50 protein-coding genes and 3 pseudogenes (2 of these 53 running past the window's edge) are annotated in these 56,832 nt (G+C 66.6%); 42 read left to right on the top strand and 11 right to left on the bottom strand.

Annotated elements, in window-relative coordinates; translation table 11 throughout:
* Positions 1-1,728: the 3' portion of a relaxase/mobilization nuclease domain-containing protein gene (locus DOL89_RS23825; RefSeq protein WP_119682012.1), read on the top strand. It extends 60 nt beyond the left edge of the window; the window shows 1,728 of its 1,788 coding nt (coding positions 61-1,788); its start codon lies off the left edge, out of view; it ends in the stop codon at positions 1,726-1,728.
* 337 nt (positions 1,729-2,065) lie between these two features.
* Here DOL89_RS23825 and DOL89_RS23820 read toward each other — a convergent pair whose 3' ends face one another.
* Complete coding sequence (locus DOL89_RS23820) at positions 2,066-2,950, bottom strand: ImmA/IrrE family metallo-endopeptidase (RefSeq protein ID WP_119681860.1); 885 nt, start codon at positions 2,948-2,950, stop codon at positions 2,066-2,068.
* Positions 2,947-3,306 (bottom strand): helix-turn-helix domain-containing protein, encoded by a 360-nt coding sequence (locus DOL89_RS23815; RefSeq protein WP_119681859.1) that lies wholly within the window; start codon positions 3,304-3,306, stop codon positions 2,947-2,949. The genes DOL89_RS23820 and DOL89_RS23815 overlap by 4 nt, the downstream gene beginning before the upstream one ends.
* Before the next feature lie 136 nt (positions 3,307-3,442).
* Between DOL89_RS23815 and DOL89_RS23810 the strand changes: the two genes are divergently transcribed.
* The 16 genes from DOL89_RS23810 to DOL89_RS23735 all read left to right on the top strand — a co-directional run bounded on the left by DOL89_RS23810 (position 3,443) and on the right by DOL89_RS23735 (position 19,050).
* A complete protein-coding gene (locus tag DOL89_RS23810; RefSeq protein WP_119681858.1) occupies positions 3,443-4,729 on the top strand; it encodes a nucleotidyltransferase domain-containing protein in 1,287 nt (428 codons plus the stop codon).
* The gene (locus tag DOL89_RS23805) at positions 4,719-5,219 is read left to right on the top strand and encodes a hypothetical protein (protein WP_119681857.1); all 501 of its coding nucleotides are present in this window, start codon (positions 4,719-4,721) and stop codon (positions 5,217-5,219) included. Before DOL89_RS23810 ends, DOL89_RS23805 begins: the two co-directional genes overlap by 11 nt.
* Positions 5,209-6,255, top strand: coding sequence for a CBASS cGAMP-activated phospholipase (locus DOL89_RS23800; RefSeq protein WP_119681856.1), 1,047 nt, complete (start codon positions 5,209-5,211; stop codon positions 6,253-6,255). Before DOL89_RS23805 ends, DOL89_RS23800 begins: the two co-directional genes overlap by 11 nt.
* A 422-nt stretch (positions 6,256-6,677) precedes the next feature.
* Positions 6,678-8,666, top strand: coding sequence for a conjugal transfer protein TraG (locus DOL89_RS23795; RefSeq protein WP_119681855.1), 1,989 nt, complete (start codon positions 6,678-6,680; stop codon positions 8,664-8,666).
* Positions 8,667-8,676: 10 nt separating this feature from the next.
* Entirely contained in the window at positions 8,677-9,123 is a 447-nt protein-coding gene (locus DOL89_RS23790) for a CopG family transcriptional regulator (RefSeq protein ID WP_119681854.1), read from the top strand.
* Between the two features lie 174 nt (positions 9,124-9,297).
* A complete protein-coding gene (gene trbB, locus DOL89_RS23785) occupies positions 9,298-10,311 on the top strand; it encodes a P-type conjugative transfer ATPase TrbB (RefSeq protein ID WP_119681853.1) in 1,014 nt (337 codons plus the stop codon).
* Positions 10,308-10,640, top strand: coding sequence for a TrbC/VirB2 family protein (locus DOL89_RS23780; protein ID WP_119681852.1), 333 nt, complete (start codon positions 10,308-10,310; stop codon positions 10,638-10,640). The genes trbB and DOL89_RS23780 overlap by 4 nt, the downstream gene beginning before the upstream one ends.
* Positions 10,640-10,918: a VirB3 family type IV secretion system protein gene (locus DOL89_RS23775; protein WP_119681851.1), complete on the top strand. Its 279-nt coding sequence runs from the start codon at positions 10,640-10,642 to the stop codon at positions 10,916-10,918. The genes DOL89_RS23780 and DOL89_RS23775 overlap by 1 nt, the downstream gene beginning before the upstream one ends.
* An 18-nt stretch (positions 10,919-10,936) precedes the next feature.
* Entirely contained in the window at positions 10,937-13,456 is a 2,520-nt protein-coding gene (gene trbE, locus DOL89_RS23770; RefSeq protein WP_119681850.1) for a conjugal transfer protein TrbE, read from the top strand.
* A complete protein-coding gene (gene trbJ, locus DOL89_RS23765) occupies positions 13,453-14,211 on the top strand; it encodes a P-type conjugative transfer protein TrbJ (protein WP_119681849.1) in 759 nt (252 codons plus the stop codon). Before trbE ends, trbJ begins: the two co-directional genes overlap by 4 nt.
* Positions 14,212-14,222: 11 nt before the next feature.
* Positions 14,223-14,537, top strand: a complete 315-nt coding sequence (gene trbK-alt / locus DOL89_RS23760; protein ID WP_119681848.1) for a putative entry exclusion protein TrbK-alt — start codon at positions 14,223-14,225, stop codon at positions 14,535-14,537.
* 4 nt (positions 14,538-14,541) lie between these two features.
* Positions 14,542-15,894: a P-type conjugative transfer protein TrbL gene (gene trbL / locus DOL89_RS23755; RefSeq protein WP_119681847.1), complete on the top strand. Its 1,353-nt coding sequence runs from the start codon at positions 14,542-14,544 to the stop codon at positions 15,892-15,894.
* A gap of 3 nt (positions 15,895-15,897) precedes the next feature.
* The gene (gene trbF, locus DOL89_RS23750; RefSeq protein WP_119681846.1) at positions 15,898-16,578 is read left to right on the top strand and encodes a conjugal transfer protein TrbF; all 681 of its coding nucleotides are present in this window, start codon (positions 15,898-15,900) and stop codon (positions 16,576-16,578) included.
* On the top strand, positions 16,578-17,609 hold the full coding sequence (gene trbG, locus DOL89_RS23745) for a P-type conjugative transfer protein TrbG (RefSeq protein WP_119681845.1): 1,032 nt from the start codon (positions 16,578-16,580) through the stop codon (positions 17,607-17,609). The genes trbF and trbG overlap by 1 nt, the downstream gene beginning before the upstream one ends.
* On the top strand, positions 17,606-18,811 hold the full coding sequence (locus DOL89_RS23740; RefSeq protein ID WP_119681844.1) for a TrbI/VirB10 family protein: 1,206 nt from the start codon (positions 17,606-17,608) through the stop codon (positions 18,809-18,811). The genes trbG and DOL89_RS23740 overlap by 4 nt, the downstream gene beginning before the upstream one ends.
* Positions 18,808-19,050, top strand: a complete 243-nt coding sequence (locus tag DOL89_RS23735; RefSeq protein ID WP_119681843.1) for a DUF2274 domain-containing protein — start codon at positions 18,808-18,810, stop codon at positions 19,048-19,050. Before DOL89_RS23740 ends, DOL89_RS23735 begins: the two co-directional genes overlap by 4 nt.
* Here DOL89_RS23735 and DOL89_RS23730 read toward each other — a convergent pair.
* Complete coding sequence (locus tag DOL89_RS23730; protein ID WP_119681842.1) at positions 19,047-19,952, bottom strand: LysR family transcriptional regulator; 906 nt, start codon at positions 19,950-19,952, stop codon at positions 19,047-19,049. The two genes, DOL89_RS23735 and DOL89_RS23730, sit on opposite strands and share 4 nt — an antisense overlap.
* 461 nt (positions 19,953-20,413) lie before the next feature.
* Here DOL89_RS23730 and DOL89_RS23725 point away from each other — a divergent pair, with 461 nt between their 5' ends.
* The 6 genes from DOL89_RS23725 to DOL89_RS23700 all read left to right on the top strand — a co-directional run bounded on the left by DOL89_RS23725 (position 20,414) and on the right by DOL89_RS23700 (position 25,357).
* Positions 20,414-21,364: a 1-phosphofructokinase family hexose kinase gene (locus DOL89_RS23725; protein ID WP_119681841.1), complete on the top strand. Its 951-nt coding sequence runs from the start codon at positions 20,414-20,416 to the stop codon at positions 21,362-21,364.
* Positions 21,365-21,452: 88 nt separating this feature from the next.
* Complete coding sequence (locus tag DOL89_RS23720; RefSeq protein WP_162937866.1) at positions 21,453-21,866, top strand: hypothetical protein; 414 nt, start codon at positions 21,453-21,455, stop codon at positions 21,864-21,866.
* A 168-nt stretch (positions 21,867-22,034) separates the two neighbouring features.
* Positions 22,035-23,234, top strand: a complete 1,200-nt coding sequence (locus tag DOL89_RS23715) for an IS256 family transposase (protein WP_119681839.1) — start codon at positions 22,035-22,037, stop codon at positions 23,232-23,234.
* Between the two features lie 91 nt (positions 23,235-23,325).
* Positions 23,326-23,985 (top strand): RNA polymerase sigma factor, encoded by a 660-nt coding sequence (locus DOL89_RS23710; RefSeq protein ID WP_162937865.1) that lies wholly within the window; start codon positions 23,326-23,328, stop codon positions 23,983-23,985.
* A 93-nt stretch (positions 23,986-24,078) separates the two neighbouring features.
* Positions 24,079-24,195, top strand: coding sequence for a hypothetical protein (locus tag DOL89_RS23705; RefSeq protein ID WP_225890114.1), 117 nt, complete (start codon positions 24,079-24,081; stop codon positions 24,193-24,195).
* A 265-nt stretch (positions 24,196-24,460) separates the two neighbouring features.
* The gene (locus DOL89_RS23700; protein WP_119681836.1) at positions 24,461-25,357 is read left to right on the top strand and encodes a DMT family transporter; all 897 of its coding nucleotides are present in this window, start codon (positions 24,461-24,463) and stop codon (positions 25,355-25,357) included.
* Between the two features lie 115 nt (positions 25,358-25,472).
* Here the strand turns inward: DOL89_RS23700 and DOL89_RS23695 are convergent, their stop codons facing one another.
* Entirely contained in the window at positions 25,473-25,709 is a 237-nt protein-coding gene (locus DOL89_RS23695) for a DUF2934 domain-containing protein (RefSeq protein ID WP_119681835.1), read from the bottom strand.
* A gap of 32 nt (positions 25,710-25,741) precedes the next feature.
* Entirely contained in the window at positions 25,742-27,277 is a 1,536-nt protein-coding gene (gene glgA / locus DOL89_RS23690; RefSeq protein ID WP_119682011.1) for a glycogen synthase GlgA, read from the bottom strand.
* Between the two features lie 335 nt (positions 27,278-27,612).
* Here glgA and DOL89_RS23685 point away from each other — a divergent pair, with 335 nt between their 5' ends.
* The 15 genes and pseudogenes from DOL89_RS23685 to DOL89_RS23615 all read left to right on the top strand — a co-directional run bounded on the left by DOL89_RS23685 (position 27,613) and on the right by DOL89_RS23615 (position 45,435).
* A complete protein-coding gene (locus DOL89_RS23685; protein WP_119681834.1) occupies positions 27,613-28,128 on the top strand; it encodes a hypothetical protein in 516 nt (171 codons plus the stop codon).
* Positions 28,129-28,384: 256 nt separating this feature from the next.
* Positions 28,385-29,074 carry a TVP38/TMEM64 family protein gene (locus DOL89_RS23680; protein ID WP_225890113.1) on the top strand — a complete coding sequence of 230 codons (690 nt, stop codon included), beginning with the start codon at positions 28,385-28,387 and terminating at the stop codon, positions 29,072-29,074.
* A 385-nt stretch (positions 29,075-29,459) separates the two neighbouring features.
* Positions 29,460-30,119: an RNA polymerase sigma factor gene (locus DOL89_RS23675; protein ID WP_119681832.1), complete on the top strand. Its 660-nt coding sequence runs from the start codon at positions 29,460-29,462 to the stop codon at positions 30,117-30,119.
* 386 nt (positions 30,120-30,505) lie between these two features.
* A pseudogene (locus DOL89_RS23670) lies at positions 30,506-32,862 on the top strand (heavy metal translocating P-type ATPase).
* A 66-nt stretch (positions 32,863-32,928) separates the two neighbouring features.
* On the top strand, positions 32,929-33,192 hold the full coding sequence (locus DOL89_RS23665; protein WP_119681831.1) for a DUF2933 domain-containing protein: 264 nt from the start codon (positions 32,929-32,931) through the stop codon (positions 33,190-33,192).
* A gap of 23 nt (positions 33,193-33,215) precedes the next feature.
* Complete coding sequence (locus DOL89_RS23660) at positions 33,216-33,872, top strand: methyltransferase family protein (RefSeq protein WP_119681830.1); 657 nt, start codon at positions 33,216-33,218, stop codon at positions 33,870-33,872.
* Complete coding sequence (locus tag DOL89_RS23655; protein ID WP_119681829.1) at positions 33,869-34,594, top strand: hypothetical protein; 726 nt, start codon at positions 33,869-33,871, stop codon at positions 34,592-34,594. Before DOL89_RS23660 ends, DOL89_RS23655 begins: the two co-directional genes overlap by 4 nt.
* Before the next feature lie 277 nt (positions 34,595-34,871).
* Positions 34,872-36,773 (top strand): ATP-dependent zinc metalloprotease FtsH, encoded by a 1,902-nt coding sequence (gene ftsH, locus DOL89_RS23650; RefSeq protein ID WP_119681828.1) that lies wholly within the window; start codon positions 34,872-34,874, stop codon positions 36,771-36,773.
* Between the two features lie 280 nt (positions 36,774-37,053).
* Positions 37,054-37,284: a YHS domain-containing protein gene (locus tag DOL89_RS23645; protein ID WP_318658560.1), complete on the top strand. Its 231-nt coding sequence runs from the start codon at positions 37,054-37,056 to the stop codon at positions 37,282-37,284.
* A gap of 170 nt (positions 37,285-37,454) precedes the next feature.
* Positions 37,455-38,633 carry a class I SAM-dependent methyltransferase gene (locus DOL89_RS23640; RefSeq protein ID WP_449768892.1) on the top strand — a complete coding sequence of 393 codons (1,179 nt, stop codon included), beginning with the start codon at positions 37,455-37,457 and terminating at the stop codon, positions 38,631-38,633.
* Positions 38,634-38,658: 25 nt separating this feature from the next.
* Positions 38,659-40,257, top strand: a complete 1,599-nt coding sequence (locus DOL89_RS23635; RefSeq protein WP_119681825.1) for an ABC1 kinase family protein — start codon at positions 38,659-38,661, stop codon at positions 40,255-40,257.
* A 66-nt stretch (positions 40,258-40,323) separates the two neighbouring features.
* Positions 40,324-41,379 carry a type II glyceraldehyde-3-phosphate dehydrogenase gene (locus DOL89_RS23630; protein WP_119681824.1) on the top strand — a complete coding sequence of 352 codons (1,056 nt, stop codon included), beginning with the start codon at positions 40,324-40,326 and terminating at the stop codon, positions 41,377-41,379.
* Positions 41,380-41,396: 17 nt separating this feature from the next.
* On the top strand, positions 41,397-42,074 hold the full coding sequence (locus tag DOL89_RS23625; protein ID WP_263973615.1) for a CBS domain-containing protein: 678 nt from the start codon (positions 41,397-41,399) through the stop codon (positions 42,072-42,074).
* A 12-nt stretch (positions 42,075-42,086) separates the two neighbouring features.
* The gene (glgP, locus tag DOL89_RS23620; RefSeq protein ID WP_119681822.1) at positions 42,087-43,781 is read left to right on the top strand and encodes an alpha-glucan family phosphorylase; all 1,695 of its coding nucleotides are present in this window, start codon (positions 42,087-42,089) and stop codon (positions 43,779-43,781) included.
* A gap of 19 nt (positions 43,782-43,800) precedes the next feature.
* Positions 43,801-45,435, top strand: a complete 1,635-nt coding sequence (locus DOL89_RS23615) for an alpha-D-glucose phosphate-specific phosphoglucomutase (protein ID WP_119681821.1) — start codon at positions 43,801-43,803, stop codon at positions 45,433-45,435.
* Between the two features lie 115 nt (positions 45,436-45,550).
* Here DOL89_RS23615 and DOL89_RS23610 read toward each other — a convergent pair.
* A pseudogene (locus DOL89_RS23610) lies at positions 45,551-47,029 on the bottom strand (HAD-IC family P-type ATPase); the annotation flags it as partial.
* Between the two features lie 53 nt (positions 47,030-47,082).
* Between DOL89_RS23610 and DOL89_RS23605 the strand changes: the two are divergent.
* Positions 47,083-48,168 carry an IS630 family transposase gene (locus DOL89_RS23605; protein WP_119681819.1) on the top strand — a complete coding sequence of 362 codons (1,086 nt, stop codon included), beginning with the start codon at positions 47,083-47,085 and terminating at the stop codon, positions 48,166-48,168.
* On the opposite strand, the pseudogene DOL89_RS23600 reads toward DOL89_RS23605, so the two are convergent.
* The 5 genes and pseudogenes from DOL89_RS23600 to ppsA all read right to left on the bottom strand — a co-directional run.
* Positions 48,163-49,434, bottom strand: a pseudogene (locus DOL89_RS23600) (cation-translocating P-type ATPase); the annotation flags it as partial. The gene DOL89_RS23605 and the pseudogene DOL89_RS23600 sit on opposite strands and share 6 nt — an antisense overlap.
* Positions 49,435-49,513: 79 nt before the next feature.
* On the bottom strand, positions 49,514-50,290 hold the full coding sequence (locus DOL89_RS23595; protein WP_119681818.1) for an SDR family oxidoreductase: 777 nt from the start codon (positions 50,288-50,290) through the stop codon (positions 49,514-49,516).
* Between the two features lie 59 nt (positions 50,291-50,349).
* Positions 50,350-52,479, bottom strand: a complete 2,130-nt coding sequence (gene glgX / locus DOL89_RS23590; RefSeq protein ID WP_119681817.1) for a glycogen debranching protein GlgX — start codon at positions 52,477-52,479, stop codon at positions 50,350-50,352.
* Positions 52,472-53,479 (bottom strand): hydroxyacid dehydrogenase, encoded by a 1,008-nt coding sequence (locus DOL89_RS23585; protein WP_119681816.1) that lies wholly within the window; start codon positions 53,477-53,479, stop codon positions 52,472-52,474. The genes glgX and DOL89_RS23585 overlap by 8 nt, the downstream gene beginning before the upstream one ends.
* The gene (gene ppsA / locus DOL89_RS23580) at positions 53,476-55,896 is read right to left on the bottom strand and encodes a phosphoenolpyruvate synthase (RefSeq protein ID WP_119681815.1); all 2,421 of its coding nucleotides are present in this window, start codon (positions 55,894-55,896) and stop codon (positions 53,476-53,478) included. Before ppsA ends, DOL89_RS23585 begins: the two co-directional genes overlap by 4 nt.
* 360 nt (positions 55,897-56,256) lie before the next feature.
* Between ppsA and DOL89_RS25765 the strand changes: the two genes are divergently transcribed.
* The 3 genes in view from DOL89_RS25765 to DOL89_RS23570 are tightly spaced (at most 52 nt apart) and all read left to right on the top strand, a layout consistent with a single transcriptional unit that may run on beyond the window.
* Positions 56,257-56,532, top strand: a complete 276-nt coding sequence (locus DOL89_RS25765) for a hypothetical protein (protein ID WP_225890111.1) — start codon at positions 56,257-56,259, stop codon at positions 56,530-56,532.
* Positions 56,427-56,738 (top strand): potassium channel family protein, encoded by a 312-nt coding sequence (locus DOL89_RS25760; protein WP_225890110.1) that lies wholly within the window; start codon positions 56,427-56,429, stop codon positions 56,736-56,738. Before DOL89_RS25765 ends, DOL89_RS25760 begins: the two co-directional genes overlap by 106 nt.
* Before the next feature lie 52 nt (positions 56,739-56,790).
* Positions 56,791-56,832 carry the 5' portion of an APC family permease gene (locus DOL89_RS23570; protein WP_119682010.1) on the top strand. Its footprint extends 1,272 nt past the window's final position, so the window shows 42 of its 1,314 coding nt (coding positions 1-42); the start codon lies at positions 56,791-56,793; the stop codon falls past the right edge of the window.

Raw genomic sequence — 56,832 nt, 5'->3', positions numbered from 1 at the left:
CCGAGGCCCAAGAGCTTCATCCATCAGGTCCTCCGCGCCGCCAGGCGTGCGGGCCACACCGACGGCGCGTCCAGCTCGGCGGGGAAGAGCGGCCGCTCGCCGACACTGGGACGCTCCAGCTTCGGCCGCGGCCGAATCAGTTTCAGCCGCAACCGACTCTTCTCCCCCAGTCGTCGCGTCGTGGTCGCCTCGCGGATCGCCCGGCATTCTGGCCGCGCCTTTCGCTCTGCGCCGCTCGCCGCGCATCTGTCCTACCTGAAGCGTGATGGCGTGACCCGCGAGGGCGAGAAGGCGATGATGTTCGATGCGGGCACCGACCACGCCGATGACCTCGCCTTCGCCGAGCGCTCCAAGGACGATCGCCACCATTTCCGGTTCATCGTCTCTCCCGAGGACGCCGGCGAGATGACCGACCTTCGCGCCTTCACCCGTGATCTTGCGAAGCAGATGGAGGCCGACCTCGGCTCCCGGCTCGACTGGGTCGCTGCCGATCACTGGAACACCGACAACCCCCACATCCATCTGTTGGTGCGCGGTGTCGACGACGCCGGTGCGGATCTCGTGATCTCGCGCGACTACATCAGCCGTGGTCTGCGCTCGCGCGCCGAGGAGTTGGTGTCGATCGAGCTCGGACCCCGACCCGAGCACGAAATCCGCAACGCGCTGGAGAAGGAGATCACCGCCGAGCGCTGGACGCGGCTCGATGTTGAGATCCGCATCTCCGCCGACGATACTGGCTACATCGACCTGCGCCCGGAGGCGAGCGGCGCGGCCGGTGACGAAGCACGACGGCTGCTGATCGGCAGGGTCCAGCATCTGGAGAAGATGGGCCTCGCCACACCCGCCGGTCCCGGCGAATGGATGGTCGGCTTGGAAGCCGAGCGCTCGCTCCGCGAGCTCGGCATGCGCGGAGACATCATCAAGACGATGCACCGCGCCTTCACCGAGCGCGGGCAGGATCGCGGCGTCGCCGACTATGTGATCGACGCAGGCGCGACAGGCGCGTCCATTATCGGGCGACTGGTCAAGAAGGGCCTTCAGAACGAGCTGTCCGGCGAGGCCTACGCCATCGTCGACGGCACCGACGGCCGCGCGCACCATATCCGCTTCCGGGGCATCGAGGCGTTCGAGCACGCGCCGCCGATCGGCGGCATCGTCGAGATCCGCCGCTTCGGGGGGCCCGAGGACCAACAACCAACGCTCGTGCTCGCCAATCGCTCGGACTTCGACCTGAACCGCCAGATCACGGCGCCGGGCGCGACTTGGCTCGATCATCGGCTGGTCGAACGTGAGCCGACGCCGCTCGCGATGGGCGGCTTCGGCCGCGAGGTCCGCGACGCCATGTCGGCCCGCGCGGACCACCTCGCCGAGGAAGGGCTCGCCCGCAAACAAGGCCAGCGCGTTATCCTGCAGCGCGATCTCCTGAATACCCTCCGCCGCCGCGAGTTGGATGCCGCCGCGGCGCGGCTCTCAGCCGAGACCGGCCTGCCGCACATGACGACCGCAGCAGGTGAGCATGTCACCGGCGTCTATCGCCAGCGCCTCGCCCTCACGTCCGGGCGCTTCGCGGTGATCGAAGCCGTAGGCCAAAACGGCGACCTTGGCCACCAGCTCGTGCCCTGGTCGCCGACACTCGAGAAAAAGCTCGGTCAGCACGTCGCCGGCGTCGCCAAGGACAGCGGCGGCATCGAATGGAGCTTCAGCCGGAAACGGGGGCTGGCACTCTAGAGTGTCGGATGTCGTGCCTCGCGGTGGTAGGGGGTTCAACTGCACCCGAGCCGTCGTCTCGTGTGCGCCCATCATGGTCATTCAACGAGAAAGCGCTGCATCCTCAATGCAGATGTACAATTCGCCTGGCTAACGCCCGGCCGGGTGGATTGTGTCAGCATTGGTAACCAGGCATGTTCGGAATCCCCGATCCACAGGCGTCGGCCGAGGGTGCTTCATCGCCATAGCTTGTGGCCTGGAGTGGCGGTATCGATCGGCGACCGGCACGATCGATCGCTCGCGCTGCGAGAGCAGCCGGCAGCGCTTCGCTTAAGGGTGAGGTCGGTGCCGGGCGTTGTTATCGCCGAAAGCGGGGCGTCCAGCTTTCGATCAGTTCGGACTCCTCCTCGTCGTCATCATCCATTTCCCCACCGCTCCCAAGCTCCGGAGCAACGAGGATGGTCAGAATCTTTCCGTAATGACCAAGGCCGACGGATTCTTCCGAAACCGCGACGCTCCTGATGCCGCCGAGCCAATCACGCACATCAATGTCGTCCGCGATCCGATCGCAGGCGAGAACGCGTGCCAGCTCCCCGGCGAGCCGTGAGGTCGCGGTTCCTGCCGGTAGCGGCGAGCCCTTGCGCAGCCAATCGCGTTTGGGCAGCGATTTCATCGCCTCGGAAAGGAAACAATAATCGATCACGCCGCCGGTGCTCATGATCACGGCGACCGCGCTGTCGGTGAGCTCAGCGTAACGAATGGCGGTCGCGGTGAGCGAGGTTTCGCATCGGTCGGCGATCGCAGAGAGCGCGTCGAGACCAGGATCGTGTGCGTCCATCGCCTTGCGGAACGGCGCCGACGGCATCAGCAGTCCGGCGGCGAAATGGTCGGCCTCGAGCTCGTAAGGATCAGCGGTGACAAAACCGGCGCGCGAGACGTGGAAGCCGTCCTTGAGGACCTGGTCGACATGGCCAGGAAGAAAATAATGCCCAAGCTCGTGCGCGACGCTGAAGCGCTGGAAGCCCGGGCTCGGGATATGCGTCGCGTAGACGATGCAGAAGTCGTTGCCGTGGCGAAGCAGCATGCCCGAGACGCCCTCGGTGTTCTCGTGCTTCCCCTCGACGAGGATGTCGCGGCTGGCGGCGATCGCGAAGGGGTTGACCGGCAGGCTGGTGATGCCGTCGTCCCTCAGGAGGGCCTCGGCAGTCTGCCTGGCCATCTTCAGATTGAAGACGCGGCTCACGGCTCCTTGGCCTTTTTGGCGGCGTTGCGCTCCGCAAGCATCTTGAGGAAATCCTTGGCGATCTCGCGGTCGTTGCCCGAGAGCTTGCCGTAGTCGCGAAACAGCGGATCGCCGGCCTGCGCGAGGCCGGGCTCGTCCACGCGCCCCAGGAGATAATCGGTCGTGACTTCGAGCGCGTTCGCGAGCCGGCGGAGCGAATCAAACGACGGCTTGCGCGCGCCGGTCTCGAAATGGGCGATGGAGCTCCCCGGCATGCCGGCTTTCTGGCCCAGGTCGCTCTGGCTCCACCCCCGAAAATCACGCGCCTTGCGCAGCCGCTCCTTGAAAATGTCGGTGGGCGAGGGTTCTACAGGCATGTCTATCCCGACATGGTGAACTTGACGGATTGTGAGGCGTCACCATATAATTCTCGTCATGTATGTCATGTCGAACCCGGCATGCGCAAGGCCCGTAGCGAGACCGCGGCGGATACCCGATTGAGGAGTGCCGGTGATGGCGGATGACGACCCCTTCCAGAAGACCGATACGCTCGACGAGGTGTTGCTCGACGTCGCCGCACTGATCGAGCTCAGCCGGCGCGACCGGACGATCGCGGAGAACCGCTATCGGCGGCTCAAGGAGCATCTCGAGCGTTCGGCAAGCCCGCTCGCGATCTACCTCGTCGACGGGCAGAGCCTCATCTATGCGCAGGGTTCGATCGCCACGAGCACGACGATCGTCAGCGGCACCGAGGACGACCGGTTCGACGTCGATGCGATCGTCGAGATCGACGTTCCCGAGGACTGGAACGATGATCGGGCGCTCGACATTCTCGAAGAGTCGCTTCAGGGCTTCCCAGGCGTGGTCGCGATCAAGCGCTGTACGCGCTGCGTCCAGCTCCAGTTTCCGTTCATGCACATGGACGTGACGATCCTCGATCGACGCCAGCGGATTTCGATCGCGCGTGCCGGCGAGATCTTCCATTCTCCTGACCGCGGCCCGTCCTCGCGGGTGCCGTCCAATCCCTGGGGCTTTACCAACTGGTTCCGCTCTGCGGTCGGGATCGGTCAGGCGCTCTTCACCGAGCGGCTCAACCGTCACCGCGACGCAATAGCGAAGAACCGCCTGCAGTATCTCGACGAGGCCGAGCGGGTGGTGGTGGCGGAGGCCGATCAGCACGAGCTGCCGCCGATGATCCCGAGCCGGCTGGACGCCCAGGAGGCGGTCGCGCTCAAGCTGCTGAAACGCTACCTCAACCTGCGCTACGAGACGTCGACGCTGCCGCGCCCACCGTCGATCTATCTCGCCAAGCGCACCGGCGATGTCGGCTTCGTGCCGCACGGACTCACCGCGCAGCTGTTCGTGCTCGCCGACTCGACGGCGAAGGTCCTGCGCCAGCATCTCGCCGCGGAAACGCGGCCGGAGGAGGAGAACCCCTCGTACCGGTCGGACAAAATCAACGACCGCTGGCCGCGTCTCGAAGCGGCAGGCGCCAGCGACATGAAGGGGCTCGCCGAGGAACTAGAGCACCTCGCCGTTCGGCTCAACGTCATGGCCTCGGTCTCGCTCGCCGAGATTTCCAAGGCGATCGACGAACTCTTCGGCGAGCGGATCGGCAAGGAGCAGCGCGCGATCCTCGCCCGGCGCTACGATCGTCGCAGCGATCCCGCGCCGGTCCTCTCGGAGCGGCGGACGGGGGCGATCTACGCGCCCGCGATCGTCGCTGCGTCCGAGGCGCTAAGCGAGGTTCCCCGGCACAATTTCCATCCGCTCGAATTGGACGGCGAGGATGACGACTAGCGGCATCGCGCGGCGATCGCCCGACGCGCAGATGAAGGCGATGTCGGCCGACTGGCCGGACTTCAAGGGCCGTAAGCTGCCCGACGGCACCCTTGTGTGGGCGGGTCCGCTCATGCCAAAGGCGCGCGTCTATTCGGTCTCGATCCTGTGGAACCCGGGCATGATGTCGCTCCCGTATGTCATGGTCAACGAGCCTGCACTCGAGCCAGGGCCCGAAGGCAGCTTCGCCGCGATTCCGCATCTAATCTTCTATGCCGAAAAGCCGGAGCGGTCCGGGCTGTGCCTGTTCGATCCGGCTGGCAAGGAATGGTCCCCTGCAGACCTCATCGCCGCGACGACGGTCAAATGGGCGTCCGAATGGCTCGTCTATTATGAGCTCTGGCACCTGACCGGCGAGTGGCTGGCGCCTGGTGTCGGCTATGAGAGCGTCGCCCGGATGCATGCGGGCGAAGCCGCGGCCGTAAAGGATATCCTCGCCGATGTTCACTGATCGCCGCGCCGGCAGCCTCGCGACGCGGCGGGTGCGCCAGCCCTGGCCCAAGGACAAGCCGTTCAAGATCCTGTCGTTGGACGGCGGCGGCATCAAGGGCCTCTACACCGCCGAGCTCCTCCGGCTCTGCGAGGAACGGTTCGGGCGCGGCTTGCGGATCGGGCGCTATTTCGACCTGATCGCCGGCACCTCGACCGGTGGCATCATCGCGCTCGGTTTAGGGCTCGGCATCCCCGCCGGCGACATCGTATCGTTCTACGAGACGGATGGCCGGGCGATCTTCCCACCGCTTCCGGTGCGCCTGCCGGGCAGGTTGCGGACGTGGTGGACTTGGCTGAACGGCCCGAAGCTCCGCCACGAAGCGCTCGAGAAGGCCCTCAAGCGCCGGTTCGAAGACCATCTGCTCGGCGACTCGCCGGTGCGGCTAGTCATCCCGGCCTTCATGATGCCGAAGACCGAGATCGCCGTGTTCAAGACCGACCATCATGCAGATTTCCGGCATGATCATCTGACCCCGATGTGGAAGGTCGCGCGCGCGACCTCGGCGGCGCCGACCTATCTGAAGGGCCTCGAACATGAAGAAAGCGGCCGCGTCTTCATCGACGGCGGCGTCTGGGCGAACAATCCGGTGATGGTCGCGCTTGTCGACGCGCTGACGGCCTATGACATAGCTTCCGACCAAGTGCAGGTGTTCAGCATTGGCACCGGCAACGCGCCCTTCGAGCTCAGCAAGCCCGACGTCTTCCGCGGCCTCATCGCGTGGCGCGAGGCGATCAAGGCGGCGATGTTCCTGACTACCGACAATGCGACATCGCAGGCGAAGCTGCTGCTCGGCCCGGAACGGTGCCTGCGGATTGAGCCAAGCGGCGATAACGCGGGTATCGAGATGGACGACTATCACGCGGCGTTCGCCCGCCTGCCGGCGCTCGCGGCAGCGCATGTGGAGGCGAACACCGAAGAGATTGCGCATTTCTTCACCGATGTCGTCGATGGACGAGAGCGGCATTACTCCAAACAACCTGAATCGCGCGTTTGACGTTGCGGCAACCGATTTGGCAGAGCGAATCTTACCTCTAACCATTTGCCTGCAGTTGGAGGGTCGCCGGTTAGCGAGCGGAATGTCGCCTTTCCGCCGGTTCGGTTACTGGCTTTGAAGTCGGAAAGGGCGCAGCATCCGTAAGATTCGGATGCTGATACTGAAGCTGTTGATCAATAGGACGCGGACGGCAGCTCCTGTAGCTCGCTGAAGCCGCCATTCCGTTACGGTCAGCCTCAGACATCACCGCGGTTCTTGGCTTGCGGCCAAAACGGGATCTGAAGCAGCCGTCGCCACCTCCTGCGCTTTCCCCTGTTTTTGTCCTCTAGGTTCGCCGGGGCTACGACCCGCGACGGCCGCGCCTTGTAATTCTCGGCTCTGGTCATCGACCTTGATGGGATTCGCTATCAAGGGACTATGCCTTGTCCGCCACGAAGATTCTCTGGGGTCAGATCACCATCGTCTTCCTGATCGTGCTCGCCACAACGTGGGCCGCGACGCAGTGGACGGCGTGGAGGCTCGGCTTTCAGCCGCAGCTCGGCGCTCCCTGGTTCGAGCTGGCGGGCGTGCCGTTCTACTATCCGCCGGCCTTCTTCTGGTGGTGGTACGCCTACGACGCCTATGCGCCGACGGTCTTCGTCGAGGGCGCCTATCTTGCAGCCTCCGGCGGCTTCATCTCGATCGCTGTCGCGATCGGCATGTCGGTCTGGCGGGCGCGCGAGGCGAAGGACGTCGAGACCTACGGCTCCGCGCGCTGGGCGAAGCCGAACGAGGTGAAAGGCGCCGGTCTGCTCGGTCACGACGGGGTGGTCCTCGGCAAGCTCGATCGCGATTATCTCCGGCACGACGGGCCTGAGCATGTGCTGTGTTTCGCACCTACGCGGAGCGGCAAAGGCGTCGGCCTTGTCGTCCCGACGCTCCTCACCTGGTCCGGCTCGGCGATCGTCCACGACATCAAAGGTGAGAACTGGCAGCTCACCTCGGGCTTTCGCGCCAGGCACGGACGGGTGCTGCTGTTCGATCCCACGAACGCGAGATCCTCTGCCTACAACCCGCTCCTCGAGGTGCGGCGCGGCGAGTGGGAGGTGCGTGACGTCCAGAACGTCGCCGACGTGCTGGTCGATCCCGAAGGCTCGCTAGAAAAGCGGAACCATTGGGAGAAGACCAGCCACTCGCTGCTCGTCGGTGCGATCCTGCATGTCCTCTACGCCGAGCCCGGCAAGACGCTGGCCGGCGTCGCCGGGTTCCTTTCGGACCCGAAGCGGCCAATCGAGACCACGCTCGCGGCGATGATGACGACGCCGCATCTCGGAGAGGCAGGTCCGCATCCCGTCGTCGCTTCGACAGCGCGCGAGCTCCTGAACAAATCCGACAACGAGCGCTCCGGCGTGCTCTCCACCGCCATGTCGTTCCTTGGGCTTTATCGCGATCCCGTCGTCGCCGAGGTGACGCGCCGCTGCGACTGGCGGATCGCCGACATCATCGCCGATCCAAGGCCGGCGACCCTCTACCTCGTCGTGCCGCCTTCCGACATCTCGCGCACGAAGCCGCTCATCCGCCTGGTGCTCAACCAGATCGGCCGCCGCCTGACCGAAGACCTTCACGCGAAGGACCGCCGCCACCGCGTCCTGATGATGCTCGACGAGTTCCCAGCGCTCGGCCGGCTCGACTTCTTCGAGAGCGCCTTGGCCTTCATGGCGGGATACGGCCTGAAAGCCTTCCTGATCGCGCAATCGCTCAATCAGATCGAGAAGGCGTACGGCGCCAACAATTCGATCCTCGACAACTGCCATGTCCGCGTGAGCTTCGCGACGAACGACGAGAGGACGGCCAGGCGCGTCTCGGACGCCCTTGGCACCGCCACCGAGATGAAGGCGATGAAGAACTACGCCGGGCACCGGCTGTCGCCCTGGCTCGGGCATCTCATGGTCTCTCGCTCGGAGACGGCGCGGCCCCTGCTCACGCCTGGCGAGGTGATGCAGCTCCCACCTGGCGACGAGATCGTCATGCTGGCCGGCACGCCGCCGATCCGGGCGAAGAAGGCCCGCTATTACGAAGACACGCGGTTCAAGGAGCGTGTCTTGCCGCCGCCCGACCCATCGAAGGGCGGCCGGTCGCCGCGCCAGGACAACTGGTCGGGGCTTTCCCCGCAAGAGCCTTCGCCCGCAGCCCTCGCCGTGGCCGGGAAGGACGGGCAGGATGCGGCCAATAGCGGTCTGCGCCGCGAGCCCGAGCTGCCCGATCACGTCGCCATCGCCAGGGAGGTTGATGAACCAAAGCCGAGGCAGGAATTCGCCATGGTCGACGACGAGCCCGACGACGCCGCCCGGCAGGGTCGCATTCTGCGCCAGCAGATGCGCGGGGTTGCCCGCCAGGTCGCGCTCGATCCGAACGACGGCATCGAGATGTGAGGCAGGACCCATGCGCGACCGGATGAACGTCTATTTCCCACCTGAGATGCTGAGGCAAATCGCCGATCTCGCAGATCGCAAGAAGCTCTCGCGCTCGGCGATTGTCGAGGCGGCCGTCGCCTCCTTCCTGTCGCCGGACGGTGCGGATCGGCGCGAGGCGGCCTTCACCCGCCGCCTCGACCGGCTGTCACGACAGGTGGAGCGCATGGAGCGCGATGTCGGTGTCACCGCCGAAACGCTGGCGCTGTTCGTCCGCTTCTGGCTGACCATCACGCCGCCCCTGCCGAACGACGCCCAGGCCGCTGCTCAAATCAAGGGGCGCGAGCGGTTCGAGGGGTTCATCGAGGCGTTGGGCCGGCGTCTGCAGAAGGGACAGAGCTTTCTCCGGGAGATCCCCGACGATATCGATGGCATCCCGCCCACCGACGAGCCTGATAGGTCGGGCAAGATCGGCTGAGTGGTCCTCACAAGTTCAGCCAAGAGCATTCCGGCATCTCGCCCTTTCCCTCTATTTGTACGCCAGGGCACGACGCCCTCGTTGGGGTTGTTGCCAGAGCCCGTTTCCTGCCCCTTCTAATCATCCCCGACCTCGGGCCGCTCCTCGTGCGGTCCCGCAAAGGACGGGGACGACATGGCGGCTTCTCATCGGCAATCCGAGGCGACCTCACGCGGTGCGCGCATGCTGCGCACCGCCCTCGGCCCGGCCATCGCCGGGTTCCTGGAAGACCCGCAGATCGTCGAGGTGATGCTCAACCCCGACGGGCGGCTCTGGGTCGACCGCCTGTCCGAAGGACTGGCCGACACGGGGGAGCGGCTGTCGCCCGCAGACGGCGAGCGCATCGTCCGGCTGGTGGCGCACCATGTCGGCGCCGAGGTCCATGCCGGTTCGCCGCGGGTCTCGGCTGAGCTGCCCGAGACGGGAGAGCGGTTCGAGGGCCTGCTGCCGCCGGTGGTGTTCGCGCCGGCCTTCGCGATCCGCAAGCCCGCCGTCGCCGTCTTCTCTCTCGACGACTACGTCGCCGCCGGCATCATGACCGCCGGCCAGGCCGAGGCGCTGCGAACGGCGGTGACGGCGCGCAAGAATATCCTCGTCGCCGGCGGGACCTCGACTGGCAAGACGACACTGACCAACGCGCTCCTTGCCGAAGTCGCCAAGACCAGCGATCGCATCGTCCTGATCGAGGATACACGCGAGCTGCAATGCGCCGCGCCGAACCTCGTCGCGCTGCGCACCAAGGACGGCATCGCCTCGCTGTCGGAACTCGTGCGCTCCTCGCTCCGCCTCCGCCCCGACCGCATCCCGATCGGCGAGGTGCGCGGCTCGGAAGCGCTCGACCTTCTAAAGGCTTGGGGCACCGGTCACCCCGGCGGCATCGGCACGATCCATGCCGGCAGCGCCATCGGGAGCCTGCGCCGTATCGAGCAGCTCATCCAGGAAGCCGTCGTCACCGTGCCCCGCGCCTTGATCGCCGAGACCATCGACCTCGTCGCCGTACTCTCCGGTCGCGGCGGAGAGCGTCGGCTCACCGAGCTCGCCGTAGTCCAGGGGCTCGGCCCGTCCGGCGACTACCGCATCGGCCCGGCCGTCGCCGCGCCGGACACCATTCCCTTCGACAACCAGACCCTCTCAGGAGACCCGTCGTGATCCACCGCATTCCAGACATCCGCCGTCATGCCGCGACCGCGGCCATCGCCATCTTCGTCACACTGGCCCTGTCTCCCGCCGCCCATGCCGCCGGGTCCTCGATGCCTTGGGAGGCGCCGCTGCAATCGATCCTGGAGTCGATCGAGGGACCCGTCGCCAAGATCATCGCCGTGATGATCATCATCATCACCGGCCTGACGCTCGCTTTCGGCGACACCTCGGGCGGCGCCCGCAGACTGATCCAGATCGTGTTCGGGCTCTCGATCGCCTTCGCGGCCAGTTCCTTCTTCCTGTCGTTCTTCTCGTTCGGCGGCGGGGCGCTCGTCTGATGGCGGACTTCGCCTCGGAGGCGCCCGTCGGCGGGTTCGTCGCGCCCGTGCACCGCGCCCTGACCGAGCCGATCCTGCTCGGCGGCGCGCCGCGTTCGCTCGCCATCCTGAATGGGACTCTGGCGGCAGCACTCGGCCTCGGCCTGCGGCTCTGGCTGGTCGGTCTGGCGCTCTGGGCGGTCGGCCACTTCGCAGCAGTCTGGGCGGCGAAACGCGATCCGCTGTTCGTGGATGTGGTGCGCCGACATCTGCGCATTCCCGGTCATCTCGGCGTCTGAGGCCAGGGAGAACGCGCCATGATGAACCTGGTTGAATACCGCCGCACCTCGACCCGTCTCGCCGACTTCCTGCCCTGGGTCGCGCTCGTTGCGCCAGGTGTCGTCCTGAACAAGGACGGCTCCTTCCAACGCTCAGCTCGCTTCCGCGGTCCCGACCTCGACAGCGCCGTGCCTGCCGAGCTGGTCGCAGTCGCCGGGCGTCTGAACAACGCCTTCCGCCGCCTCGGCTCTGGTTGGGCGATCTTCGTCGAAGCGCAGCGCCATGCGGCCGGCCGCTATCCGGCCAGCGCCTTTCCCGATGCGGCGTCGGCCCTGGTCGACGCCGAGCGCAGGGCCGACTTCGAGGAGGAAGGCGCCCACTTCGAGTCCAGTTACTTCCTCACGCTTCTCTACCTGCCGCCGGCCGAGGACGCCGCGCGGGCGGAGAGCTGGCTCTATGAGGGCAAGGCACAGAGCGGCGTGGATGCGCGCGAGCTCCTGCACGGCTTTATCGACCGGACGGACAGGGTCTTGCAGCTCGTCGCCGGCTTCATGCCCGAATGCGCCTGGCTCGATGACGCCGAGACGCTGACCTATCTCCACTCGACCGTTGCGACCAATCGGCACCGCGTCCGCGTCCCCGAGACGCCGATGTATCTCGACGCGCTGCTCGCCGACCAGCCGTTGACCGGCGGACTCGAACCACAGCTGGGTAACGCGCACCTGCGCGTGCTGACGGTCATCGGATTCCCGACGGCGACCACGCCCGGAATACTCGACGAGCTGAACCGGCTCGCCTTCGCTTATCGTTGGTCGACGCGGGCGGTGCTGCTCGACAAGACCGAAGCCGTGAGGCTGCTGACGAAGATCCGGCGGCAGTGGTTCGCCAAGCGGAAGTCGGTCGCCGCCATTCTGAAGGAGGTGATGACCAACGAGGCGTCGACGCTCGTCGACAGCGACGCCGCCAACAAGGCCGCCGATGCTGACTTGGCCTTGCAAGAACTCGGCTCCGGCCTGATCGGCCAGGCCTATGTCACCGCCACCGTCACCGTCTGGGACGAAAATCCAAGCCTCGCCGACGAGAAGCTGCGACTCGTTGAGAAGGTGATCCAGGGCCGCGACTTCACCGCAATGAACGAGACCATCAACGCAGCGGATGCCTGGCTCGGCAGCCTACCCGGTCACGTCTACGCCAATGTCCGGCAGCCGCCGGTCTCGACCCTGAACCTCGCCCACATGATCCCGCTGTCGGCGGTGTGGGCGGGACCGGACCAGGACGAGCATTTGGCGGCGCCGCCCCTGCTCTTCGGCCGAACCGAAGGCTCGACTCCGTTCCGCTTCGCCCTCCACGTCGGCGATGTCGGCCATACGCTGGTCGTCGGTCCGACCGGCGCCGGCAAGTCGGTGCTGCTGGCGCTGATGGCCCTGCAGTTTCGCCGCTATCAGAAGTCGCAGGTCTTCGCCTTCGACTTCGGTGGCTCGATCCGGGCCGCGGCGCTCGCTTGTGGCGGCGACTGGCACGACCTCGGCGGCGAATTGACCGAGGGTGCGCTCGCGTCCGTCTCGCTCCAGCCGCTCGCCCGCATTCACGAGACGCCCGAGCGCGCCTGGGCGGCCGACTGGATCGTCGCCATCCTGACGCGCGAGGGCGTGACGATCACACCGGACGTGAAGGAGCTGCTCTGGTCGGCGCTCACCTCACTGGCGTCGGCGCCGGTCGCGGAGCGGACGCTCACCGGCCTCTCCGTGCTCCTGCAGTCCTCCGCCCTGAAGCAGGCACTGCGGCCCTACTGTGTCGGCGGCTCCTATGGCCGGCTGCTCGACGCCGAAGCGGAACGGCTCGGAGAAGCCCGCGTCCAGGCCTACGAGACCGAGGGCCTGATCGGCACGGGCGCGGCGCCGGCCGTGCTGGCCTATCTGTTCCACCGCATCGAGGACCGTCTCGACGGGCGGCCGACGCTTTTGATCGTGGACGAGGGCTGGCTGGCGCTCGACGACCGAGGCTTCGCCGGCCAACTCCGCGAGTGGCTGAAGACGCTGAGGAAGAAAAACGCCTCCGTCGTCTTCGCCACGCAGTCGCTCTCCGACATCGACAGCTCGGCCATCGCGCCGGCGATCATCGAGAGCTGTCAGACCCGTCTGCTGCTCCCGAACGAGCGCGCCATCGAGCCGCAGATCACCGCCATCTACCGGCGCTTCGGGCTCAACGACCGGCAGATCGAGATCCTCGCCCGCGCGACACCGAAGCGCGATTACTACTGCCAGTCCCGACGCGGCAACCGATTATTCGAGCTGGGCCTCGGCGACGTCGCGCTGGCGCTCTGCGCCGCCTCTTCGAAATCCGACCAGGTCGCCATCGAGCGGATCCTCGCAGAGCACGGCCGCGACGGGTTCTTTCCCGCGTGGCTGCGCGAGCGCGACGTCGCCTGGGCGGCCGAGCTCATTCCCGATCTCACCAATCTCGACCGGGCGGAACCGTCCTCCGAGCCCTCGGGGCCGAACGAACCGACCGACATGACCACCCCGGCCACCCCAATCGACAAGGAGACGTCCCAATGATCCGCAACCTGTCGACCGTGAGCTTCGCCGCCCTGATGCTGGCGACCCCGGTCGCGATCTCGCCGATCCTGACCGAGCCAGCCTATGCCTGGCGCATCGTCTACGATCCCAGCAACTACGCGCAGAACGTCATCCAGGCGGCCCGGGCGCTCGAACAGATCAACAACCAGATCACCTCGCTTCAGAACGAGGCGCAGGAGCTGATCAACCAGGCTCGCAACCTCGCGAGCCTCCCAACCTCCTCGCTGCAGCAGCTGCAGCAGTCCGTGCAGCGGACGCAAGCGCTCCTGACCGAGGCCCGGAACATCGCCTTCGATGTCGGCGAGGTGGATCTGGCGTTCCAGACCACCTATGGCGACACCCCGATCTCGGCCTCAGACCAGGACCTGATCGCCAGTGCGCGCGAGCGCTGGCGGAATACGGTCGGCGGGCTGCAGGACGCCCTGCGCGTACAGGCCGGCGTGGTCGGCAACATCGGCAGGACCCAAGCCGAGATGTCGGCGCTGGTCGACGCGAGCCAGGGCGCCGTCGGCGCCCTTCAGGCGACGCAGGCGGGCAACCAGCTCCTCGCACTCCAGGCGCAGCAGCTCGCCGACCTTACCGCAGTCGTCGCAGCGAATGGCCGGGCAGACGCCCTGTCCGCAGCGGAACAGGCCGCTGCCGCCGAACAGGGTCGTGAGCAGCGTCGCCGGTTCCTCACTCCGGGCGCCGGCTACGAGCCTGGCAACGCCCGGATGTTTCCGAGCGGGAATTGAGGCGTCTCCCGATGGACGGAAAGCTGCTCGCCCGGCTGGCAGCCGTGATCTTCGTCGCCGTCGCGTTGACGGCGACGGCGGTCGAAATGGCCCGCGACGAGGAGCCGGTCGTTCCGGCTTCCTCGGTCAGGGCTGCGGAGGACGCGGCGCTCAGTCCCCTGCGGGCCGAGCTGACACGCTGCCAGGAGATGGGCGAGGCGGCGGCGCGCAACCCGGCGTGCCTCAGCGCCTGGGCCGAACACCGCCGCCGCTTCCTCGGCCTGGAGGCCGGGTCGAGCGCCCGCAGATGCGATGCATCGGTCACACCCGCGACGGAGGTTCGCTAGTTCCATGGGCGGCACCGGCGTCATCGACCGCTTTCTCGAGGTCTTCACCCGTTACATCGATTCCGGCTTCGGCCTGCTCGGCGGCGAGGTTGCCTTCATCGCGACCACGCTGATCGTCATCGACGTCACGCTGGCAGCCCTGTTCTGGTCCTGGGGCGCCGACGACGACATCGTCGCCCGGCTCGTGAAGAAGACCTTGTTCGTCGGCGTCTTCGCCTACCTCATCTCCAACTGGAACAGCCTCGCCCGCATCATCTTCGAGAGCTTCGCCGGTCTCGGCCTTCAGGCGAGCGGCACGGGCTTCACCACGGCCGATCTCATGCGTCCGGGGCGCGTCGCCCAGACCGGGCTCGACGCCGGACGCCCACTGCTGGAGTCGATCTCCAGCCTGATGGGCTACTGGTCGTTCTTCGAGAACTTCATCCAGATCGCCTGCATGTTCCTCGCCTGGGCGTTGGTGCTGCTCGCCTTCTTCATCCTCGCCGTCCAGCTCTTCGTCACGTTGATCGAGTTCAAGCTGACGACGCTCGCCGGGTTCATCCTCATCCCCTTCGGCCTGTTCGGGAAGTCAGCCTTCATGGCCGAGCGGGTCCTCGGCAACGTCATCTCGTCGGGCATCAAGGTGCTGGTGCTCGCCGTCATCATCGGTATCGGCTCGACCCTGTTCGGCGAGTTCACGACAGGCTTCGGCGGCGCGGAGCCGACCATCGACGACGCGATGGCGATCGTGCTCGCCGCGCTGTCCCTGCTCGGTCTCGGCATCTTCGGTCCGGGCATCGCCAGCGGGATCGTCTCCGGCGGTCCACAGCTCGGCGCCGGCGCGGCCGTCGGCACGGGACTCGCCGCCGGCGGCATGGTGATAGCGTCAGGCGCCGGCGCGGGTCTCGCCGCGAGAGGCGGCGCGGCGGCACTCTCCGGTGGAGCGGCAGCCGTTCGTGGCGGCGCCGCCGTCGCTGGCGGCGCCTCGACCGCCTACAGCCTCGGCGCCGCCGGACAGTCGGGCGCCGCCGGCGTGGCATCGGGCCTTGGCAGCGTCGCGCGCGCCGGCGGGAGCGCGGCAATATCGCCGCTCCGCCGGGCCGCCTCCGGTGCCTCAGGAAGCTTGCGGGACAGCTTCGCCGCCGGCGGCAGGGCCGCATCCGAGTCGACCGGCGGCGCTTCGAGCATGGATTCGCCTGGTGGCGGAGCCACTGCTGCCGCTGCCGCGCCGGCTCCCGACACCCCGCCGGCCTGGGCGCGACGCATGAAGCGCTCCCAGACCCTCGGTCATGGCGCCACGGCCGTCGGCCATGCCGTCCGCTCCGGCGACGCGCATGGCGGCGGCGCCTCCGTCAACCTCTCCGAAAGCGACCGCTGACCCATGTTTAAACGACCCTCGACCCATTACGGCAAGACACCCGAGCCCGAGACACCCTACCAACGGGCGGCTCAGGTCTGGGACGAGCGCATCGGCTCGGCCCGTGTCCAAGCCCGGAACTGGCGGCTGATGGCCTTCGGCTCGCTCCTCCTCGCCGGCGGCTTCGCCTCGGCCGTCGTCTGGCAATCCGCGCGCGGCACGATCGTGCCGTGGGTGGTGCAGGTCGACCAGCTCGGCCAGGCCCAGGCCGTTGAGCCGGCCGTCGCCGACTATCAACCGACCGATCCGCAGATCGCCTTTCATCTCGCGCGTTTCATCGAGCAGGTCCGCTCGATCCCGGTCGATCCCATCATCGTCCGCCAGAACTGGCTCCGCGCCTACGACTTCACGACAGACCGCGGCGCCATGGCGCTGAATGACTATGCCCGCGCCAACGACCCGTTCGGACGCGTCGGCAAGGTCCAGATCTCGGTCGAGGTATCGAGCGTGATCCGGGCGTCCCCCGACAGCTTTCGGGTCGCCTGGACCGAGCGGCGCTATCAGGACGGCAGTCTCGCCGCGACCGAGCGCTGGACGGCGATCCTCACCATCGTAGTGCAGCCGCCGCGTGATGCCGAGCGGCTGCGCAAGAACCCGCTCGGCATCTTCGTCAACGCCATCAGCTGGTCGCGGGAGCTGGGCTGATGACGCATCGATCGTCTACGCCCGCGCTTCCGGCATTGCTCATCACCACAACCCTGCTTGCCGGCTGCGCGACTGTCAAACCACCGCAGATCGCCTACGACAGCGACGTTCCGCCACTCCCGACGACGCCGGCGGTCGTCGTCGATGAGCGGCCGCGGCCGCTGCACACGCCGCCGGCCTGGACGCCGAGCCATGGTGGGCCGGCCAATGCGCGGCAGCCGACCGCGCGCATCGAAAACGCCAACGCAGCGGCCCGGGTCGAGCCACGGCGCGAGGGCTATTACAACGCGATCCAGATCTATCCCTACAGCGAGGGCGCGCTCTATCAGGTCTATGCCGCTCCCGGGCAGATTACCAATCTCGCGCTCGAGCCCGGCGAGCGCCTGACGGGCACTGGGCCGATCGCGGCCGGCGATACCGCCCGCTGGATCATCGGCGACACGACGAGCGGGGCCGGCGACACGGCCCAGGTCCATGTCCTCGTCAAGCCGACCCGGCCGGACATCTCCACGAACCTCGTCATCAACACCGATCGCCGCACGTATCTCGTCGAGCTGAGGTCGGGCGAGACCCCCTACATGCCCTCGATCGCCTGGTCCTATCCGCGGAGCCGGACGACGCCCACGCCAGCCGTGCCGGCGACGCCCATCATCCCGCCGGCTGCACAACGGAACTACCGCTACGCGCTCGGTGGCGATCGCCCGCCGTGGCGGCCGGTCGCCGTCTACGATGACAGGAGGCGGGTCTATGTCGAGTTCCCGCGCGGCATCGTCCAGGGCGAGATGCCGCCGCTCTTTGTCATCGGTCCGGACGGCGAGCCGGAGCTCGTCAACAGCCGCGTCCACGGCAACATCCTGATCGTCGACCGCCTGTTCGCCGCCGCCGAGCTCCGCCTCGGAGCGGAGGACCAGCAGCGGGTGCGGATCATCCGAACCGATGGGGTGAGGCGTGGTCCGCTTCAGCGGATGCGAAGCTCCGGTGGAGCTTCGCAAGCGACGAACGCCCGAATCCATAGCGGAGGGCAGCGATGAGCGACACCTCGCACAGTGACGGCCGCGAGGGAGAGGTGGGGGATGACCGCCCGTCATCAAGCCCGGCGGAGGCATTGCGCCTGCGGCCCGCGCCGCCGCGCGTCACAAGGCTCTCCCGAAAGGTTCTGGCAGGGCTCGGCGTCGCCGCCGGCCTCGGCATCGGCGCCGCCCTCATCTTCAGCCTTCAGGGGCGCGACGGCGGGAACGCCCCGACGGAGCTCTTCACCACGGACAACCGGCCCACTGCGGACGGGCTCCGCCGCCTGCCGTCCGACTATTCGGACGTGCCGCGCGATGTTCCGAGACTTGGCCCGGCGCTGCCCGGCGATCTCGGCCGGCCGATCGTGCGGGCGCGCGACGAGGGTCGCCCGGTGCCGGCCCAGCCGATGCCCGGCCCTGATCCCGAAGAGCAGCGGCGTCTTCAGGAACAGGAGGCCGCCCGCACCAGCGAGCTGTTCTTCAGCGCGGGAACGCAGCCGGCCGCGTCCGGCATCTCGATGTCCGGGCAGACCCCGGCGGGTCCAAGCAGCCCATACCGTAGCGATGGCGCATCTTCGCAGGACCGCCACACCGCCTTCCTCAACGGCCCCGTCGACCGCCGCACCGTATCGAGCGACCAGCTCGTGGCGCCGGCGAGTCCCTATGTCTTGCAGGCAGGAACTATCATCCCGGCGGCGCTGATCACCGGCATCCGCTCCGATCTGCCGGGGCAGATCACCGCCCAGGTCACGAGCCACGTCTACGACAGCCCCTCGGGACGCTACCTTCTCCTGCCGCAGGGAACCCGGCTGATCGGCCAGTACGACAGCGGCGTCGCGTTCGGACAGCGGCGGGTGCTGCTCGTCTGGAACCGCCTGATCCTGCCGAACGGTCGGTCGATCGTGCTGGAGCGCCAGCCCGGCGCCGATGCGCAAGGATTCGCCGGTCTTGAAGACGGCGTCGACTATCATTGGTGGGACCTCGCCAAGGCCGCCGCGCTGTCGACCCTGCTCGGTGTCGGCGCCGAACTCGCCGCCGACGATGAGGACCGCCTGATCGCCGCGATCCGCGGCGGCGCTCAGGACACCGTCAACGACGCCGGCCAGCAGATCATCGAGCGGCAGCTCGATGTGGAGCCGACGCTCACGATCCGGCCGGGTTTTCCGGTCCGGGTGATCGTGACGCGCGATCTCGTTCTCGAGCCCTATGGAGCTCTGCGATGACAACGAAGCTGAAACTCGGGGCGATCGCCGACGACAAGCCCGTGAAGCTGACGATAGAGCTGCCGGCCGCGCTACATCGCGATCTCGTCGCCTATGCCGAGGTGCTGGGACGTGAAACCGGCCAACCGGTCGGCGAGCCGTCGCGGCTGATCGCGCCAATGCTGGAGCGGTTCATGGCGACCGACCGCGCCTTCTCGAAAGCCCGCAGAGTGGCCAGAGTGCAAAATGACCCGATCTAATTGACGGGTGGCGGCGGCCGACCGGACGCCATCGCCCTCATCACCGACAGAAACCTGCGCAGCGCAGGATTGTCCCTGTCGGGAGACCAGGCAACTGAGAATGGTAGTGTGTCATCCGGATCGCCGACCGGCCTGAAGACGACGTTGGGATAGGCGACGCCGACGCCGGCCTGGCTGACGACGCTGAGCCCGAAGCCCAGACCCACCAGGACGAACAGCGTCTCTCGCGCCACCGCGTATCGCACGATCCTCGTCCGCTCCCCGAGCCCGCCGAGGCGGGCAACGAGCCAATCGTGGATCTCCGGACCGGGCTCCTGCAGGCTGACGATGAAACGCTCTTCGCGCAGCTCCGACCATTGCAACCACTCCTCATCCGCCGCCGGGTGATCGCTGGCGAGCGCAAGAGCGACCGCTTCCCGCCATAGGGTCTCGCAGTCGAGGTCCCGCAGATCGCAGTCGCCGGTCACGAAGGCGATGTCGAGTTTGCGCTCCCGGATGCGGCGCAGCAGCGCGTTCGGCTCGCCTTCGGCCACGTCTATCTCGACGCCCGAATAATGGGATCGGAACAGCCGGATGGCCTCATGAGGAAAACCGCTCGCGATCGAGGCAAAGATGCCGATCCGAAGATGACCGCTTGCTCCGTTCGATGCCGCCCGCGCCCGTCTCAGTCCGAACTCGATGTCGCGAATGGCATTGGACGCAGTATCGAAGAAATCGCGGCCGGCCCGGGTGAGCCTGACGCCCGAAGCGTGGCGCTCGAACACGGAGACGCCGAGCTCGCCCTCGATCCTCGCGATCCGCCGGCTCAGGGTCGACGGTCGCACGCCAGCAGCCGTCGCAGCACGCCGAATGTTGAGCGTCTCCGCAACATCCACAAATGACCTTAGGTCAGACAGCTCCATTGCGTCACCTAACCCTTCGTAGGACAGCGCGCGTTGCCGACGATCTCGATCGAGCAATCACCGGAAGGACCAGGTTCAGAGAGCTTTGCAGCGCTGCTGCAGCTGCTGATCAGATCCGAAACCGGACGCGATCGCGTGTGTCGAAGATAAGGACGCCAAAGGTAGCGCCGGCCTTACAGCCAGAAGGGACGTCGGGGGCACGTTCTTGGCTTGCCGTTCTCTCCCCTTCTTGCGAGAGCTCCACGCATGCTGGCAACCGGACATGTCTTACACTGTAAGAGACGCGCGCGAGCGCCGTCCTTCTGGCCATCGCCGGGATCCGCTTAGTCATCGCCGCGATCCGCTTTAAGGTCGTGACGCCGTTTCCTGGTGGTCTTGCGATCCCGGTGGGAAAGTCCAGCTGCCGCCGGGCCGTTGAACTGCCGCCGCCCGGTAGCGCGCCGGTCTCAAGGAGTTATCCGATGAAAACCATCGTCACGTTGACCTTGAACCCGTCGATTGATGGCGCCGCCGAGGCGGAGGTCGTTCATCCGATCCACAAGATCCGGACTTCGGACGAACGGTACGATCCGGGCGGTGGCGGCATCAATGTGGCGCGGGTCGTCCAGGAACTCGGCGGCACCACGCTCGCCGTCTATCTCGCGGGCGGCGCGACCGGCGGCGTTCTCGACGACCTGCTCGACGCCGCGGCCATACCGCGGCGGCGCGTCACGATCCAGGACCACACCCGCATCAGCCACGCCATCTATGAGCGATCGAGCGGCCAGGAATACCGCTTTGTGCCCGCTGGCCCCTTGCTCGGGGAATCGGAATGGCGAGTGTTCCTGGAGTCGCTGGAGGATCTTGACTGCGACTACCTCGTCGCGAGCGGCAGTCTGCCGCGCGGTGTTCCCGACGATCTCTACGCCGCCATCGCGGACCTCGCCCGCCGCAAAGGCGCCAAGCTTGTGCTCGATACCTCGGGAAGCGCGCTTCGTGCCGGGCTCGCAAGCGGCGTCCATCTGGTGAAACCCAGTCTCGGTGAACTCGAGACCCTGGTCGATCGGAAGCTTCCCGACCAGGCGTCGCAGGAGCAAGCGGCGCGAGAGCTGGTCGGCTCGGGCGGGGCCGAGCTGGTCGCGCTCACCCTGGGCCGTGAAGGCGCGCTGCTCGCAACGAGTCAAGGCACGCTGCGCTTGGCCGCGCCCGACGTGATCGCGAAAAGCGCCGTCGGCGCCGGCGACAGCTTCGTCGCGGCCATGACTCTCGGCTTGGCTCAAGGGCGCCATCCCGAAGACGCGTTCGCCTATGGCATGGCCGCCGGCGCTGCCGCCGTCCTCTCGGCCGGGACGGGATTGTGTCGGCGGGAGGACGTTGAACGACTCTATGGCGAAATGCGTGGCCCGACGCGAGCGACTGCAGCGGAACCGTGACGGGCTCAGACAGGCTGAGGGGAATTCCGTCCCAAGCGGCGGTCTTGATCTGGCTCAATGACGAAGCGATGCTGGTGGCACAAGATTGATGAACAAGGACGACGGCAGACGCGGATCTCCGATGCACATCTGGAAGGAAAAGCGATTCAGAAGGACCGGGCCGGCGCCGCGAACCTGGGTGAAATTCCTCCTCTCCCTGCTGATCGTAGCCGGTCTGACCTTCCACATGGTGCACGCTGACCCTTCATTCGCCGGGACGGAGCCGGCTGAGGCGACCAGCGTGATATTCGTTCCTGAGCAGCCTCACGACGCGACGTTCGCTGTGTCGCCTGCGGTTCCACACTGCCACTTGGCGGCGTCCTGCGCCTTTCTGACCGTGAAGAATTTTGCGCTCTTCCGCGCACCGAAATCCGGCGGTTGGATTCCCGGACCGCCGCAGTACCACCGATTCACGATCAGCGATCGTCAATTCCGCCCGCCCCGTCTCCCTGCGCACGTCTGACCGACGCGCCGGCGGGCTTCGATACTCCCTGCGCGTCGCGATACCGCTCGACGAACCTCTCTGCGGGTGACGTCCCAGGACGTGGTGTAGCTGGGTAGCGCGGTGGTCATCGGCGCTTTCCGGTAGGGTCTGGTTGTCGACACCAACCCCTTTCTGGAAGGACCACCGATGACCGACGACATGATGAACCTGCGCGCGCTCGTGGAGAAGAGCGCGGACGCCGATCTGCTGCGCGAGATGATCGGCTTCGCCGCCGAGCGGCTGATGGAGATGGAGGTAGGCGCCGCCACGGGCGCCGCCTGGGGCGAGAAGAGCCCGCTCAGGACTGCGCAGCGCAACGGCTACCGCGACCGGGACTGGGAGACGCGCGCCGGCACGGTCGAGCTGCGCATCCCGAAGCTGAGGAAGGGCTCCTACTTCCCGGGCTTCCTGGAGCCGCGCCGCATGGCCGAGAAGGCGCTGACCGCCGTCATCCAGGAGGCCTATGTCCAGGGCATCTCGACGCGCTCGGTCGACGATCTGGTCAAGGCGATGGGCATGTCTGGCATCTCGAAGAGCCAGGTCTCGCGGCTGTGCGAGGAGATCGACGGCAAGGTGAAGGCCTTCCTCGAACGGCCGATCGAGGGCGACTGGCCATATCTGTGGATCGACGCCACCTACCTGAAGGTGCGCCGCGGCGGCCGCATCGTCTCGGTCGCCGCCATCATCGCGGTCGGCGTCAACACCGACGGCCGCCGCGAGGTGCTGGGCATGGAGATCGGCACGTCGGAGGCCGAGCCGATCTGGACGGAGTTCCTGCGCAAGCTCACCCGCCGCGGCCTCAGGGGCGTAAAGCTCGTCGTCTCGGACGCCCATGAGGGCCTGAAGGCGGCCGTCACCAAGGTGCTCTCGGCCACCTGGCAGCGCTGCCGCGTCCACTTCATGAGGAACGTTCTGGCGCATGCCGGCAAGAGCGGCCGGCGCGTCGTCTCGGCCTTCGTCGCCACCGCCTTCGCCCAGGAGACGCCGGAGGCCGCCAGCGCCCAGTGGCGCGCCGTCGCCGACCAGATCCGGCCGAAGGTGCCGAAGCTGGCCGCTATCCTCGACGAGGCCGAGCCCGATGTGCTCGCCTACATGACCTTCCCGAAGGAGCACCGGGCCAAGCTACATTCGACGAATCCGATCGAACGTCTCAATGGCGAGATCAAGCGGCGCACCGATGTCGTCGGCATCTTCCCCAATGACGATGCCATCATCCGCCTCGTTGGTGCATTGCTGCTCGAACAGAACGACGAATGGGCTGTCCAGCGCGCCCGCTACATGACGCTGGAAAGTGTCGGCCACTTGCGCGATGATCCCCTCATCAGCCTGCCCGCAGTGGCGCGCTGATCAGCCCGGCAATGCCGGACAGTGCGGCCATCAATGCCGCCAGCTACACCACTCGGGGGGACACCATCTCTCTGCGCATGGAGTCATCACAATGCCAGCCCTTTCACGCCCGGATTCTGTCCTATCCGAAGGCATCGCTCCCGACGCTGCCACCATCCAGCGTCTAACGGAGTGCCGATCCGAATTCTTGCGCTTCTTCCGGCGGCGCCTGAGCCGTCCGGAGGATGCCGAAGATGCCTTTCAGGACTTCTGCCTCAAGGTGGTGCGAGCCACGGGGAAGCCGGAGACCGCCGGCAAGATCGATGCCTGGCTCAGCCGTGTTTTGCGCAATACGCTGACCGACTATTACCGGCGCCGCGCCGCGCGGCAGCGAGTCGAGGCCGCGTACGAAGCAGAGGCTCCGGAGCCGGTGGTTCAGCCGGGCACCGACCAGGTCGAGAATCCATGCCGCTGCGTCCGAAATCTCGTTCCGACACTCCGGCCAGACTACGCTGAGATCGTTCGACGAGCCGATCTCGAGGAGGAGCCGCGCGAGCGGATCGCGGCCGACCTCGGTCTCACCACCAACAATATCGGTGTCCGCCTGCATCGGGCGCGCCGGGCCCTTAAAGAGAAGATCGAAGAGCGCTGCGAGGCGTGCTGCGGCGGCGGTTTTCGGAGCTGCGATTGCGAACCGGTGGCGCACGAGCCGGATCGGGGCACGCGGAATGCTCCTGAGTGTAATGCCGCCACGGCCGGAGCGTCTCTCTGATCGACGTCAAGGCTACCGAGAACTGGGCGGCTTATAGCCGCGCGCAACGAGGCGTTCGCCCGCACTCATAACCCGGTCACGCCCTGGACCATTGTGCGTGCCGACGATAAGCATCTGGCACGCATCAACCTCATCAAGGATCTGCTGATGCGCCTCCACTACGACAAGGACGATGCGGCGCTGCTCGTCGACCCGCAACATCGTGCTTGAGTACCACCACGCCTATGCACAGAACAGCATGCTCGCGCCATGAGCGCCTGCGGAATAAACGGCAACTGCCGCCATATCGACACGGCTTGGAAAACCCGCGAACGAGGCAGTGGTGGTCCAAGCAAATGCCGGTCGGCGTGCGAGCAATAGGTACCGTCCGCCATCGCTCATTGCAGCGGAACATCGGTCACGAAATCATGATCGCCGCGGATGAGATCTCCGGGCGGTTTTGCGGCGGACGGCAAGAAAGCGAGGACCTCCGGGGATGACTGCCGCGACGATCGCGCAGATCGTTCTGGTCATGCTACTTTGGGCTGCCTGCTTCCCGCTGATCACCGCCGGTCTGGACCTCGCTCCGCACCTGACCTTCGCTGCGATGCGCGCTCTCCTGGCAGGCCTGACGCTGACCGTGCTGGCGCTCGCGCTGCGCCGGCCGCTGCCCAGAGGGCTCCCGCACTTGGCGATGGTGGCCGTCGTGGGGTTGGGAGCAACGAGCCTGGGCTTCCTGGGGATGTTTCATGCTGCGGAGTTCGTCTCGCCTGGCATCGCCACGGTGATCGCCAACACCCAGCCATTGCTGGCGGCGATGCTGGCAGGCATTGTCCTCGGCGAACGGCTCACGGTACGGGGGACCATGGGGATGGTCCTGGGCTTCATCGGCATTCTCAGCATCGCCGCGCCCCAATTTGTAGCCCCGGGGCAGCAGAGCTACATTTTCGGCGTTGCCTATATCATCCTTGCCGCGTTGGGCGTCACCGTTAGCAACGTCGTGATCAAGCGCATCGCGGGCAGGGTCGATCCCCTCATGGCCATGGGACTGCAGATGCTGATCGGCAGCATTCCCCTCGTTCTCATCGCCTGGGGCACGGAGGAGCCGGCGACGGTCCGCTGGTCGTTCACGTTCGTCGGCATCCTCCTCGCGCTCAGCCTGCTCGGCACGGCGCTCGTATACTGGCTGTGGTTCTCGGTGCTCCAGAAGACACCGCTCAACCGGGCCAATGCCTTCAGCTTTCTGATCCCGATCTTCGGCCTGACGATCGGCGCTCTGTTCTTTGACGAAACCTTGGAGTGGCCGCAGCTGGGCGGTATCGTGCTCGTCATCCTCGGGGTCGGTCTGGTCTCGCGCAACGGAACAAAATCCGCGGACGGTGTTGCTGGATAGGCCTCGGCCGAAAATTCCCAAAGGCACGGTCGCTTCGGACCCGTCTCATACTCGTCCGCGTCGATGTCGACGAAGAAGACGCAAGCTTTCCAGAGCGACTGGGCCTACACCGGGCTCAGCTGGATCGCTTCTTGGTCCCGCCGCCTCCTCCAGACCCTCCAGACGCGGATTCAGCCGCGTCTATCGACTCGGTCGGCATAGACGCCGGCTGGTCCCCTACGGGCGACTGCTCGGCTTCGATCTCCGCCTGCGCGCAGAGCCAGTGATCGAGGTGTTTGCCTTCGGGCCGGTTCTCCCGTTCCCAGATGGCATAGGCGCGCTCCCGGACTTTTGCATTCAGGTCGTCACTCATGATGTGTCTCCTTGTATGAGTGGGTACTAACTTCAGCCCTTCGCTGTGCGTGCTCGCATCGGCGGGGGAGATGGCAGGAAGCTTCGGTCGGACCCGGGCTCGGCGAAGTCTTGCTCTGCGCGAGATTCGGTGAGCGTCCGATAGAGATTAAGATATTCTTCGGCCGGTCCTCGCCAGCCGAAATCCTGCCGCATCGCGTGACGCTGCATCCGGCGCCACGCCACCGGCTGCCCGAACGTGTCGAGGACGCGTCTCAGGCAGCCGAGCAGGTCTTCAAGGGTGTAACCCGAAAACGCGAACCCCGTCGCTTCGCCATCGACATTCGACGTGGAACCGTCGACGACGCTATCGGCCAGCCCGCCGACCTTCCGGACGAGGGGCAGGGTGCCGTAGCGCAGAGCATAGATTGGCACCAGGCCGAAGGGCTCGAAACGCGACGGATGGAGCAGAACGTCGGCGCCCGCCAGAAGACGGCGCCCGGATCGCTCTTCGTAGCCTACCTGCACGGAAACGCGCCCCGGATACTGCTCTGCCAATGCCTTGAACCGCTCTTCCAGGGCGCGGTCGCCTTGTCCATGCAGGGCAAACTGGGCACCCGCCGCGATGAGCCAGGGCACGGCCTCTGCGACAGTGTCGGCCATCTTCTGCTCGGTCAGGCGACTGAGGAAGGCGAGGAGGGGCGTTTCCGGCTCCCCGTCCAGACCGAGTTCGCATTGCAAGACGGCCTTGCAATCTCGCTTGCCACCGATTTCGGCCAGACTGTACCGACGCGGCAGGCTTGAGTCCTCCGCGGGATCCCAGAGACCGTAGTCGGCGCCGTTGGGTATTCCCAGGAGATGCCGCGAGCGCTGGCGGAGCAGTCCGTCCAGACCGCAGCCGAACTCCGGCGTCTGTATTTCACGTGCGTACGTCCGACTGACCGTGGTCAGGCGATCGGCATAGCGAAGCCCCGCCTTCAAGAAGGAGATCCGACCATAGAACTCGACTCCTTCAGGCGAGAAGGTGTCGCCGGGGAGGCCCAGAAGCGGCAATGCATCGGCAGCGAAGAGGCCCTGGAAGGCCAGGTTGTGGATCGTGAAGACGACGGGCGGACGCGATCTTGCGGAGTCAGCCAAGAGCAGCGGCACCAGTCCGGTATGCCAGTCATTCGTGTGGATCAGTTCCGGCCGCCAACCGAGTCCCGCTGCGTTGCACGCGACGCGCACAGCCGCATGGCACAGCGCGGCGAATCGGAGATCGTTGTCCGGCCAGTCGCGGCCATCCAAATCCTGATAGGGGCCGGCATTCCTACGATAGAGCCTGGGACAGTCGAGCAGCCAAAGCGGCATGCCGGAATCCGGAGATCGCGCAGGCAGAAGACGGGCGCGATCCTCGCCCGGCAGGTCGCCGAGCGGTATCGCCGGCCCGACATGATCGGCCCGGTCCAACGCGTCAGGATAGCCGGGCATCATCATGCGAATGTCGATTCCGCGCTCGGCCAGGGCGGCCGGGAGGGCGGCCGAAACATCGGCCAGCCCGCCCGTCTTTATCAGAGGATGACATTCGGAGGTGACGAACAAGATACGCATGAGAAACCCCATCGGCCCTTCTGGAGACACTCCGGCGGCGACCCGCAGGGGCACCCGAAGCCCACCGTTTGAACCATTGGTGCTGCCTATCGGTCGAGCGACCTGAGCGACAGCGTGTCACCGACTACAGACGTTCAAACTGGGCGCGCCTTACACCTCCTACTCCGAGATTGTTGCGGCCACAGAGGGCCGGTCTCGAAGCTCGCCGTTGGTACTCAGCGCCACCGGTGTAACGAGGCGGCGGGACAGGCGTCTGAAGGATTCGATGCAGAGCCGGGCGCGTAGAGGCATCCCCCGGCGCAGCGTCTTCCGACCAGATCAAAAGGAGAGCGATCATGACCCTACACTCCACTTCGACCCATTCGAATGGCTTGCGTTTGCCAGGCCTGAAAACCCTTACCGTGGCCGTTGGTGTCACCGCCCTCGCCGCAACCGGCGCATGGGCAGCCCAGCACGAGACGAAGCCGCAGCAGGGCCAGACACAGCAGATGCCCGGGCCTGCCTTCGAGCGCATGCAGGAATTGATGCAGCAGGCCCGCGAGACGAAGGACCCCGCCGAGCGCCGCCAGCTCATGCGTGAGCACATGCAGATGATGGGCGAGCAGATGCAGGCGATGCGCGGCATGATGGGCGACATGCCCATGCAGGGCCAGATGGGCGGTGGCCGGATGTCAAGCGGTCAGTCTATGGGCATGTCGGGAGACCGGTCCGGACAGATGCAGGAGATGATGGGTGCGGCGGCGCCTGAGATGATGACCCGTATGCGCGAGCATCTGGGCATGATGCAGCAGACGTTGGAGCAGATGCTCGAACAGCAGAAAATGATGATGGAAATGAACGAGCAAGAATAACGCTTGGAAAGCGGCGATCGCATCGGACATGTGGCGGCCGCTACGCCGGCCGCATCACCCGACCCAGGTAATTCGGAGTCGAAGACGTCGGGGTCGAACCCGTTCGACGGAAACGGCTACCTGACCGAAATCACCAAGGTCCCGTATGAGCGAGACGCAGGACGCTAGATCCAGTCTGTCCTGGCCACGCATCACCGCCGGGCTGGGGGTGTTCGCCGTCTTTCTCATTTCGTCTCTCGTAGTATGGCGAACCGGCATGCTGGACCGCCTGCTCGATGGCGAGGCGCTCGAGCAGGCGGTGATGCGGCTCGGCCCTGTGGGTCCGCTTCTGATCATTGGCCTGATGACCGTGGCCATCGTCATGAGCCCGATCCCGAGCGCCCCGATCGCGCTTGCTTCCGGCGCTGCCTACGGACATTTCTGGGGAGCGCTCTATGTCGCCGTTGGTTCCGAAGCGGGCGCGCTGATCGCCTTCGGCATTTCCCGCCTCATCGGGTATGACGCACTCAGGGCATGGCTCGGCGCACGACTGCCCACAAGCACGCTGCACCGTTTCGGAGCGTCGCAAAACGCCTTGATGGCCGTCGTATTCGCGACGCGGCTGATGCCGTTTCTGTCCTTCGACATCATCAGCTACGCCGCCGGTCTGACGCCGCTCAGAACCTGGCGCTTCGCCGTCGCGACCTTCCTCGGCATTATTCCAGCGAGCTTTCTGCTGGCGCATTTCGGCGACGAGATCGCCTCCGGCGACTGGCGGCGTGCCGGCATCACCGTCTTGGTGCTCGGGTTGATCACGCTGCTGCCCGTCGGATGGAAAGTTATCCCGGCGCGCTGCCGATCGGCGTTGAAGCGCCTGTTGAGCGCCGGACAGGCGACAGACGTTACAGTGCGGGAGACCGCCAGCCGTACTCGGCCACAGGAAAGCTCGCCAAAAGGAGAGACATGATGATGGAAGGATACGAGGGAATGTGGGGCATGGCGCCATGGAGCTGGTCTGGATACTGATCCTGCTGTTCGTGGTCCTGGCATTGCCGCTTTCGCAAAGGACCTGTTGTCGAAGAGGTAGCTACGGCCTTTCACTCCTCGTGGGCGATACCGCTCCCTCCATCTGCTCGCAGTTCCGTTCACATCCTGCGAGCCTGTCCGGAGCGGCGGCATCTTCCTCTTCTTGCTGCCAGCCGTTCCGCATGCTCCGTGCGGGCGTGCCTTACACCTCCTACTCCGACATTGTTGCGGCCACAGAAGCCGTGCATCGAAGCTCGCCGCTTCGAAGCGACGCCGCCGGTGTAAGGCGTTGGCAGGGTGGGCGTCTGAAGAATAGGAGGTGGACGATGACTGGCGACGATCCGGACGACCGCTTAAGCGCCGACGATGACCGCGACGCGGCAGATAAGGCAGCTGATGCTGCCGTGCGTCGGGCGCTTGTGGAGAGCCGTCGGCAGATCCTGAACTTTCTGCAACGGCGACTGGGCAGCTCCGAAGCCGCAGAGGACGTCTTGCAGGCATTCATGCTGCGGGCAATCGAGCGATCGACCCAGTTGCGTGACGTGCGGTCGGTCCGTGGCTGGCTGAGCCGGATCCTCGCCACGACCATCGTCGACCATCAGCGTCGCTCCACCAGGCGGCGGCAGCGGGAGGCGGTGATGCATCCGAATGACATTGAAGCTCTGGAGATCGAGGCTGACGAGGAACTCGACGAGGCGGTGTGCAACTGTCTCTACAAGCTCCTGCCCACGCTCAAGCCGGACTACGCCGAGGTGATCTGGCGCGTGGACCTGTTGGGAGAGCCGCGGGACCGGGTCGCGGCGAGCCTCGGCGTCACCTTGAACAACGTCACGGTGAGGCTCCATCGCGGCCGCCAGGCGCTGAAGAAGCGGCTGGAGGAGATGTGCCTGACCTGCCCGATCCACGGCTTCCTCGACTGCCGCTGCGAAGAGGCCGAACGTGCACGACGGCGCCGCGAGAGGCTGACGGACAACAATGAACTGTAATGCCGGGTAGGTCGTCGCGTCTTTAGGATTGAAGGGCGGTCCGGCCGCGATCGAGGCACGGACGCATGTGAAAGGATGATGGCGATGCACACAGATACAAAGGTTTCGAACGTCGATTCGGCGAATCGGGCCGAGGGTTCCTGCTGCGGTCATGGAGACCCCTCGCCAGCCCACTCGGCAAAGCCCTCGACTGCAATGCCCTCGGCCGCACCCGAACAGTCTTCGGCGGACCAGCGGGCGAAGACGCGAGAGGCGGCGCAAGGCAAGTCGAAGGGCTGCTGCTGCGGCAGCTGAGATCCAGCGATCAGGCAGAAGACAGGTGCCGCTCGTCACGGCGCCTGTCGATCTACGATGCATCATGAGCCGCGGGTCCTGGGAGGTTGGTGTTGAGCACGGTAACACTGGAGGTGGGCGGCCTCTTCGAAGAGCTCGATCATCTCGGCGTCGAAAAGCAGTTGAGCGCTGAGAAGGGTGTTCGTCGGGCCTCGGCGAACCCTGCCTCCGGCAGCGTCACCGTCGATTACGACGAGACAATCACGAGCGTCGAGAGGCTGCGGCGCAAGGTGAATTCCTGCGGCTTTCGCTGCCGCGGGAGCGTGACGCCGCGGCATGTGTGCGAGCCGGCGGCGCCAGCGGGGGTGAGGCCCGCGCCGACGAGCCACCGGGGGGCCACGGCGGAGGAACGCCGGCGCAGGACGAGATGGCGCACGAGATGGGCCATGGGTCCGGCATGGACATGGCCGACATGGTGCGCGACATGCGCAACCGTTTCTGGATCGCGCTCGTCTTCACGATCCCGATCTTCATCTATTCGCCGATGGGCGGGATGTTCACCCCGCCGGCGCCGCCCTTCGGGCTGGACCTCGATCTGTGGCTGTTCTTCCTCGGCAGCATCGCGATCGTCTATCCGAGCTGGCCGTTTTTCACCGCCGCCTGGCGGGCGCTCCGGAACGGCATTCTCAACATGGCGGTGCTGGTCGTGCTGTCGGTCGGCACCGGCTACGTCTTCAGCGTCGGCTCCACATTCTTCTTCCCGGGCGTGCAGTTCTATGAGGCGGTGGCGGTGCTGCTCGTCTTCATCCTGCTCGGCCACTGGCTGGAGATGCGGGCGCGCGCCGGCGCCTCGGCTGCGATCCGCGCACTGCTTGATCTCGCCCCGCCGATGGCCACCGTCTTGCGGGACGGTCGCGAGGTGGAGATCCCCACGTCGGAGGTGCAGGCCGGCGAGACCGTGGTCATCAGGCCGGGCAACAAGATCCCGGTCGACGGCGAGGTGGTCGAGGGAGAGTCTCTCGTCGACGAATCCATGTTGACCGGCGAGTCCATGCCGGTGAACAAGGGGCCGGGCGATCAGGTGATCGGCGCCACCATCAACAAGAGCGGCAGCTTCCGCTACCGCGCGACCAAGGTCGGCGCAGACACTGCGCTGGCGCAGATCGTCAAGCTGGTGCAGGAGGCACAAAACTCCAAGGCGCCGGCCCAGCTCCTCGCCGACCGCGCCTCGCAATGGCTGGTGCTGATCGCCATCCTCATCGGGCTTGCGACCTTCGCGGTCTGGTTCTGGTGGATCGGCTCGCCGCTGCTCTTTGCCCTCACCCTGACGATCACCGTCTTCGTCATCGCCTGTCCCGATGCGCTCGGGCTGGCGACGCCGATGGCGGTCATGGTCGGCACCGGCCTCGGCGCCACGCACGGCATCCTCTTCAAGAACGCAGGCGCGCTCGAGGACGCGACCAAGCTCGATGTGATCGTCTTCGACAAGACCGGCACCCTGACCATGGGCCAGCCACGCGTGGTGGAGGTGGTGGCAGCCGAGGACCGGGAGGAGGACGAGGTTCTGTGGACGGCGGCAGCGGTCGAGCGCGGCTCCGACCACCCGCTCGCTTTGGCGATCGTAGAGCGGGCCGAGGGGTTCGACGTGCCGGAGACGCGCGCCTTCCTCAATCTGGAGGGCAAGGGCGCGCGAGCCGAGATTGAAGGCGAGACGGTGTTCCTCGGCAACCGCCGGCTCATGGATGAAGAGAAGATCGAGCTCGGCGCGCTCGCGGAGGAAGCGGAGCGGCTCAAGGGCGCCGGTCGCACGGTGGTGCATGTCGCCCGCGGCGGCCGCATCCTCGGCCTCGTCGCCATCGCCGACGCGCCGCGCCCGAGCGCCAAGGCGGCGGTCACCAAGCTGCGCGAGCGCGGCGTCGAGGTCGCAATGCTGACCGGCGACAATGAGGGCACCGCCAAGCGTATCGCGTCAGAGCTCGGCATCGATATCGTGCTTGCCGACGTGCTGCCGGGCCAGAAGGCTGACAAGGTCAAGGAGCTGCAGGCCCAGGGCAAGCGGGTCGGCATGGTCGGCGACGGCGTCAACGACGCGCCGGCGCTGACCCAGGCCGATGTCGGCTTCGCCATCGGCGCCGGCACCGACGTCGCGATGGAGAGCGCCGACGTCGTGCTGATGAGGAGCGACCCCTACGACATCGTCGGCGCGATCGAGCTGTCGCGCGCGACCTTGCGCAAGATGCATCAGAACCTGTTCTGGGCGGTCGCCTACAACGTCGTCGCCTTTCCGATGGCCGCCGGTGTGTTCTATCCCCTCGTCGTCAGCCCCGAGGTCGCGGCGCTCGCCATGTCGGGCAGCTCGGCGCTGGTCGCGGTCAACGCCCTGCTACTCAAGCGCACGCGATTGGAGGGCATCGATCGCGGCGGGCCCGACGCGGCGGTAAGTGCCCGCCCTGCGGAGGCGGTCGAATGAGCTGCCGGGACGGGGCGACGATCTTCAGATTGCACAGCGACGCTGCGGGCAGCGTGGGAGGATAGTATGGATCATGGAGAGAACCGGCGCGGATTCTTCGCCTCGCGCGCAAACATGGTCCTGCTGGTCTTCCTCGCCGTGGGCGGCTTCTACCTCGTCTCCGAACACTGGGCGCACCTTATCGGTGTCGGGCCGCTGCTGCTCCTCCTCGGTCTCTGCGTTGGCATGCATTTCTTCATGCATAGGGGGCATGGGGGTCATGGGTCTGGCAGCGACGAAAGCGGCCCTCCGCCGGGAGGCGGCCGGGAACCCGACGACCATCGCCACTGAACCTACGGAACGGACGTATTGCGATGACCGAAAGCGCCCCCGCCTACGGCCTCTGGATCCTGGTCGTATTGAACTCGGCGATCTTCATCCTCTTCGCCTTCAGCTTTTTCAAGCCGAGGTCGGGCCGTGACTGGCGCTCCTTCGGCGCGTTCAGCGCCTTCCTGGTGGCGCTGTTCACGGAGATGTACGGCTTCCCGCTGACCATCTACCTGCTCTCGGGTTGGTTACAGAGCAACTATCCTGGCGTGGACTGGCTGTCGCACGATGCCGGGCATCTCCTCGAGATGCTGTTCGGCTGGGAAGCCAACCCGCATTTCGGTCCGTTCCACCTTTTGAGCTTCGCCTTCATCGGCGGCGGCTTCGTGCTGATCTCGGCCGGCTGGAAGGTGCTCTATGATGCGCAGCGCCGCCGCACGCTCGCGACAACCGGCGCCTATGCCTATGTGCGCCACCCGCAATATGTCGGCTTCATCCTTGTTATGTTCGGCTTCCTGCTGCAATGGCCGACGCTGCTGACGCTGGCGATGTTCCCGGTGCTCGTCTTCATGTATGTGCGCCTGGCGAAGGGCGAGGAGCGGGCGGCGCTGGCCGAGTTCGGTGAGGACTACCGCCGCTACATGGCCGACGTGCCCGGGTTCATCCCGAGGCTGGGCCAACTGTCGGCGCGGAGGCCGTCGTGAGCCTCCGCGGCCTTGCGCACGCTTCGCGGCCTCGTCGGGAGACGGAGGCGGCGCCGCGGCACGGTTCCGGCCCGGCGGAGACCGAACGCGACGAGCCGGGCGTGGCCGCGCCGTGGGAGATCCGGCTTGCCTGGCTCCTGCGCGCCCTCATCCTGGCGACGGGCGCCTTCCACCTTCTGGAGGGCGCGGTTCTCTACGGGCTTCTCTGTTTCGGCGCGCTGACGCTCATCCTCGCGCCTTCCCTGCTCGCGCGCTCGAGCAGACTGACCATTCCCGTCGAGATCGAACTGTTCGTCCTCTGGTGGCTGGTCACCGACATGACACTCGGCCGACTTCTCGACCTCTACGGAACGCTGCCGTTCTATGACAAGCTGATCCACTTCGGCAATTCCGGCCTGCTGGCGATCATCTCATTCCTGGCGATCTATGCGCTGAGAATGACCTGTCGAATACGGACTGGCTTCGTCCTGAACCTCACTGCGATCTTCCTGCTGACCCTCGGCGCGGGGGCGCTCTGGGAGATCGCCGAATTCGGGGCGGACGCCACCCTGGGCGCCGGTGCGCAGGGATCGCCTGTGATGGAGCCGCTCGATGATACCATGTGGGATCTGATCGTGGACGGGCTGGGCGGCCTTCTCGGCGGCCTTTTCGGCGCCCTTTACATGCGGCGTTCGAAGCGCAGCCTCGCGCGCTGGAATCGCTTCGCGGAACGAATCGTATGAGGCCGAAAAGGTCTCTCGGGATCGCGGGCGCCACGGCATGCGGCTGACGGCGGCCGAAGCCAAGGATCGACCCCGCGGGGGCCGGGAAACCTGGAGGAGATGTTGCGGAGACCTTTCGGAAATTTCGGCGCCCTTGCGGCGGCGGCTCGCGCGGCGCTGGCCGAGTTCGGGAATGTCTATCCCGATAAACGGCGGAGGTTCCGGGGTCCATGTTGAAACTATCCGCTCTCGCCAGCTGCGCGCCGCACCGCAATACACAACACCATGAAGCCGAACCATGAAGCGCGAGCATCAGATCAATTTCTGGTACGTCATCGCCGCAACTCTCGCGGTGATCTGGATCCAGCAACTGCTGTTCCAGCCGACCCACATCGAGACGATCCCCTATAGCGAGTTCCAGCAGCTCGTCGACCAGGGCAATGTCACCGACCTGGTGGTCGGCCCTGACCGGATCACCGGCGCCTACAAGACTACGGATGGTCAGAGCGCAATGCCGGAGGGCCAGCCGCAGCACTTCACGGTGGAGCGCGTGCCTAAGGATCTGGCGGATTCCCTCGCCAGCAAGGGGATCACCTTCTCCGGCGAGCCCGGTCCCGGCCTTCTACAGAGCGTTGCGAGCTGGCTCATGCCGATGCTTCTCTTCCTCCTGCTCTGGATGTTCCTGGTTCGGCCGATGGCGATGGGGCAAGGCGGCGGCCTGATGGCCATCGGCAAGTCCAAGGCCAAGGTGTATGTCGAGAAGGACACCAAGGTGACTTTCGCTGATGTGGCCGGTGTCGACGAAGCGAAGGACGAGCTGAGGGAGATCGTCGCCTTCCTCAAGGACCCCCAGGGTTACAGCCGGCTCGGCGCGCGCATGCCGAAGGGGGTGCTGCTGGTGGGACCGCCGGGGACCGGCAAGACCCTGCTCGCGCGGGCGGTGGCGGGCGAAGCCGGCGTGCGCTTCTTCTCGATCTCGGGCTCCGAGTTCGTCGAGATGTTCGTCGGCGTCGGCGCCGCCCGCGTCCGCGACCTGTTCGAGCAGGCGCGCAAGCAGGCTCCGGCCATCATCTTCATCGACGAGCTCGACGCGCTCGGGCGCGCCCGCGGCGCGATGCTGCCAGGGGGCGGTCACGACGAGAAGGAGCAGACGCTCAACCAACTCCTCACCGAGATGGACGGCTTCGACCCGAGCGTCGGCACCGTCCTGCTGGCGGCGACGAACCGCCCGGAGGTCCTCGATCCGGCCTTGCTGCGCGCCGGCCGCTTCGATCGCCAGGTGCTCGTCGACCGGCCGGACAAGCAGGGCCGCGTCGCAATCCTGAGGGTCCACCTGGAAAAGGTGAAGCTGGCACCGGACCTGCCGGTCGAGGATCTGGCGGCGCTCACGCCGGGCTTCACCGGCGCCGACCTTGCGAATCTGGTCAACGAGGCGGCGCTGCTGGCGACGCGCCGTAATGGCGAGAGTATCGGCTTCGAGGACTTCACGCAGGCGATCGAGCGCATCGTCGCCGGCCTCGAGAAGAAGAACCGCCTTCTGAACCCGCACGAGCGGGACGTCGTCGCCCATCACGAAATGGGGCACGCCCTGGTCGCAATGGCTCTGCCGGGCGTCGATCCGGTGCAGAAGGTGTCGATTATCCCGCGCGGCGTCGCGGCGCTCGGCTACACCATCCAGCGTCCGCTCGAGGACCGCTTTCTGATGGACCGGAAGGAGCTGATGAACCGCATGGCCGTCCTCCTCGGCGGGCGAGCAGCGGAGAGCCTCGTCTACGACGAAGTCTCGACGGGGGCGGCCGACGACCTCGTCAAGGCCACCGAGATCGCGCGGAGCATGGTGGCGCGGTTCGGCATGGACCCGAAACTGGGGCAGGTCGCGTACGAGACGGACGCCGCGCCCTTTCTCGGCGGGCCGGGCGGAGCGAGCTGGCAGCCGCGGCGCTACGGCGAGGAAACGGCCTCGGGGATCGATGCCGCCGTGCGCGAATTGGTGGAGACGGCGTTCCTGCGCGCCGTGGCGATCCTTTCGACGAACCGCGACCTGCTTGGTCGTGCGGCGCAGAACCTGTTGAACCAGGAAACGCTTTCGTCCGAAGACCTTGAGACGATCGACCGATCTGTCGCCCGCGATGCGGGCGGCTGGACTGCCGCCCCGCCGGGCGTCGGCCTGGCCGCAGCCACTGCTGTTCAGCGCGGATGATGGACACCGGGTCCAGAGTGAGCCGGAAGCGAAACCTGGAGAGGCACGGGTAAGCTTCCGCCTGCCTTGAGCATGAAGGGGGACTCCGGGGCCGCGGAAGCGCTTCACGAGCGACCAGAAGGACGGCACCGAATCTGCGCGAGGTTGCGCTGTAAGGACTTCAAAGCTTCCGCGTCTTTTCGGGATAACGACGCCTGTTCACTACGCGTAGGTGCGGGAAACGGCTTGGTGGGTTTTGCGCGTTCGTTCCCGGGCGAATGAGCGCTTTGCTGGTAAAGGCATGGTCCCTCAGAGAGGAGGTCACGGAATGGAGGTAACAGATCCGGTTTGCGGGAAGACAGTTGATCTCGGAGAGGCCGAGCCGGTCGAGCATCGCGGCTGGGCATATTTCTTCTGCTCCGCCGCTTGCCGCGCCGCGTTCGTGGCGGCGCCAGACCACTATGCCGCGTCGCGTCATGAGCGAGTCCCGCCCCATGGCGAAGCCGGAAAGCCGTCTCGACCCGCGCAGTGATCGCGCGGAAGAAACAATGATGTCCGCGAAAGCGAAGACGCGAAAGCGAAGAAATGGCCACTCAGCCCCAGACAGATGTTCCGGCCGCGTACCCCGAGGGAGCCGCCTGCTCTCCCTTGCCCTTCCTCTCTCGACTTCTCACCGAAATGATCCGGACCGGCCGGTTGACGGTGATCGATGCTGCCGGCCGGGTCCACCCCTTCGGCCCTGGCGACAGCGGTCCAGACGTCTTGGTCAGACTTCACGATCCGCTGTTGCCGATGCGTATCCTTCTTCGCCCGTCGCTGGCCCTGGGCGAAGCCTACATGGATGGTACGATCACGATCGAGCAAGGGACGCTACGAGATCTCCTCCACCTTTGCACCAGCAATCTCGAAGCCCTCGGCCGGCATCCGATCGGCGCGGTTCGGGGCGAGCTCGATCGCATGCTGCGCAGGCTTCAGCAGGACAATCGCCTCGGGCGGGCGCGCGCCAATGTCGCGCACCACTATGATCTGTCGGGCGCGCTCTACGATCTGTTCCTCGACCGCGACCGTCAGTATTCATGTGCCTATTTCCAGACCGGCGCCGAGACTCTCGAGGAAGCGCAGGAGAAAAAGAAGCGCCACATCATGGCGAAGCTCCTGCTCGAGCCCGGCATGCGCGTGCTGGACGTTGGCTCGGGCTGGGGCGGGCTCGCACTGGAGATGGCGCAGACGGCTAGGGTGGACGTCACCGGTCTCACGCTGTCGCAGGAGCAGCTCGCCGTCGCAACTGAGCGTGCCGTCGCCGCGGGCCTGTCCTCCCATGTGCGCTTTGCCCTGCGCGATTACCGGGAGGAGCAGGGAACCTATGACCGGATCGTCTCCGTCGGCATGTTCGAGCACGTCGGGGTGGCGCACTACCGCGCCTATTTCGACACGCTGCGCAACCGCCTGAACCCAGACGGCATCGCCCTCGTGCATGCGATCGGACGGGCCGATCCGCCCGGCTCCACCGATCCTTGGCTGCGCAAATACATCTTTCCAGGCGGCTATTGCCCTGCGCTGTCGGAGGTCCTGGCCGTCGTCGAGCGCTCGGGACTTTGGGTCACCGACATCGAGATCCTGCGGCTGCATTATGCGGAGACGCTGCGGCACTGGCTCGAGCGCTTCCAGGCCAACCGCGACCGCGCGCAAGCCATCTACGACGAGCGCTTCTGTCGCATGTGGGAGTTCTACCTGGCGGTCTGCGAGGCCGCGTTCCGCGACGGCCCGATGATGGTGTTCCAGCTCCAGCTCGCGCGCCGACGCGACGCAGTGCCACTGACGCGCGACTACATCACCGACCGGGAGCGCCGGGACGTCATGGCGGAGGACGTCGCGCCATGAGGACCGCCCAGCGAGCGTTCGCCTCATGATCGGCGGCCGGCTCCTCCGAATCGGCGCGGGCGCCGCCAGCCTGCTCGGCGCGGCGACGGTCGAGCGCCTGCGCGGCACGCCGGCCGAGGGGTCTCAATTGCCGCGCCGGCTTCGCATCACGCTCGAGCGGCTTGGCCCGACCTTCGTGAAGTTCGGGCAGACGCTCAGCTTGCGCCGCGACCTGCTGCCCGATACCTGGCTCGCCGAACTCCGCCGGCTGCAGGACCACGTCGCGCCCTTCCCTGGCGCGGAAGCGCGGCATGCGGTCGAGGTCGCGCTCGGCCGACCGGTCGAGCAGGTCTTCGGGGCGTTCGAGACGGAACCGATGGCAGCGGCCTCGATCGCCCAGGTGCACCGGGCTCGCCTGCCGGACGGGCGCGCCGTCATCGTCAAGATCCGTCGCCCCGGCATCCGGGTCCAGATCGATCGCGACATGCACGCGTTCGTCGGCATAGGCCGCCTCATCCTGGTGCTGGCACCACGCCTCCAGCGCTACCAGCCGCTCCGCATCGTCGACGAGATCTGGGCCAATCTCCGCAAGGAAGCGGACTTTCGGCAGGAGGCACGCAGCATCCGCCGATTCGGCGAAGCCTTCCGCGGATGGCCGGGGCTCAACATTCCGAACGTGATCGACGATCTCTATGCCGAGGCCGTACTGGTGCAGGAGATGAGCGGCGGGCTGAGTATCGGCGACCCCTCTGTCGACGGCCCGCAGCTCGCACAGGTTCTGATCGATGCCTATCTCCATCAGTTCTTCGTGGTCGGCTTCTTCCACGGCGATCCCCATCCAGGCAACCTCTTCGTCATGCCGGACGGACGCCTCTGCTTCCATGATTTTGGGCTGGTCGGCTATCTCGACGGCCGCACCCGCCGCTCCCTCGCGCTCTACCTTCAGGCGTTCGTGAACAAGGACGCGGCGTGGATGTTCGACGCGGCCGTCGATCTGGGCCTGCTCGGCGGGCCGATCGACCGTCCCGCCTTCATCCGCGGTATTGAGGAGATCCTATCCGACTATGCCGCGCTGCCGCTCAAGGACTGGTCGCTCGCCGAGGCCGTGCTGCGCGTCGCCCGGCTGGGCTCGGGCGAGAGTTTCGTCGTTCCGCACAACCTCGTGGTGCTCATGCGGGCGCTGTACCTGGTCGAGAGCGCGCTGCGAACGCTCGACCCGGAATTCAAGGTCCTGGACACATTGTTGGCGCGGGGCGGCGAAATGATGGAGGGCGTCCTGCGCGGGAACGCGGCTGCGACGACCTTCACCCGGCTCAAGACCGAAGCCGCTCTGACCGCGCAGGACCTGCCGGGAATGCTCGCGGCCTGGCTGCACCGGGCGCAGCGCGAGGGCGGCGGGCCGCTCCTTATCATGCGGCACGAGGGACTGGAGCGCCTGCAGGCACATCTCGACCGAACCGGCAACCGCCTCGCCTTGGCCACGGTCACGCTCGGCCTTTATGTGGCGGCCTCGCTGCTCATGCTGCACAGCGCCGGGCCGCGCGTGTTCGGGGATATACCCCTGCTCGCGTTGCTCGGCTACGCGTTTGCGCTGTGGCTGTCATTCCGGCTGGTGCGGGCGGTTGCCCGTTCGGGACGGCTGTAGCGATGCACAGGAGCCGAATGCCCCGGAGCCAACGAACAGTTTCCACGCTCACCTGAGGAGAAAGACATGAACACAAACAGCAAGACCCGCGTCGCCGTCAACGGCTACGGCGTGATCGGCAAGCGCGTCGCCGATGCAGTGGCCCAACAGGAGGACATGGAGCTGGCCGGCGTGTCGGACATCAGTGCCGACTGGCGGGCGCGGATGGTGACGCAGAAGGGCTTCCGGCTCTACGGCGCCACGAGCGAGCAAGCACAGGCGATGCGCGATGCCGGGCTCGATGTCGCCGGCGCCCTCGACGACCTTCTCGGCGCTTCGGATGTGGTCGTCGACTGCACGCCGAAGCGCGTGGCGGCGAAGAACGTCGAGCTCTACCGCCAGAAGGGCATGAAGTTCATCGTCCAGGGTGGCGAAAAGCACGAAGTGACTGGCCACTCCTTCGTCGCCGAGGCCAGCTATGAGAGCGCGCTGGGCCGGGACAGCACGCGCGTCGTCTCCTGCAACACCACTTCGATCGTGCGCACCCTCACGGCGCTCAAGCATGCCGGACTGCTGCGCCGGGCGCGCGGGACGCTGCTGCGACGCGCGACCGACCCATGGGAGAGCCATCTGGGCGGCATCATGAACACGCTGGTGCCCGAGGCCGAGATCCCGAGCCACCAAGGGCCCGACGCCCAGAGCGTCGATCCCGACCTCGACGTAATCACCATGGCCGTGAAGGTGCCGGAGACCCTAGCGCACCTGCACTACTGGGCGGTGCAACTGACGCGATCGGCCGACAAGGAGGAGGTGCTCGAGGCCTTCCGCTCGTCCCCCCGCATCGCGCTCATCCGCATGGCGGACGGCCTGACTGCGATCAACGCGGTCAAGGAGCTGATGGCTGATCTCGGCCGCCCACACGATAACCTCTACGAGGTGGCGCTGTGGGCCGACATGCTGAAGGTTGAAGGCGACGAGCTCTTCTACGGCTACATGGTCGACAACCAGGCGATCGTCATCCCGGAGACGGTGGATGCGATCCGGGCCCTGGTCGGGCAGGTGCGCGATCCCCGCGAATCCATTGTCAAGACCAACGCAGCGCTGGGTATCGGCGCGGTCGTCGACGCGCTGGGAGGACGATGATGAGGGCAAAGGACATCATGACAACGCCTGTCGTCTCGGTCGCACCGGAGACCTGCGTGTCGGACGTGGCGCGGCTTCTCCTCGAACGGCACATCAGCGGCGTGCCGGTGATCGATAGCGCCGGCAGGCTGGTCGGGATGGTGAGCGAAGGCGACTTCCTGCGTCGCGCGGAAGACGGCAGCCATCGGCACGGCTCCTGGTGGCTGCGGCTTTTCTCGGGCTCCGGCGCGAACGCGGCGGAGTATGTCAAGACCCACGGCCGCTCCGCTGCCGACGTCATGACGCGTGACGTCGTCACGGTCACGGAGGACACGCAGGCCGGCGACATCGCGCATCTCCTGGAGACAAAGCGGATCAAGCGCGTGCCGGTCGTGCGTAGCGGCAAGGTCGTCGGCATCGTCAGCCGCGCCGACCTGCTACGCGGCTTTGCGGCGCAACGCCATGCTCCGGCCGTCCCCGCTTCCGTCGAGGACGAGACGATCCGAAAGCAGATCCTCGAAGAGATACAGGCGGCCGACTGGGCGCCGACCTACGGCGTAAGCGTCGTGGTCGTGGACGGCATCGTCCAGGTCTGGGGCGTCGTCGATTCGCCAGAACAGGGCGAAGCGCTGCGCGTCGCTGCCACGAACGCGCCCGGCGTGAAGGGCGTGGAGCTCAATGTCAGCAGCATCCCCGCCTATGCGTGGGGCGTGTAAGGAACCGAGCGAATGTCGCCGATTGATCCCTTCCTCCCGCGCAGGCGGATCGCCTATTTCTCGATGGAGATTGCCCTGCGTCCCGAGATGCACACCTATTCCGGCGGGCTTGGCGTGCTCGCCGGCGACACCGCCCGGTCCTGCGCCGACCTCGAACTGCCGATGGTCTTCCTGACCCTCGCCAGCCGGGAGGGTTATCTGCGCCAGGAGATCGATGGCGACGGCCGGCAGGTCGATCACGCCGATCCGTGGGATCTGGCGGATTGGGCGACACCGCTCGACGCCATGGTGGCCGTTCGGATCGAAGGGCGTGCGGTTTGGGTACGGCCGTGGCTGTACGTTCTGACCTGCCCGGTCGGACATGCGATCCCGGTCCTCCTGCTCGACACAAGGCTGGAGCACAACGATCCCGCCGACCGCGCGATCACCGATCGCCTCTACGGCGGCGACGAAGCCTACCGTCTCAAGCAGGAGATCGTGCTCGGCGTCGGCGGCATGCGAATCCTGCACGCGCTCGGCTTCGACATCGAGACCTATCACCTCAACGAGGGCCACGCCGCGCTGCTCGCGGCTGGCCTATTGCGCGAGCATCGGCATCCGAGCGACCGGCCGAGCGACGGTGCACTGCGCTACGATGCCGACAGGGTGCGCGAACGCTGCGTCTTCACCACCCATACGCCCGTCGAGGCCGGCCACGACCGCTTCGACTACGAAGATGCGGAGCGTCTGCTCGGCGACTTTCTACCGCTGGACCAGATGAAGCTGCTGGCGGGACCCGACCGCCTGAACATGACGCGCCTGGCGCTCAATCTGAGCGGATACGTGAACGGGGTCGCGATGCGCCACGCCGAGACGGCCCGGCGTATGTTTCCTGGCTACGGGATCCGGGCCGTGACCAACGGTGTGCATGCCCCGACCTGGACACACCCGGCCTTTGTCCGGCTGTTTCAGGAGATCGCCCCTGACTGGGGGCACGATCCGGAGGAACTGTTGGGGGCGGACCAGCTTTCGGACGACGCCGTCTGGACGGCGCATCAGGAAGCCAAAGGCGACTTGCTCGCCGAGATCCAGCGTCTGGCCGGTGTGGCGATGCGGCCGGACGTGCCGGTGATCGCCTTCGCCCGCCGAATGACCGGCTACAAGCGCCCGGACCTGCTGTTTACGGACCTGGAGCGGCTGCGGGCGATAAGCCGCGGCCAACCGTTCCAGTTGGTGATGGCCGGCAAGGCGCATCCGCGCGACGAGGGCGGCAAGGCTCTGATCGCCGAAATCCACGCCCACATGCGCAGCCTGGCGGGCGACATCCCGATGGCATTCCTGCCGAACTACGACATGACGCTCGCGAACAAACTCGTCGCCGGTGCGGACGTGTGGCTGAACACGCCGCTGCCGCCCTACGAGGCGTCGGGCACCAGCGGGATGAAGGCGGCGCTGAACGGCGTCCTCAACCTGAGCGTCCTCGACGGCTGGTGGATCGAGGCCTGGGTCGAGGGGGTGACCGGCTGGGCGATCGGCCAGGACGACCAGCGCCATGAAGACGATGCCCAGGACCTCTACGACAAGCTCGAACGAACGGTCCTGCCGCTCTATCACGCCGACCGTGGTCGCTGGATCCGGATGATGAAGGACTCGATCAGCAAGATCGGTCCCCGCTTCAACAGCCAGCGCATGATGCGCCGCTATGCGAGCGAAGCTTACCTCCGCTAGTTCCCGATTGCCGAAAACGATGAACATTCGCACAGTCTCCACGCGCCCCTTTCCCGATCAGCGACCGGGCACGTCAGGGCTGCGCAAGAAGGTCTCGGTGTTCCGGCAGCCGCACTACCTAGAAAACTTCGTACAGGCGATCTTCGACGCCGTGGGCGACCATCGTGGACGGAGCCTCGTCGTCGGCGGCGATGGTCGGTACTACAATCGCCGCGCCATCCAGACCGTCCTTAGGATGGCGGTGGCGAACGGTTTCGGCCGCATCATCGTCGGCCGACAGGGCCTGTTGTCGACGCCGGCCGCCTCCCATCTCATCCGCAAGCAACGCGCCTTCGGCGGCCTGATCCTATCGGCGAGCCATAACCCCGGCGGCCCCGAGGGGGATTTCGGGATCAAGTACAACGCTGCGAACGGCGGCGCGGCGCCGGAGGCTCTGACCGACGCGATCTATGCGCAGAGCCTGAGGATCGAGGCGTATCGTACCGTCGACGCGCCGGACGTCGACATCGACCGGCTCGGCGTGACCGCCCTCGGCGACACGGTGGTCGAGGTCGTCGATCCCGTCGCCGACTACGCGGCGCTGATGGAGACGCTGTTCGATTTTGAGCGCCTCCGAGAGTTTCTCGGGTCCGGCGTCTTTCGGATGCGGTTCGACGCCATGCACGCGGTCACGGGCCCCTATGCCCGTGCGATCCTGGAGGACCGTCTCGGCGCCCCGGCCGGCACCGTCGTAAACGGGGTGCCGCTGCCGGACTTCGGCGGCGGCAAGCCCGACCCGAACCTGGTCCGCGCGTGGGAACTGGTCGAGGCCATGAATGGCGCGGATGCGCCGGATTTCGGGGCGGCCTCCGACGGCGACGGCGATCGCAACATGATACTTGGACCCGGCTTCTTCGTGACCCCGAGCGACAGCCTGGCGGTTCTCGCCGCCAATGCGCACCTCGCTCCAGGCTACCGCGCCGGGCTGGTCGGCGTCGCGCGCTCGATGCCGACCAGCCGTGCGGTCGACCGGGTCGCCGAGGAGCTCGGCATCCCCTGCTTCGAGATGCCGACCGGCTGGAAGTTCTTCGGCAGTCTGCTTGACGCCGGCAAGGTCACATTATGCGGCGAGGAGAGTTTCGGAACGGGTTCGGACCACGTCCGCGAGAAGGATGGCCTATGGGCGGTGCTGCTGTGGCTGAGCATCCTGGCCGAACGCCGGCAACCGCTGGCGGAGATCGTGCGGGATCACTGGCGGAGATATGGACGCCACTTCTATTCCCGGCACGACTATGAGGATATCGACAGCGAAGCCGCGAACGTGATCATGGGCGTGCTTCGCGCCCGAATCGGCGAATTGAGCGGACGCCGACTCGGCGGGTTGACGATCCGTCTGGGAGACGACTTCAGCTACACGGATCCCGTGGATCACCGTGTGACACCCCACCAGGGTGTCCGCCTTCTCTTCGACGACGGCTCTCGCATCGTCTACCGGCTGTCCGGCACGGGAACTGGCAGCGCGATCCTGCGGATTTATCTTGAACGCTATGAATCAAATCCGGGTCGGCACGACCAGGATGTGCAATCGGCGTTGGCCGACCTTGCGGCCATGGCGCGCGAGTTCGCGGGGTTCTCCGCCCGGCTCGAGCGGGATAAACCGTCCGTGATCACCTGAGCGGCACAAGGGCGCAGGGGTTTTCGGACGGCGGATACCTGAGCTGTCAAACGTCCCGGCACAGCCCGTCCTTCGGCTATTCGACCTCCCATCCGATCTGAGGGAAGTGTTCTCCTCATGCGGCCTGACCACGAAGGCGTAGGCGCCTGCAGATTCGCCGAACCAGCTTCTCGATTTCGAGAATGGCCAACAGGGCGATTCCTGTGCCCACCACCGCGAGTCCGTCCGACGGTCCCACCGGCCTTGTATCGAACAGGGCCTGGAGAGGCGGCGCATAGGTGAAAGCGAGTTGGAGAAGCACGACGACTCCGACACCGATCAGCACCGCCGGAGTGCCCAGGACGCCGGACCAAGTGAGAGAGGGACCATGCTGGAAGCGCACGCTGAACAGATAGAAAATCTCCATCACCACGATGGTGTTGACCACCAGCGTGCGCGCTTCCTCCAGCGACAGTCCTCGACGTTCGGCCCAGAAAAACATTCCGAACGTCCCGATCACGAACAAGATCGACACGAAGACGATCCGCCAGACCACGAATCGCGACAGCAGCGGCTCGCCGGCCGCGCGAGGTGGCCGGCGCATGGTACCGGGCTCGGTCGGCTCGAACGCCAGGGTGAGCCCGAGCGCCAGCGCGGTGACCATGTTTATCCACAGGATCTGCACCGCAGTCATCGGCAGCGTCAGCCCGATCAGGATGGCGCCGATGATGGACAGCGCCTCGCCGCCGTTGGTCGGCAGGGTCCAGGCGATGACCTTCTTGACGTTGTCGTAGACCGTGCGGCCCTCACGCACCGCGGCGACGATGGAGGCGAAGTTGTCGTCGGCAAGCACCATCTCGGCCGCCTCCTTCGCGGCCTCCGTACCCTTTCGCCCCATGGCGACGCCGACATCGGCGCGCTTCAGCGCCGGCGCGTCGTTAACCCCGTCGCCGGTCATCGCCAGCACCGCACGGTCGGCCTGAAGCGCCTCGACCAGGCGCAGCTTGTGCTCCGGCGTGGTGCGGGCAAAGACGTCGGTATCGTGCGCCGTGCGGCGCAGCGCCGCGTCGTCGAGTTCGTCGAGTTCTGCGCCGGTGGCGACGAAGTCGGAATTTACGATCCCGATCTGCCGGGCGATGGCGGCGGCGGTCGCGGCGTGGTCGCCGGTGATCATCTTGACCCGGATGCCCGCCGCCTGGCAGTCGCGCACCGCCGTGACGGCCTCTTCGCGCGGTGGGTCGATCAGACCGAGCAGGCCCAACAGCGTCAGGCCGCCCTCGGCGTCGGCGAAAGCGAGAGTGTGCATTTGTCGCGGCATCGGCTTGGTGGCGACGGCGAGCACCCGCTGTCCCCGCGCCGCCAGCGCCTCCACCTGCTCGCGCCAGATCGACGGGTCGAGGAGCTCATCGCCCGCGGGACCACGCTGGCGATGACACATCGCCAGCACCCGCTCCGGCGCCCCCTTGAGGCAGAGGAAAGCCCCGCCGGCATGATCGTGGTGCAGCGTCGCCATGAAGCGGTGCTGAGCGTCAAATGGAATTTCGTCCGTCCGCGGCAGGTGCCGGCGCAAAGGCTCAGCATCGATCCCCATCTTGGTCGCGAAAGCGACTAGTGCATTGACGCCGACAAAGGATTCACAGCGGGTCGGCGGTGTGCGAGTCTGGGCTTATGGCCCAGACAGTCAGCGTCATCATCAGCCCTGAGGACCGCGCGCGGTTGGCCGCCGTCATTGGGGACCGCAACCGCCCGCTCAAGCATGTGCAGCGGGCCCGGATCGTTCTGTTGTCGGCGGAGCGCCTGCCGGTCCTTGAGATCGCCCGGCAGACCGGGGTGAGCCGTCCCTCGGTCTGGCGCTGGCAGCGCCGCTTCGCCGAGAGGGGCGTGGATGTCCTGCTGCGCGAACCGAGCCGCAAGCCGGGCAAGGCCCCGATTCCGCCGGATACGGTGCAGCGGGTCGTGTCCCTGACCTGCGCGGAGCCGCCGGGCACGGCGACACACTGGACGGGTCGGGCGATGGCCAAGGCCGTCGGCCTGAGCCTGCGCACCGTCCAACGCATCTGGGAGGCGCACCGGCTCCAGCCCCACCGCATCCGCACCTTCAAGCGGTCGAACGATCCGGCCTTCGCAACCAAGGTCGAGGACGTCGTCGGGCTGTACATGGACCCGCCCGCCCATGCGGTGGTCGTCTCCATCGACGAGAAAAGCCAGATCCAGGCGCTCGACCGTACCCAGCCGGGACTGCCGCTGAAGCCGGGGAAATGCGGGACCATGACCCACGATTACAAGCGCCACGGCACCACCACCCTGTTCGCCGCGCTGAATGTGCTGGACGGCACCGTGGTCGGCCGCTGCATGGCCCAGCATCGCCACCAGGAGTTCATCAAGTTCCTCAACGCCGTCGAGCGCGCCGTCCCGGCGGGCAAGATCATCCATGCCATCCTGGACAATTACGGGACCCACAAGCATCCCAAGGTCCAGGCTTGGTTGGCCGACCACCCGCGCTGGGTTTTCCACTTCACGCCCACCTCGGCCTCCTGGTTGAACGCCGTCGAGGGCTTCTTCTCGACCCTGACCCGCAAGCGCCTGAGGCGCGGCGTCTTCACCTCCGTCCCCCAGTTGGAAGACGAAATCCGCCGGTTCATCCGGGAGCACAACGGAAAGGCCAAACCCTTCGTCTGGACCAAGCCCGCCGAAACGATCCTGGAGAAGCTCAGGTGCTGCCCACTGCATCCCTTCAATGAGTCGCTGCACTAGGGCGCCCTCCATCGGGTCGCCATCCACCACCCACCCACCCGCGGCCCGCCGGAGGGCCGCGTCATTGCAGAGCAGAGCCGCGCGCGCCAGCTCGGCCAGGACGGGGTGCTTGGCCGGATCGACCTCTTTCTCGCCATGCCGGATCGCGCCGCTTGGGTCATAGCCTTCGCCGCTGACGGCGAAGGTGGCAACGGAGGTCACTGCCGCCGCTACCGTCATCTCATTGCGCGTCAGCGTGCCCGTCTTGTCGGTGCAGATGATCGAGACCGAGCCCAGCGTCTCGACCGCGGGCAGGCGCCGGACGATGGCGTTCCGCGCCGCCATGCGCCGCACGCCAATGGCGAGCGCGATCGTCATCACCGCCGGCAATCCCTCGGGGATGGCGGCCACCGCAACACCGACGACGACGAGGAAGGCGTCCTCTGCGGCGTAGCCGCGGACGAGGACGGCAAAGGCGAAGATCACCGCCGACAGGCCGAGGACGACGAAGGTGAGGCGCCTAGCGAAGCCGTCCATTTGGCGCAGCAGCGGCGTTCTCAGCGTCTCGACCGCACCGACCAGCGCGCTGACGCGCCCAATCTCGGTGTCGGCGCCGGTGGCGACGACCACGCCGGCGCCCCGGCCCGCGGCGACCAGCGTGCCCGAGAAGGCGACGGAATTGCGATCCCCGAGCGGCGCTTCGGCAACGACCGGCGCCGGTGATTTGTCGACCGGAACCGATTCACCGGTCAGCGCCGCCTCCTCGATCCGCAGGTTGCGTGTCCGAAGAAGACGGAGGTCGGCCGGGACCCGATCACCGGGATCGAGCAGCACGAGGTCGCCCGGGACCAGAGTCTCCGCCTCGACTGTGAGGCGATGCCCGCCGCGCATTACCGAGGCGTGCGGCGCGAGCATGCTGCGGATGGCACTGAGCGCCCGCTCGGCGCGACCCTCCTGCACGAAGCCGATCGCGGCATTGAGGAGCACGACGGCCGCGATCACCGCCGCATCGGTGCCGTGGCCGAGCGCCAGGGTGATCGCCGCGGAGGCAAGCAGTACGTAGATCAGCAGGTTGTCGAACTGGGCGAGGAAGCGGCGGAGCGCGCTGCGCGTCTTGCCTACCGGCAGGCGGTTGCGGCCGTGCCCGGAAAGCCGCCGGGAGGCTTCTTGCCCGTCCAGACCGTCGTAGCCGGTTGCAAGTACCTGCAAAGCCTCCTCGACGGGAACGGCGTGCCAGGGCCGAGCCGGATTCATGGCGGTCGGTTGCTGCTGAATAAGGTCGGTCATTGCATTGCTCGGCGCTGAAGGCCGGCGCGCAGGGGAGTTCGAAGCCGGCGAGTGAACGGATGTCGCGGCGGCAGGCCGCTTATTGGGCGGTGTAGCCGCCGTCGATCACCAGTTCGGCGCCGGTTACGAACTTCGACTCGTCCGAAGCGAGATAGAGCACGCCATAAGCAATGTCGTCCGGTTCGCCGACATGACCGATCGGGTGCAGGGCGTTAAGGGCCTGCCGGCCCTCCTCGACGTCGCCGTTCTCGGCAAGGTAGTTCTCGACCATCGGCGTCCAGATGTAGCCAGGATGGATCGAGTTCACCCGGATGTTCAACCCCGCCTTGGCGCAATAGAGCGCCACCGACTTGGTGTACATTCGCACGCCGCCCTTAGACGCATTGTAGGCGCCGAGATTGGGGTCGCCGACCAGACCCTCGATTGAGGCCAGGTTGATGATCGAGCCGCCCGGCGGATCCTTCCGCTTCATCGCCAGGATCGCGTGCTTGGTGCCGAGGAACACGCCGTCGAGATTGACGCTCATCAGCCGGCGCCAGCGCTCCAGCGTCTCCTCCTCGGGCGGCCCACCCCAGCCGACGCCGGCATTGTTGACCAGCACGTCGAGCCGTCCGAAGTGGTCGAGGGTGGCCTGGATCATTCGCTGCCACGCGCTCTCGTCGGCGACGTCGTGATGGAGATAGATTGCCTCGCCACCGGCCGCGGCGACGTCCTGCGCCACCCGCTCGCCTTCCTCCTCCTTGATGTCGGTGACGACCACCTTTGCGCCCTCCCGCGCCAGCATCCGCGCCGAGGCCTCGCCCAGCCCCAGCGCGGCTCCTGTCACGATCGCCACCTTGTCTCGCACTCTGCTCATCTTTTAGACTCCTCTCTGGTCGATTCCGGCGGGCCGAGAACCCGCCTCAGGTTTCTGAGCTACGCTTCCTTGGAGCGGCTGACAGCGACGACTGTCGTGCACGCCTCGAGCCAGATCTCGCCCGCAGCATTCATCCGGTGTCCGGCGCCGAACGAAGCGTCGGCGGTGGTTTGCTCCTTCGACGTGTCGATCACCACCTCCCATCCTCCCCCTGGCGGCGCCGGCACGACGAACCGGCATCGGGCAGGAGAGCCGTTGAAGAGCAGGCAGAGTGCCACGTCGCTGCCCCGCACGAGACAGCCGAGCCGGTTGTCGGCCCCGTTCCAGTCGGGCTCTTGCCCTGCTGGTCCGAACCAGTTGATCTCCCCGTCCGTGTAGAAAGTTTCGGAGCGCAGGACCGGATGCGCCTTGCGCAGCGCGATCAGCCGCCGGACGAACTGCACGAGTTCGCCATTCCGCTCCGCCAGCGACCAGTCGTACCAGGAGATCGCATTGTCCTGGCAATAGGCGTTGTTGTTGCCCGCCTGCGTGCGGCGGAACTCGTCGCCGCCGAGCAGCATCGGCACGCCGCGCGAGAGCAGGAGCGTGGCGAGCAGGTTCCTGATCCGGTGCAGCCGCATCGCTTCGATGTGCGGATCGTCGGTCGGTCCTTCGGCGCCGTTGTTGTCGCTGTAGTTCTCGTCGAGGCCGTCACGGTTGTCCTCACCGTTCGCCTCGTTGTGCTTGCGCGCGTAGCTGACGAGGTCGTTGAGCGTGAAGCCGTCGTGGCTGGTGATGAAGTTGATGCTGTTGAGCGGGCTTTCGCCGCCCGGCTGATAGAGATCGCTGCTGCCAGCGAGACGGGTCGCCAACGCCCCGGTCATGCCCGGGTCGCCGCGCCAGAAGCGGCGGACATCGTCGCGAAAGTGACAGTTCCACTCGGCCCAGCGCCCGCCGGGAAAGCTGCCCACCTGGAACGCGCCGCCGGCGTCCCAGGCCTCGGCGATCAGCTTGACGTCGCGCAGGATCGGGTCCTCGGCGATCTGTTCGAGCAGAGGCGGGTTCGCCAGCAGGTTGCCTTGCTCATCCCGCCCGAGCACCGAGGCGAGGTCGAAGCGGAAGCCGTCGACGTGGCAGTGGATCACCCAGTGCCGCAGGCAGTCGACGACCATGCTGCGCACCACCGGATGGTTGCAGTTCAGCGTGTTGCCGCAGCCGGAATAGTCCACGTATTCCCCATCGGGCGTCAGGATGTAGTAGATCGCGTCGTCGAGCCCCCGGAAGCTGTAGGTCGGACCGTTCCTTCCCCCTTCCGCCGTGTGGTTGAAGACGACGTCGAGGATGATCTCGATGCCTGCCCGGTGAAGCTCGCGGACCATGGTCTTGAAGGCGACGAGCTCGCCGCCTGGCGCGACATCGCCGGCATAGCCCGGCATCGGCGCGAACAGGGCGACTGGATTGTAGCCCCAGTAGTCGCGCAGCCGCTCGCCGCTCAGCGGGTTGAGCCCTTCGGCCGCCTCCGGGTCGAAGGCCTGGACCGGCATCAGTTCGAGGGCGGTGATGCCGAGCTCCCGCAGATAGGGGATCTTCTCGACGACGCCGAGATATTCCCCCGGTCGGCGGACCCCGGAGGACGGGTCGATCGTGAGCCCGCGCACATGGGTCTCGTAGAGGATGGTCTCGCTCCAGGGATGGCGGAGCGGTGCGTCGTCGGCCCAGTCGAAGCGCTGGTCGGCGATGACGCAGCGGCCACGCGAACCGCCGGACAGGTCTGTAACGGCGGCGGCGTAGGGATCGAGCAGCGTTTGATGCGGATCGAACTCGTCTCCGCCAGCCCGCGAACGAGGCCCGTCGGCCTGCAGAGCATAGAGCTTCCCGCGAAGGTCTCCCGTCAAGCTGGCATGCCAGATGTCGCCGGTCCGGTGACACCGGGCATCGAGAGGGAACCGGGCGCTCGGCTGGGTCCCGGCGGCCGTCTCGTATAGAAGCAGGGTCATGGCCGTGGCGTGCCGGCTGAACACCGCGATGTTCAAGCCGTCGCGGCAATCGTGCAGCCCGAGCGGCAGCGGCTCACCGCGGTCGATCCGGACGGGGCCGCTGTCCGGCTCCGCCGGTGTGGAAGCTGCCTGTGCCGGTTCGTGTGATGGAGGCGGCGCCTGACGCCTCCCATGGACACCGACGGGCGCTCCGGCGGCCTTGTCGTCAGCCATGGGTGACCAAATTGCGCGGCTCGCCACGGACGAAGGCCTCGATGTTCTCCAGCGTGGTCTCGATGATGCGTCGCACCGCGCTTTCCGTGTTGTAGGCGTTGTGCGGCGTGACGATCACGTTCGGGAAGCGCAGCAGCACGTGGTTGGCGACGAGCGCCTTCAGGTCGTGGCCTTCGGTCCACGCCTCGCGGAAGATCTGCGCCTCCTCGCGGATCAGCGGCTCCTGCGGCAGGACGTCGAGCCCGGCGGCCCGCAGCCTCCCGTCGGAAAGCGCCCGGACCAACGCCGGCACGTCGAGGACACTGCCGCGCGCCGTGTTGATCAGGATCGCGCCCGGCTTCATCAGGCCGAACTCGCGGTCGGAGATCAGGCTCGCGGAGCCCGGCGTCGCCGGCACGTGGAGCGTCAGCGCGTCCGCCGCAGCCAGCACCTCGTCGAGGTCGGCATAGCAGAAGCCGAGACGGCTCGCCGCGTCAGCGTCTGGGTAGAGATCGTGAGCGATGACCGTCATGCCGAAGCCGCGGGCGATCTCGATCGCGCGCCGCCCGATCCGCCCCGTGCCGATCACGCCGAGCGTCTTCCCGCGCAACTCGAAGCCGCGCAGCCCGGCCTGCGAGAAGTTGCCGCGGCGGGTCCGCTCGACCGCCTCGACCAGGCTCCGCGCCACGGCGAGGAGCAGCGCAAAGGCATGCTCCGCCACGGTTGAATCGCCGTAGTCGGGCACATTCGCCACCGCCACACCGTGCGCGGCACACCAGCCGAGGTCGATATGGTCGTAACCGGTCGAGCGGGTCGCGATCAGCTTGAGCGAAGGGAACTGCGCCAGCACGTCGGCGCCGAGCTTCGAGTTAACGAAGGTGCTGACGATCTCGGCGTCCGCGTGAGCTGCGGCCGTGCGAGCATCGAGGGGCTCGCGCGTACAGCTCAGCTCGTGCGCCGGCTTCAGCCGCAGGCAGGCCTGGTGCTCCCATTCCTCGGTCTCGAAGACGACAACCTTCATCGTACAGCCTCGCCCGCGCGGGGTGCCGTCGCCGCGCCGAGCCGCTCCTCCTCTTCTGCCACGCGGCGCACGGTGGCGACGAAGCTGTCGGGATTAAGCGAGATTGAATCGATCCCCTCCTCGACCAGGAAGGCGGCGAAGTCGGGATAGTTGCTCGGCGCCTGGCCGCAGATGCCGATCTTGATGCCGGCTGCGTGCGCCTTGGCGATCGCCTCCCGCACCGCGCGCTTGACCGCCTCGTTGCGCTCGTCGAACAGCGGCGCGAGCTCGCCCGAGTCACGGTCCACCCCGAGCACGAGCTGGGTCAGGTCGTTCGAGCCAATCGAGAAGCCGTCGAAGCGTTCCGCGAACTCCTCCGCCAGGAACACGTTCGACGGAATCTCGCACATCATGTAGATTTCGAGGCCGTTCTCGCCGCGCGACAGCCCGTTTTCGGCCATGACTGCCAGCACGCGGTCCGCCTCCTCCGGCGTCCGGCAGAACGGCACCATGACGATGACATTGGTCAGCCCGATGGTCTCGCGCACCTTTTTGAGTGCGCGGCATTCGAGGGCGAAGCCGTCCCGGTAACGCTCGTCGTAATAGCGGGAGGCGCCGCGCCAGCCGAGCATCGGGTTCTCCTCCTCGGGCTCGAAGGCGGCGCCGCCGAGGAGATGGGCATACTCGTTGGTCTTGAAGTCGCTCAGGCGCACGATCACCGGGTGCGGATGATAGGGGGCGGCGAGCTTGGCGATGCCGAGCGCCAGCGTCTCGACGAAATAGTCTTTCGGGTCTTCCCAGCCGCGGGTCAGGTCGCGGATCTCGCGCCGCACCGCCGGGTCGGCCACCCGCTCCGGATGGACCAGCGCCATCGGATGGATCTTGATCAGGTTGTTGATGATGAACTCCATCCGCGCCAGCCCGACGCCCCTGGCCGGCAGGCGCCACCAGCGGAAGGCGGCGGCGGGGCTGGCAATGTTCACCAGCATCGCCGTGCGGGTCGCTGGCAGGTCGGAGAGGTCTACCTCGGTCGCTTCGAACGGCAGGATGCCGTCATAGACCACGCCCCGGTCTCCCTCGGCGCAGGAGAGCGTGATTTCCTGGCCGTCGCGCAGCAGCTCGGTGCCGTGGCCGGTGCCGACGATGGCGGGGACGCCGAGCTCGCGGCTGACGATGGCGGCGTGGCTGGTCGTGCCGCCATGGTCGGTGATGATCCCGGCCGCCCTCTTCATGATCGGAACCCAGTCCGGATCGGTCATCCCGGTGACAAGGATGGCGCCGTCGCGGAAGCGGTCGATGTCGGCGGCGCTGCGGATGGCGCAGACGGGACCGGCGGCGATCGCCTCGCCGATCGCCGAGCCGGTAAGGATCGGCATGCCCTTCTCTTTCAGCCGATAGGTCCTGAACTGGCCGGTCTGCCGGGAGGACTGCACCGTCTCCGGCCGCGCCTGGACCATGTAGAGCTCGCCCGTCTCGCCGTCCTTGGCCCATTCCATGTCCATCGGGCGGCCGTAGTGGTCCTCGATGATCGCCGCCCATCGGCCGAGCTCGAGGATCTCCGCCTCGGCGAGGACGAAGGTCTGCCGCTCCTTCTGAGTGGTCGCGACCGTCGCGGTGCGGGTGCTGCCGCCGGTCGCGTAGATCATCTTGGTCTCCTTGGCGCCCAGCGTCTTCTCAATGATCGGCGTATGGCGGCCGTCGCCGAGCAGGGGCTTGAACACCAGGTACTTGTCCGGGTCGACGGCGCCCTGGACCACGGTCTCGCCGAGACCCCAGGCGGCGCTGATCACCGCGACGCCGGGAAAACCGGTCTCGGTGTCGATCGAGAACATGACGCCCGATCCGGCAAGGTCGGAGCGGACCATCCGCTGGACGCCGATCGACAGCGCCACTTCCAGATGGTCGAAGCCCTGGGTCTCGCGGTAGCTGATGGCGCGGTCGGTGAACAGCGAGGCGTAGCAGCGCCGGCAGGCGTCGAGCAGGGCGCGCTCGCCGCGCACGTTGAGGAAGGTCTCCTGCTGACCGGCGAAGCTCGCCTGCGGCAGATCCTCGGCGGTGGCGCTGGAGCGCACGGCGACGCTGACCTCGCTCTGCTCGCCGCGTCGCGACAGCTCTCGATAGGCCTCCTTGATTGCCTCGGCGATCGGCTCCGGGAATTCGGCGTCGAGGAACAGCCTGCGGATCGCCTCGCCGGTCTCGTGCAGCGAAGCCTTGCCGCTCTTCAGCGCCTCGATGCGCGCGCGCAGCTCCGCCTCGAGGCCGTTGGCCGCGACGTATTCACGGAAGGCGGCGGCCGTGGTGGCGAAGCCGTCGGGAACCCGCACGCCCTTGTCCTTCAGCGTACGGACCATTTCGCCAAGCGACGCGTTCTTGCCGCCGACGCGCGGGACATCGCGTACGGTCAGGGTGTCGAACCAGGCTGTGCGTTGTTCGGTCATCGCTGTGCTCCTCGTGATCGGGCCGAGATCCTGCGCCGCCTCCGTGCCGCCCCACTTCGGCCTTGAGCGAACCGGGCGCTTTCGGTCCTGATCGGTGGCAGGTCGGCTTCTCTTTCAATGACGCGACTGGGCGTCGTGCCTTACAGCGGCGCCGCGACGCTCCGGGAGCCGCGAGGGCGCCCGCCGGTCACAGAAATTCATCGGCTGCTCTGAAAGGTCCGACCGGAGGGCGCCTGCTGCATCGGATACAGGGAGACGGCGCGATCAAAACGTCAGCTCTGCATTGCCCTTGCTTCCATACGCTAAGCCGCTGAAGACGGCGCGAAGAATCCGACCTATTCAGATCAACCGGAGTCCGAGATGATCGTTGCAGTAATCATGGCGGTGTCGCTCGTCGTCGCGACATTCCTTTTTCACTACGCCGTGCTGCGCTGGCTTTCCGGAGGGATGGCGCGCATCGCGATGACCGCCGGCGTGCGTATTCTGGTCATCGTCCTGGTGGCGCTGATGACCCACTTCGTCGAGGTGCTGTGTACGCGGGTGCCTATGCGCTCGCCAGTGGTGCGCTCGCCCTCGGCGACTTCGGCGGTCGGACCATCGCCGATCCGCTCGACTATTTCTATTTTTCGATCGTGAGCTATACCTCGCTGGGACTCGGCGACGTCTTTCCCAGCGGCCACCTTCGATTCATCACCGGTGTCGAGGCCTTGAACGGTCTCCTGTTGATCGCCTGGTCGGGCTCTTTCATCTATATCGCCATGGGGCATCTCTGGCCCTGGCAGCCTTGCACCAAGCCGGGCGGCCTCGCTGCGGATAGGAAGCCCGGCGGAAATGCGCCATGACATCCATGACACCTTTCCGGGCCACGCCGGAACCGAGACAGACGGGCACACGATGAAATCCGATTACCAGGCGAACAGCATCACCCTCACCGGC

The organism is Indioceanicola profundi (assembly GCF_003568845.1).
GTDB classification, from domain to species: Bacteria; Pseudomonadota; Alphaproteobacteria; order Azospirillales; family Azospirillaceae; genus Indioceanicola; species Indioceanicola profundi.
Note: the sequence above shows the minus strand (reverse complement) of the source record. Positions and strands in the feature narration are given on the sequence as shown.

What these genes read in the sequence shown, in the direction of transcription:
- DOL89_RS23815 (WP_119681859.1), bottom strand. Translation starts at nt 3,306, where the DNA reads ATGCCTGTAGAACCCTCGCCCACCGACATTTTCAAGGAGCGGCTGCGC.
- DOL89_RS23810 (WP_119681858.1), top strand. Translation starts at nt 3,443, where the DNA reads ATGGCGGATGACGACCCCTTCCAGAAGACCGATACGCTCGACGAGGTG.
- DOL89_RS23805 (WP_119681857.1), top strand. Translation starts at nt 4,719, where the DNA reads ATGACGACTAGCGGCATCGCGCGGCGATCGCCCGACGCGCAGATGAAG.
- DOL89_RS23800 (WP_119681856.1), top strand. Translation starts at nt 5,209, where the DNA reads ATGTTCACTGATCGCCGCGCCGGCAGCCTCGCGACGCGGCGGGTGCGC.
- DOL89_RS23790 (WP_119681854.1), top strand. Translation starts at nt 8,677, where the DNA reads ATGCGCGACCGGATGAACGTCTATTTCCCACCTGAGATGCTGAGGCAA.
- trbB (WP_119681853.1), top strand. Translation starts at nt 9,298, where the DNA reads ATGGCGGCTTCTCATCGGCAATCCGAGGCGACCTCACGCGGTGCGCGC.
- DOL89_RS23775 (WP_119681851.1), top strand. Translation starts at nt 10,640, where the DNA reads ATGGCGGACTTCGCCTCGGAGGCGCCCGTCGGCGGGTTCGTCGCGCCC.
- trbE (WP_119681850.1), top strand. Translation starts at nt 10,937, where the DNA reads ATGATGAACCTGGTTGAATACCGCCGCACCTCGACCCGTCTCGCCGAC.
- trbJ (WP_119681849.1), top strand. Translation starts at nt 13,453, where the DNA reads ATGATCCGCAACCTGTCGACCGTGAGCTTCGCCGCCCTGATGCTGGCG.
- trbK-alt (WP_119681848.1), top strand. Translation starts at nt 14,223, where the DNA reads ATGGACGGAAAGCTGCTCGCCCGGCTGGCAGCCGTGATCTTCGTCGCC.
- trbL (WP_119681847.1), top strand. Translation starts at nt 14,542, where the DNA reads ATGGGCGGCACCGGCGTCATCGACCGCTTTCTCGAGGTCTTCACCCGT.
- trbF (WP_119681846.1), top strand. Translation starts at nt 15,898, where the DNA reads ATGTTTAAACGACCCTCGACCCATTACGGCAAGACACCCGAGCCCGAG.
- trbG (WP_119681845.1), top strand. Translation starts at nt 16,578, where the DNA reads ATGACGCATCGATCGTCTACGCCCGCGCTTCCGGCATTGCTCATCACC.
- DOL89_RS23740 (WP_119681844.1), top strand. Translation starts at nt 17,606, where the DNA reads ATGAGCGACACCTCGCACAGTGACGGCCGCGAGGGAGAGGTGGGGGAT.
- DOL89_RS23735 (WP_119681843.1), top strand. Translation starts at nt 18,808, where the DNA reads ATGACAACGAAGCTGAAACTCGGGGCGATCGCCGACGACAAGCCCGTG.
- DOL89_RS23730 (WP_119681842.1), bottom strand. Translation starts at nt 19,952, where the DNA reads ATGGAGCTGTCTGACCTAAGGTCATTTGTGGATGTTGCGGAGACGCTC.
- DOL89_RS23725 (WP_119681841.1), top strand. Translation starts at nt 20,414, where the DNA reads ATGAAAACCATCGTCACGTTGACCTTGAACCCGTCGATTGATGGCGCC.
- DOL89_RS23720 (WP_162937866.1), top strand. Translation starts at nt 21,453, where the DNA reads ATGAACAAGGACGACGGCAGACGCGGATCTCCGATGCACATCTGGAAG.
- DOL89_RS23715 (WP_119681839.1), top strand. Translation starts at nt 22,035, where the DNA reads ATGACCGACGACATGATGAACCTGCGCGCGCTCGTGGAGAAGAGCGCG.
- DOL89_RS23710 (WP_162937865.1), top strand. Translation starts at nt 23,326, where the DNA reads ATGCCAGCCCTTTCACGCCCGGATTCTGTCCTATCCGAAGGCATCGCT.
- DOL89_RS23700 (WP_119681836.1), top strand. Translation starts at nt 24,461, where the DNA reads ATGACTGCCGCGACGATCGCGCAGATCGTTCTGGTCATGCTACTTTGG.
- DOL89_RS23695 (WP_119681835.1), bottom strand. Translation starts at nt 25,709, where the DNA reads ATGAGTGACGACCTGAATGCAAAAGTCCGGGAGCGCGCCTATGCCATC.
- glgA (WP_119682011.1), bottom strand. Translation starts at nt 27,277, where the DNA reads ATGCGTATCTTGTTCGTCACCTCCGAATGTCATCCTCTGATAAAGACG.
- DOL89_RS23685 (WP_119681834.1), top strand. Translation starts at nt 27,613, where the DNA reads ATGACCCTACACTCCACTTCGACCCATTCGAATGGCTTGCGTTTGCCA.
- DOL89_RS23680 (WP_225890113.1), top strand. Translation starts at nt 28,385, where the DNA reads ATGCTGGACCGCCTGCTCGATGGCGAGGCGCTCGAGCAGGCGGTGATG.
- DOL89_RS23675 (WP_119681832.1), top strand. Translation starts at nt 29,460, where the DNA reads ATGACTGGCGACGATCCGGACGACCGCTTAAGCGCCGACGATGACCGC.
- DOL89_RS23665 (WP_119681831.1), top strand. Translation starts at nt 32,929, where the DNA reads ATGGATCATGGAGAGAACCGGCGCGGATTCTTCGCCTCGCGCGCAAAC.
- DOL89_RS23660 (WP_119681830.1), top strand. Translation starts at nt 33,216, where the DNA reads ATGACCGAAAGCGCCCCCGCCTACGGCCTCTGGATCCTGGTCGTATTG.
- ftsH (WP_119681828.1), top strand. Translation starts at nt 34,872, where the DNA reads ATGAAGCGCGAGCATCAGATCAATTTCTGGTACGTCATCGCCGCAACT.
- DOL89_RS23645 (WP_318658560.1), top strand. Translation starts at nt 37,054, where the DNA reads ATGGTCCCTCAGAGAGGAGGTCACGGAATGGAGGTAACAGATCCGGTT.
- DOL89_RS23635 (WP_119681825.1), top strand. Translation starts at nt 38,659, where the DNA reads ATGATCGGCGGCCGGCTCCTCCGAATCGGCGCGGGCGCCGCCAGCCTG.
- DOL89_RS23630 (WP_119681824.1), top strand. Translation starts at nt 40,324, where the DNA reads ATGAACACAAACAGCAAGACCCGCGTCGCCGTCAACGGCTACGGCGTG.
- DOL89_RS23625 (WP_263973615.1), top strand. Translation starts at nt 41,397, where the DNA reads ATGACAACGCCTGTCGTCTCGGTCGCACCGGAGACCTGCGTGTCGGAC.
- glgP (WP_119681822.1), top strand. Translation starts at nt 42,087, where the DNA reads ATGTCGCCGATTGATCCCTTCCTCCCGCGCAGGCGGATCGCCTATTTC.
- DOL89_RS23615 (WP_119681821.1), top strand. Translation starts at nt 43,801, where the DNA reads ATGAACATTCGCACAGTCTCCACGCGCCCCTTTCCCGATCAGCGACCG.
- DOL89_RS23605 (WP_119681819.1), top strand. Translation starts at nt 47,083, where the DNA reads ATGGCCCAGACAGTCAGCGTCATCATCAGCCCTGAGGACCGCGCGCGG.
- DOL89_RS23595 (WP_119681818.1), bottom strand. Translation starts at nt 50,290, where the DNA reads ATGAGCAGAGTGCGAGACAAGGTGGCGATCGTGACAGGAGCCGCGCTG.
- glgX (WP_119681817.1), bottom strand. Translation starts at nt 52,479, where the DNA reads ATGGCTGACGACAAGGCCGCCGGAGCGCCCGTCGGTGTCCATGGGAGG.
- DOL89_RS23585 (WP_119681816.1), bottom strand. Translation starts at nt 53,479, where the DNA reads ATGAAGGTTGTCGTCTTCGAGACCGAGGAATGGGAGCACCAGGCCTGC.
- ppsA (WP_119681815.1), bottom strand. Translation starts at nt 55,896, where the DNA reads ATGACCGAACAACGCACAGCCTGGTTCGACACCCTGACCGTACGCGAT.
- DOL89_RS25765 (WP_225890111.1), top strand. Translation starts at nt 56,257, where the DNA reads ATGATCGTTGCAGTAATCATGGCGGTGTCGCTCGTCGTCGCGACATTC.